Origin of the sequence: Treponema pectinovorum (genome assembly GCF_900497595.1) — a bacterium.
GTDB classification, from domain to species: domain Bacteria; phylum Spirochaetota; class Spirochaetia; order Treponematales; family Treponemataceae; genus Treponema_D; species Treponema_D pectinovorum.
This window is the reverse complement of sequence record NZ_UFQO01000002.1, coordinates 1-57,671: the sequence shown is the minus strand read 5'-3', so window position 1 is coordinate 57,671 and position 57,671 is coordinate 1. Positions and strand designations below refer to the sequence as shown.

The 57,671-nt window shown below is 35.0% G+C and carries 54 protein-coding genes and 1 tRNA gene (1 of these 55 running past the window's edge); 40 read left to right on the top strand and 15 right to left on the bottom strand.

The features are described 5' to 3' along the window. The 3 genes from FXX65_RS02660 to pheS form a co-directional block, all read left to right on the top strand. Window positions 1–214 carry the end of a hypothetical protein gene (locus FXX65_RS02660; protein ID WP_147613314.1) on the top strand. Its footprint begins 500 nt before the window's first position, so only the last 214 of its 714 coding nucleotides appear in the window; the start codon falls outside the window, past its left edge; the stop codon is at window positions 212–214. Between the two features lie 20 nt (window positions 215–234). Then, window positions 235–627: a hypothetical protein gene (locus FXX65_RS02655; protein WP_147613313.1), complete on the top strand. Its 393-nt coding sequence runs from the start codon at window positions 235–237 to the stop codon at window positions 625–627. Between the two features lie 153 nt (window positions 628–780). Then, the gene (gene pheS, locus FXX65_RS02650) at window positions 781–2,337 is read left to right on the top strand and encodes a phenylalanine--tRNA ligase subunit alpha (RefSeq protein WP_147614972.1); all 1,557 of its coding nucleotides are present in this window, start codon (window positions 781–783) and stop codon (window positions 2,335–2,337) included. A gap of 92 nt (window positions 2,338–2,429) precedes the next feature. Here pheS and FXX65_RS02645 read toward each other — a convergent pair whose 3' ends face one another. Next, window positions 2,430–3,374 carry an alpha-hydroxy-acid oxidizing protein gene (locus tag FXX65_RS02645; protein WP_147614971.1) on the bottom strand — a complete coding sequence of 315 codons (945 nt, stop codon included), beginning with the start codon at window positions 3,372–3,374 and terminating at the stop codon, window positions 2,430–2,432. 267 nt (window positions 3,375–3,641) lie between these two features. Between FXX65_RS02645 and FXX65_RS02640 the strand changes: the two genes are divergently transcribed. Together FXX65_RS02640 and FXX65_RS02635 are read left to right on the top strand one after the other, a co-directional pair. After that, window positions 3,642–6,830, top strand: coding sequence for a DNA translocase FtsK (locus FXX65_RS02640; RefSeq protein ID WP_246104334.1), 3,189 nt, complete (start codon window positions 3,642–3,644; stop codon window positions 6,828–6,830). Between the two features lie 139 nt (window positions 6,831–6,969). Next, a complete protein-coding gene (locus tag FXX65_RS02635; protein WP_147613310.1) occupies window positions 6,970–7,338 on the top strand; it encodes a hypothetical protein in 369 nt (122 codons plus the stop codon). A gap of 2 nt (window positions 7,339–7,340) precedes the next feature. Here the strand turns inward: FXX65_RS02635 and FXX65_RS02630 are convergent, their stop codons facing one another. Beyond that, window positions 7,341–7,733 (bottom strand): isoamylase early set domain-containing protein, encoded by a 393-nt coding sequence (locus FXX65_RS02630; RefSeq protein WP_147614970.1) that lies wholly within the window; start codon window positions 7,731–7,733, stop codon window positions 7,341–7,343. A 206-nt stretch (window positions 7,734–7,939) separates the two neighbouring features. On the opposite strand from FXX65_RS02630, the gene metK reads away from it, so the two are divergent. From metK to FXX65_RS02605, 5 genes are all read left to right on the top strand, one after another. Beyond that, on the top strand, window positions 7,940–9,148 hold the full coding sequence (gene metK, locus FXX65_RS02625; protein ID WP_147614969.1) for a methionine adenosyltransferase: 1,209 nt from the start codon (window positions 7,940–7,942) through the stop codon (window positions 9,146–9,148). Window positions 9,149–9,188: 40 nt separating this feature from the next. Continuing rightward, window positions 9,189–9,827 (top strand): endonuclease III, encoded by a 639-nt coding sequence (gene nth, locus FXX65_RS02620; protein WP_147613307.1) that lies wholly within the window; start codon window positions 9,189–9,191, stop codon window positions 9,825–9,827. A 70-nt stretch (window positions 9,828–9,897) separates the two neighbouring features. Next, window positions 9,898–10,779 (top strand): mechanosensitive ion channel family protein, encoded by an 882-nt coding sequence (locus FXX65_RS02615; protein ID WP_147614968.1) that lies wholly within the window; start codon window positions 9,898–9,900, stop codon window positions 10,777–10,779. A 120-nt stretch (window positions 10,780–10,899) separates the two neighbouring features. Then, window positions 10,900–12,249 (top strand): MATE family efflux transporter, encoded by a 1,350-nt coding sequence (locus tag FXX65_RS02610; RefSeq protein WP_147614967.1) that lies wholly within the window; start codon window positions 10,900–10,902, stop codon window positions 12,247–12,249. A 51-nt stretch (window positions 12,250–12,300) separates the two neighbouring features. Beyond that, window positions 12,301–13,806: an NAD(P)H-hydrate dehydratase gene (locus tag FXX65_RS02605; RefSeq protein ID WP_147614966.1), complete on the top strand. Its 1,506-nt coding sequence runs from the start codon at window positions 12,301–12,303 to the stop codon at window positions 13,804–13,806. Window positions 13,807–13,851: 45 nt separating this feature from the next. On the opposite strand, the gene FXX65_RS02600 is transcribed toward FXX65_RS02605, so the two are convergent. From FXX65_RS02600 to FXX65_RS02585, 4 genes are read right to left on the bottom strand one after another with little or no spacing between them, the layout of a single operon-like run. After that, entirely contained in the window at window positions 13,852–14,784 is a 933-nt protein-coding gene (locus FXX65_RS02600; protein ID WP_147614965.1) for an RluA family pseudouridine synthase, read from the bottom strand. Window positions 14,785–14,809: 25 nt separating this feature from the next. Then, window positions 14,810–15,016 carry a SlyX family protein gene (locus tag FXX65_RS02595; protein WP_246104333.1) on the bottom strand — a complete coding sequence of 69 codons (207 nt, stop codon included), beginning with the start codon at window positions 15,014–15,016 and terminating at the stop codon, window positions 14,810–14,812. A gap of 27 nt (window positions 15,017–15,043) precedes the next feature. Next, window positions 15,044–15,727 (bottom strand): hypothetical protein, encoded by a 684-nt coding sequence (locus FXX65_RS02590; RefSeq protein ID WP_147614964.1) that lies wholly within the window; start codon window positions 15,725–15,727, stop codon window positions 15,044–15,046. Window positions 15,728–15,732: 5 nt separating this feature from the next. Beyond that, window positions 15,733–16,887, bottom strand: a complete 1,155-nt coding sequence (locus tag FXX65_RS02585) for a C40 family peptidase (RefSeq protein ID WP_147614963.1) — start codon at window positions 16,885–16,887, stop codon at window positions 15,733–15,735. Between the two features lie 258 nt (window positions 16,888–17,145). Here FXX65_RS02585 and pyrF point away from each other — a divergent pair, with 258 nt between their 5' ends. The 5 genes from pyrF to FXX65_RS02560 all read left to right on the top strand — a co-directional run bounded on the left by pyrF (window position 17,146) and on the right by FXX65_RS02560 (window position 23,110). Further along, entirely contained in the window at window positions 17,146–18,111 is a 966-nt protein-coding gene (gene pyrF, locus FXX65_RS02580) for an orotidine-5'-phosphate decarboxylase (protein ID WP_147614962.1), read from the top strand. Between the two features lie 27 nt (window positions 18,112–18,138). Next, window positions 18,139–19,941 (top strand): dihydroorotate dehydrogenase, encoded by a 1,803-nt coding sequence (locus tag FXX65_RS02575; RefSeq protein WP_147614961.1) that lies wholly within the window; start codon window positions 18,139–18,141, stop codon window positions 19,939–19,941. 9 nt (window positions 19,942–19,950) lie between these two features. Next, entirely contained in the window at window positions 19,951–21,009 is a 1,059-nt protein-coding gene (locus tag FXX65_RS02570; protein ID WP_147614960.1) for an NYN domain-containing protein, read from the top strand. 170 nt (window positions 21,010–21,179) lie between these two features. After that, window positions 21,180–22,514, top strand: a complete 1,335-nt coding sequence (locus FXX65_RS02565; RefSeq protein ID WP_147614959.1) for a THUMP domain-containing class I SAM-dependent RNA methyltransferase — start codon at window positions 21,180–21,182, stop codon at window positions 22,512–22,514. Beyond that, complete coding sequence (locus tag FXX65_RS02560) at window positions 22,514–23,110, top strand: TetR/AcrR family transcriptional regulator (protein ID WP_147613296.1); 597 nt, start codon at window positions 22,514–22,516, stop codon at window positions 23,108–23,110. The genes FXX65_RS02565 and FXX65_RS02560 overlap by 1 nt, the downstream gene beginning before the upstream one ends. A 33-nt stretch (window positions 23,111–23,143) precedes the next feature. On the opposite strand, the gene FXX65_RS02555 is transcribed toward FXX65_RS02560, so the two are convergent. Beyond that, complete coding sequence (locus tag FXX65_RS02555) at window positions 23,144–24,019, bottom strand: hypothetical protein (protein WP_147614958.1); 876 nt, start codon at window positions 24,017–24,019, stop codon at window positions 23,144–23,146. 542 nt (window positions 24,020–24,561) lie between these two features. On the opposite strand from FXX65_RS02555, the gene FXX65_RS02550 reads away from it, so the two are divergent. After that, window positions 24,562–26,136: a Na+/H+ antiporter NhaC family protein gene (locus tag FXX65_RS02550; protein ID WP_147614957.1), complete on the top strand. Its 1,575-nt coding sequence runs from the start codon at window positions 24,562–24,564 to the stop codon at window positions 26,134–26,136. A 219-nt stretch (window positions 26,137–26,355) separates the two neighbouring features. Continuing rightward, window positions 26,356–26,841, top strand: coding sequence for a YkgJ family cysteine cluster protein (locus FXX65_RS02545; RefSeq protein ID WP_147613288.1), 486 nt, complete (start codon window positions 26,356–26,358; stop codon window positions 26,839–26,841). Between the two features lie 108 nt (window positions 26,842–26,949). Here the strand turns inward: FXX65_RS02545 and FXX65_RS02540 are convergent, their stop codons facing one another. The 3 genes from FXX65_RS02540 to FXX65_RS02530 form a co-directional block, all read right to left on the bottom strand. After that, complete coding sequence (locus FXX65_RS02540; RefSeq protein WP_147613287.1) at window positions 26,950–27,207, bottom strand: SemiSWEET family transporter; 258 nt, start codon at window positions 27,205–27,207, stop codon at window positions 26,950–26,952. A gap of 166 nt (window positions 27,208–27,373) precedes the next feature. Next, window positions 27,374–27,940, bottom strand: coding sequence for an ANTAR domain-containing response regulator (locus FXX65_RS02535; RefSeq protein WP_147614956.1), 567 nt, complete (start codon window positions 27,938–27,940; stop codon window positions 27,374–27,376). Between the two features lie 25 nt (window positions 27,941–27,965). Continuing rightward, window positions 27,966–29,156 carry a glutamine synthetase family protein gene (locus tag FXX65_RS02530; protein ID WP_147614955.1) on the bottom strand — a complete coding sequence of 397 codons (1,191 nt, stop codon included), beginning with the start codon at window positions 29,154–29,156 and terminating at the stop codon, window positions 27,966–27,968. A gap of 220 nt (window positions 29,157–29,376) precedes the next feature. Between FXX65_RS02530 and FXX65_RS02525 the strand changes: the two genes are divergently transcribed. After that, complete coding sequence (locus FXX65_RS02525; protein ID WP_147614954.1) at window positions 29,377–30,396, top strand: Wzz/FepE/Etk N-terminal domain-containing protein; 1,020 nt, start codon at window positions 29,377–29,379, stop codon at window positions 30,394–30,396. A gap of 1 nt (window position 30,397) precedes the next feature. Then, complete coding sequence (locus FXX65_RS02520) at window positions 30,398–31,996, top strand: SLBB domain-containing protein (RefSeq protein ID WP_147614953.1); 1,599 nt, start codon at window positions 30,398–30,400, stop codon at window positions 31,994–31,996. Window positions 31,997–32,109: 113 nt separating this feature from the next. Here the strand turns inward: FXX65_RS02520 and FXX65_RS02515 are convergent, their stop codons facing one another. Beyond that, complete coding sequence (locus tag FXX65_RS02515) at window positions 32,110–33,384, bottom strand: O-acetylhomoserine aminocarboxypropyltransferase/cysteine synthase family protein (RefSeq protein WP_147614952.1); 1,275 nt, start codon at window positions 33,382–33,384, stop codon at window positions 32,110–32,112. A 336-nt stretch (window positions 33,385–33,720) separates the two neighbouring features. Between FXX65_RS02515 and FXX65_RS02510 the strand changes: the two genes are divergently transcribed. After that, window positions 33,721–37,608, top strand: a complete 3,888-nt coding sequence (locus FXX65_RS02510) for an EAL domain-containing protein (RefSeq protein WP_147614951.1) — start codon at window positions 33,721–33,723, stop codon at window positions 37,606–37,608. 123 nt (window positions 37,609–37,731) lie between these two features. Here FXX65_RS02510 and FXX65_RS02505 read toward each other — a convergent pair whose 3' ends face one another. Next, complete coding sequence (locus FXX65_RS02505) at window positions 37,732–38,064, bottom strand: cupin domain-containing protein (RefSeq protein ID WP_147614950.1); 333 nt, start codon at window positions 38,062–38,064, stop codon at window positions 37,732–37,734. A gap of 556 nt (window positions 38,065–38,620) precedes the next feature. Here FXX65_RS02505 and FXX65_RS02500 point away from each other — a divergent pair. The 3 genes from FXX65_RS02500 to FXX65_RS02490 all read left to right on the top strand — a co-directional run bounded on the left by FXX65_RS02500 (window position 38,621) and on the right by FXX65_RS02490 (window position 41,079). Next, entirely contained in the window at window positions 38,621–38,962 is a 342-nt protein-coding gene (locus tag FXX65_RS02500; RefSeq protein WP_147613279.1) for a phenylpyruvate tautomerase MIF-related protein, read from the top strand. Between the two features lie 41 nt (window positions 38,963–39,003). Next, a complete protein-coding gene (locus tag FXX65_RS02495; protein WP_147613278.1) occupies window positions 39,004–40,218 on the top strand; it encodes a cytochrome c biogenesis protein/redoxin in 1,215 nt (404 codons plus the stop codon). 369 nt (window positions 40,219–40,587) lie between these two features. Continuing rightward, a complete protein-coding gene (locus FXX65_RS02490) occupies window positions 40,588–41,079 on the top strand; it encodes an Hsp20/alpha crystallin family protein (protein WP_147614949.1) in 492 nt (163 codons plus the stop codon). A 269-nt stretch (window positions 41,080–41,348) separates the two neighbouring features. Here FXX65_RS02490 and FXX65_RS02485 read toward each other — a convergent pair. The 3 genes from FXX65_RS02485 to FXX65_RS02475 form a co-directional block, all read right to left on the bottom strand. Further along, window positions 41,349–41,421 (bottom strand) — tRNA-Met (locus FXX65_RS02485). A 24-nt stretch (window positions 41,422–41,445) separates the two neighbouring features. Further along, on the bottom strand, window positions 41,446–42,138 hold the full coding sequence (locus FXX65_RS02480) for a PrsW family glutamic-type intramembrane protease (protein WP_147614948.1): 693 nt from the start codon (window positions 42,136–42,138) through the stop codon (window positions 41,446–41,448). 174 nt (window positions 42,139–42,312) lie between these two features. After that, window positions 42,313–42,606 carry a hypothetical protein gene (locus tag FXX65_RS02475; RefSeq protein ID WP_147614947.1) on the bottom strand — a complete coding sequence of 98 codons (294 nt, stop codon included), beginning with the start codon at window positions 42,604–42,606 and terminating at the stop codon, window positions 42,313–42,315. Between the two features lie 131 nt (window positions 42,607–42,737). On the opposite strand from FXX65_RS02475, the gene FXX65_RS02470 reads away from it, so the two are divergent. From FXX65_RS02470 to FXX65_RS02390, 17 genes are all read left to right on the top strand, one after another. Beyond that, window positions 42,738–43,247 carry a ferritin gene (locus tag FXX65_RS02470; protein WP_246104332.1) on the top strand — a complete coding sequence of 170 codons (510 nt, stop codon included), beginning with the start codon at window positions 42,738–42,740 and terminating at the stop codon, window positions 43,245–43,247. Between the two features lie 299 nt (window positions 43,248–43,546). After that, a complete protein-coding gene (locus FXX65_RS02465; RefSeq protein ID WP_147614946.1) occupies window positions 43,547–43,975 on the top strand; it encodes a bacteriohemerythrin in 429 nt (142 codons plus the stop codon). Window positions 43,976–43,993: 18 nt separating this feature from the next. After that, window positions 43,994–44,269 carry a hypothetical protein gene (locus FXX65_RS02460; protein WP_147614945.1) on the top strand — a complete coding sequence of 92 codons (276 nt, stop codon included), beginning with the start codon at window positions 43,994–43,996 and terminating at the stop codon, window positions 44,267–44,269. A 121-nt stretch (window positions 44,270–44,390) separates the two neighbouring features. Beyond that, window positions 44,391–45,053: an acylneuraminate cytidylyltransferase family protein gene (locus tag FXX65_RS02455; protein WP_147613272.1), complete on the top strand. Its 663-nt coding sequence runs from the start codon at window positions 44,391–44,393 to the stop codon at window positions 45,051–45,053. 1 nt (window position 45,054) lies between these two features. Beyond that, complete coding sequence (locus FXX65_RS02450) at window positions 45,055–46,494, top strand: lipopolysaccharide biosynthesis protein (protein ID WP_147614944.1); 1,440 nt, start codon at window positions 45,055–45,057, stop codon at window positions 46,492–46,494. Beyond that, window positions 46,491–47,744 (top strand): hypothetical protein, encoded by a 1,254-nt coding sequence (locus FXX65_RS02445; protein ID WP_147614943.1) that lies wholly within the window; start codon window positions 46,491–46,493, stop codon window positions 47,742–47,744. Before FXX65_RS02450 ends, FXX65_RS02445 begins: the two co-directional genes overlap by 4 nt. Further along, complete coding sequence (locus FXX65_RS02440) at window positions 47,731–48,465, top strand: acyltransferase (RefSeq protein WP_147614942.1); 735 nt, start codon at window positions 47,731–47,733, stop codon at window positions 48,463–48,465. Before FXX65_RS02445 ends, FXX65_RS02440 begins: the two co-directional genes overlap by 14 nt. 2 nt (window positions 48,466–48,467) lie before the next feature. Then, the gene (locus FXX65_RS02435) at window positions 48,468–49,376 is read left to right on the top strand and encodes an NAD-dependent epimerase/dehydratase family protein (protein ID WP_147614941.1); all 909 of its coding nucleotides are present in this window, start codon (window positions 48,468–48,470) and stop codon (window positions 49,374–49,376) included. After that, window positions 49,369–50,544, top strand: a complete 1,176-nt coding sequence (locus FXX65_RS02430) for a glycosyltransferase family 4 protein (protein ID WP_147614940.1) — start codon at window positions 49,369–49,371, stop codon at window positions 50,542–50,544. Before FXX65_RS02435 ends, FXX65_RS02430 begins: the two co-directional genes overlap by 8 nt. Before the next feature lie 3 nt (window positions 50,545–50,547). Then, window positions 50,548–51,633, top strand: a complete 1,086-nt coding sequence (gene gmd, locus FXX65_RS02425) for a GDP-mannose 4,6-dehydratase (protein WP_147614939.1) — start codon at window positions 50,548–50,550, stop codon at window positions 51,631–51,633. A gap of 6 nt (window positions 51,634–51,639) precedes the next feature. Next, window positions 51,640–52,833, top strand: a complete 1,194-nt coding sequence (locus FXX65_RS02420; protein ID WP_147614938.1) for a hypothetical protein — start codon at window positions 51,640–51,642, stop codon at window positions 52,831–52,833. Then, window positions 52,826–53,749, top strand: coding sequence for a glycosyltransferase family 2 protein (locus FXX65_RS02415; protein ID WP_187116197.1), 924 nt, complete (start codon window positions 52,826–52,828; stop codon window positions 53,747–53,749). Before FXX65_RS02420 ends, FXX65_RS02415 begins: the two co-directional genes overlap by 8 nt. 2 nt (window positions 53,750–53,751) lie before the next feature. Continuing rightward, window positions 53,752–54,468, top strand: a complete 717-nt coding sequence (locus tag FXX65_RS02410) for an IspD/TarI family cytidylyltransferase (RefSeq protein ID WP_147614936.1) — start codon at window positions 53,752–53,754, stop codon at window positions 54,466–54,468. A 3-nt stretch (window positions 54,469–54,471) separates the two neighbouring features. Beyond that, the gene (locus FXX65_RS02405; protein ID WP_147614935.1) at window positions 54,472–55,506 is read left to right on the top strand and encodes an NAD-dependent epimerase/dehydratase family protein; all 1,035 of its coding nucleotides are present in this window, start codon (window positions 54,472–54,474) and stop codon (window positions 55,504–55,506) included. After that, entirely contained in the window at window positions 55,503–56,399 is an 897-nt protein-coding gene (locus FXX65_RS02400) for a LicD family protein (protein WP_147614934.1), read from the top strand. The genes FXX65_RS02405 and FXX65_RS02400 overlap by 4 nt, the downstream gene beginning before the upstream one ends. Next, window positions 56,400–57,221 (top strand): glycosyltransferase, encoded by an 822-nt coding sequence (locus tag FXX65_RS02395; RefSeq protein WP_147614933.1) that lies wholly within the window; start codon window positions 56,400–56,402, stop codon window positions 57,219–57,221. Between the two features lie 3 nt (window positions 57,222–57,224). Next, a partial coding sequence (locus tag FXX65_RS02390; RefSeq protein ID WP_147614932.1) for a polysaccharide deacetylase family protein occupies window positions 57,225–57,671 on the top strand: 447 nt, incomplete at its 3' end.

The following is a 57,671-nucleotide window of genomic DNA, read 5'->3' as shown; positions in this document are numbered from 1 at the left end:
CGGTTTTGAAGGCATAAAGCAAGCGTGTGAGCAAGCGGTAAAAAATGCAGTTCGCGAATATTGGCGCTCGAGAATAAAAAACAAACCCAAGGAAATTTCTTTACGACTTTTGATTTCTTCTTCTCCGCTTATAGGTGTTGAAGCAGGGCGATATAGGGTTATGCTTGATTTTTTTATGGAAACAGATAGAATAACTGAGTATAGGATTTTTTAAATTCGATTTTGGGGGCTATAATGAAGAAATTTTTTGCACTCACAGCAACTTTTGTTTGTCTTTTAGGGCTTGCTTTTGCAGATGAAGTTGGAGATTTGTTAAAAGACCCTGTTGGAAACGAAACGGTTACGATTGTTCCCGAAGACCAGCATGTAACAAATAAAACAGCAAAGGTTCAATTGGAGTATACTCCACTTACGGATGAAGTTCGCCTTTATTATACCTGCCATGCAGTTGCTTTTGATCAAGGCGAAGCGATGAACACGGCACTTGCGGTTCTAAAGGATTTTCAGGAACAGAATAACTATTTTAGTTATAAATATATGAAGCGCGATTCCGTAAAATATTACAAAGACGAGAAGACAGGCTTTAAGTGGGCTATGTACCAGTCTTATGTAAGGTTTCAACGATAGAAAAAATCTTGAATAAAAATATAGAGCTGGTTTCCTCTGGAGACTGGCTCAAATTTTTTATAAGGTCATTGGACAAATCGAAATGACCAAAATTGCAAATTCAAATCTTAAAGTTCGAAAAAGTCCGCTTTGAGTAAAATTGGAAAATTAAAAATGGATATTCAAAACATCATTAAAAATCTTCATCCGCTGGAAATCAAAGTTCTTTTAAAATATAACGAAAAAGATGAATTAACTTCTGAAAAACTTCAAAAAGAATTGGATTATAAAGAAGGGCATGCAAATCAGGCATTTAGCTGGCTTGGCGGAAAGGAACTTTTGAATGTCTTTAGTCGAACACCTCATACTTTTTATGAAATTACAGATTTGGGGCGCGAATATGCAAAAAACGGAACTCCCGAAGAAAGGATAATTTCTTACGTAAAATCAAACGGAGCAAAGACTCTGCCAGAAATTGCAAATGGAGCAGGTCTTGAACAAAAAGATGTTGGCTCTGCGTTTGGACCTCTTTCTAAAGACGGCATTTTAAAGATGAATGCAGAAAAAAAAGTCGAATACACTGGAGCAGAGATTCCTGCAAGGATAAAACTTGCAGCAAAACTTTTAAAAATTGCAGCTGAATCGCAAAATGGTCAAATCGAAAGTTCTTCCCTTACAAAAGAAGAGCAGGATGCAATCGCCCCTTATGCAAAAAAAAGAGGTGCAGCAGACAGTGCATTTAAAATAATCGACAGAGAAACCGTAATCTATAAACTCACATCTGCGTCTAAAAAGATTTTGGACGCTCTGAAAACTGCGGGAATAACAGGGAACGAAATTGGTGAATTAACGCCAAAAATGCTCGAAAGCGGTGATTGGAAAAAAGGAACTTTCCGCGGATATAACATTGCAATTCCTCCAGCTCGCATAATTCCGGGACGAACAAACCCTTACGTACAATTTCTTGAACATGTAAAGGATAAATTGTGTTCGCTTGGATTTAAAGAATACGACGGACCGCTTGTTGAAACAGAATTCTGGAACGGCGACGCTTTGTTTATGCCACAGTTCCATGCTGCCCGCGATATTCACGATGTTTATCGAATAAAAAATCCAACTTATGCAAAATCTATAGAAGAGCCTTGGCTTTCTAATGTTGCAGCCGCACACAAAGACGGCGGAAACACTGGAAGCCGTGGCTGGAACTACGACTTTGACCACGAATTTACACGAAGGCTTGTATTGCGTTCTCAGGGAACAGTTCTTTCGGCACATCAGTTGCATAATGCAGAGGTTCCAGGAAAATATTTTGGAATTGCAAGATGTTTTAGATACGACAAAGTTGATGCAACTCACCTTTCTGACTTTTACCAGACAGAAGGAATAATTGCAGGCGAAGATGTGAATTTGCGCACTCTGCTCGGCATGCTTGAGATGTTTGCTACAGAAGTTGCTGGTGCTACGGAAGTAAAATATGTTCCAGGTTATTTTCCGTTTACAGAGCCGTCTGTAGAAGTTCATATAAAGCATCCGGTTTTAGGTTGGTTTGAACTTGGTGGTGCAGGAATTTTTAGACCAGAAGTTACAAAGGCACAGGGGCTTGATTGTCCGGTTCTTGCTTGGGGAATGGGAATTGACCGCATGGCTTTGATGGCTTTGGGCTTAAACGATTTAAGAGAATTGTTTAGCGAAGATATTGAAGAAGTAAGACTTCGAAAAGCGAAATTCTAAAATGAAGATGGCTGTTCTTTTTGAAAAGGAGCAGCCTATTTTTTTCGGATAATTTAATTTGATATTCGATTTTCTCTTTTCTTTATATGCTGTTAAAGCGTTAGATTATTGAGCTGGGCGGTTTGCAACAGTGTAAATTCAAGGGCTTTTTTGCATACGCCTTTTTCGCCGGATTTGCAGAAGGCGGTTACAAAGGGGCGACCGATTAAAACTCGGTCTGCTCCAAATGCCATCGCGGTTGCTATATCAAGCGGACTTCTTATGCCACCGTCTACCCAAATTTCGTCTGTGTAGTTTTTTATCTGCTCTGCAAAGTTTTGCAAAAATTCTGCGGTTGAACCTATGCGTGTTTCTATTCTGCCACCATGGTTTGATATGTATGCACAATCTGGGCGCAATTCTTCTAAAAGTTTTATGTCTTCTGTGTTAAAAATGCCTTTTATGATAAACGGTTTTCCTTTTTCTTTAAGATAATCTTTTATCTGCTTTAATTGAGAAGGCGTTTTTTTTTCTAAATTTACGAGCTTTTTCATTGTGGCGATGTTATATGAATCTATGTCGATTCCGATTGCACTTGCATAAGGAAGGCACATCTCTATGTGTTCAAAGATTTTTTTATTTTCAAAGGGTTTGATAAAAAAAACAGCCTTTGCCTTTTTGTCCGTTTTTTGCAAATTTTTTACAGCTTTTATTCCGTATTTTATTTTTTCGTCTGGATATCCGTCGCCAGCGCACAATCCAACTCCGCACTTATGTATGCAGGAGAAAATTTCCCTGTAATAAAGTTCTTCGTCGTTAAAGCCTATATTTTCTACTGCGCCTGTCATTGGAGCGAGGCTTATTTTGGGAATGCGGTCTGTGATTGCACGTTCTAAAAAATTTACGAACAGGAGTGGATTTTCTTTGCGGCAGACTTCCCAGCCGTCGCAGTTGAGGCGAAAATTTATGTTTCGTTCTACACCGCCCATTCCTGGAAGTTGCCCTATGCAACCTGTTCCATTGCAGTTGGTGCAAAAATGGCATTTAAAATTATTCATTGTGCTGTTGTTTTTTTGTTTGTGTTTTTTCTATTATACTTTTTTGTATTCAGGCGGGACAAGTAACTTTTTATTTGACCACAAAACTTACCCCGTGCGGTAGGGGCGCAAGTCCGCTGAGGAGTTTACGACGAAGCGGATGAGCGTTAGCGAACCCCGAACGGACGGTTGCGGTAAAAAGGTGTGGTAAATCATTCTAAATAAAAGTTTTTTTTTACCGATAATTGTGGAGTAGATTTGATTGAAATTTCTCTCTGGAGCTTTTTGATGAATAAAAATATAAAAATAACAACTGTTGCAGGAATTTTACTTTATTCTCTGGCAGCTTTTTTTTCTGTTGCTCTTTTGTGCGTGCTTTTTGACGCTGTCGGGATTTTTGCAGGAAACGGCTTTTTTTTGTTCAAGTTTGGCAAACTTTTTACAGGAGTTTACGGACTTTGCTCGATTTTTATCCCTGTTTTTTTGTTGATTTGCGCCTTTGAATGTTTTGCGACAAGATGGAGGGTACGAAATGGAGTTTTGCTTTTAGGTTCAATCGTTCCGTTTTTTACTTTGGACGCTTTGGAACACCTTTGCAGGATTTTTATTGCAAACGATAGTGGCGATATTCTGGCTATGAAGCTTGCTGCGTCTTTGTTTACTGGCGGAATTATTGTTGCAGTTGAATATTTGATTTTTTCGATAATCGGCGAAGCGGTTGAATCTTCAATTTTGCAGAAAAAAAATGGCGGATTAACCGAGAAAAATTTGCGTGATGAAAATGCAAACGATAAAAGTGCAAATGACGGAAACGCCGATTTTGGTGATGAAAATGCAAATGCGAATGTTGGTGATGGAACTGCGGATTCTGGCGTTGCTGGCGAAGAAATATCTGGTGGGAAAAAGGCGAATGATAATTTATTAAACGAATCGATTGTTGAAGGCGAAAAAGATATTGCTGGCGAAGAGCAAATTTTGCCTAAAAAAAATTCTATTGGCAGTGGCGAAAATAATATAGAAAAAAATCCGTTTGAAAATATTTTTGATGAGCAGGATAAAGAAGAAAAATTTAGCGAGCTTTTGATAGGCGAAACGAGCGAAACTTTTGTTCCTAAAAACGCAGATGATGAAAATAGTGGCGAAAACGATGATGCAGTCGAAGATACAAAATCGGGCGGAACTGCGGAAAATACAGAATCAAGTTCGGGTGAAAATGCGGAAGAAAATCCGGGCGAAAATACAGAAAATTTTTTGTTTGAAGATTTTTCTTATAAAGCAGAGCCTAATGGTGATGAATTTTTAAAATCTCAAAGTTCTTGTTTGAACGGCGACTCTGATTTTACCGAAGAAAATATCGTAAGCGATGAGCAGGTAAAAAGCGACGGAGTTTTTTTAGAAGACGAAACTGAAGAAAAAAGCGATGTAGAAGATGGGGAAAATGCAAATATAAGTGATAAAAGCGATGAAGTTTGCGATGAAAATATAAACAATACGAATGATGAAATTGATGCCGAAAACGACTATGAAAAAGGAGTTTCAGAAAATACTGAGACTTTGGACGATTTTAGCGATTTGGATTTTTACAATGATGAAGTTGCAAAAGGCGAAGACGGTTTTGGAGATGATGTAGAAATTGAAAATTCCGATGGGAATGATGACCTTTTGAATTTTGTTGAAAAACGAAACAGCAGTTTTGAATCCATATTTGAGCAGATGAGAAGCGATGCAGAAAAAAATCCTGTTTTGAGCAAAACCGCTGGTCAGTCAAACAGTTTTGGCGACGGAAATGGGGGTAAAAACACCGGCATTTCTGATAGAGAAACGCTTGCAGAAAGTTCTACTTCAAAAAATAAAAATTCAGCACTCGAAAATCTTGAATTTGACCCGACTGCTGCTCCAGTTGTCGATTGCAATGGACTTCCGTACGGAACTGCGGTTCCTCTTGATATAAAAGATAATTCTTTTGAAGAAATTGCGATGGCAAAAAAAGATTCAACTCCACTTTCGTTTGCACAAAAAGCGGTTGCTGTAGAAAAAAAATCTCTTCCTAAAAAAAATCTTATCAACTACAAAATTCCAATTGAGGGGATTCTTCAAACTTATGATAACGGAGAATATTGGATTATAGACGAGGCAACTAGAAAAAAGGCGTTAGATTTAAAACAGACTTTGGCAGAATTTAACATAGAAGTCGAAGTTACAGGAATTAGAAAAGGACCTGTTGTAACAATGTTCGAAGTTTTGCCTGCTCCTGGTGTGAACGTCAATAAAATTCGCTCGCTGCAAGATAACATTGCGCTCAGGCTTGCTGCAATTTCTGTGCGTATAGTTTCGCCAATTCCCGGAAAAAGTGCAGTTGGCATTGAAATTCCTAATAAAACTCGTGCAATCGTAAGTTTTAGAGAAATCCTCGAAAATAAAAATACGCTTTTTGATAAGATGGCAATTCCCGTGATTTTAGGAAAAGATATTTCTGGCGAACCTCAAGTTATAGATTTGGCAAAAACGCCACATCTTTTGATTGCAGGTTCAACTGGTTCTGGAAAATCCGTTTGCGTAAACAGCCTTATTCTTTCTATTTTATATAAGAGAAATCCTGCTCAAGTTAAATTGATTTTAATCGATCCAAAGGTTGTTGAATTAAAACTTTACAACGACATTCCTCATCTTTTAACTCCGGTAATCACAGAACCAAAAAAAGCATTGCAAGCGTTGCAATATTGCATTTGCGAAATGGAAAGACGCTATGCACTTTTGGATAATATGGGAGTACGCGATATTACAAGTTATAACAGGAGAATAAGCGAAAGAAAATTGATGCAGGAAAAACTGCCTTACATCGTCATAATAATTGATGAATTTGCGGATTTGATGGCTACCACTGGGAAAGAACTTGAATCAAATGTTGCTCGTTTGGCTGCTATGAGCCGTGCTGTAGGAATTCATCTTGTTTTGGCTACTCAAAGACCTTCTGTAAATGTTATTACTGGCCTTATAAAAGCAAATATCCCGAGCAGAATCGCATTTATGGTTGCAAGTCGCACGGATTCCAACATAATAATAGACCAAATTGGTGCAGAAAAACTTTTAGGCAAAGGCGATATGCTTTATGCAAGTGCGACAGATCCGTTCCCAGTTCGTATTCAAGGAACTTTGGTAAGCGATGATGAAGTTGAAAAAGTTGTTGAATGTGTAAAACAGTATGGCGAGCCAGATTACATTGATGATGAAATTTTTGTTGAAGATGAAGATGATAGCGACCAAAATTTAGCACTTTTTAGCGATGGCGAAGATTCGCTTTATGACCAGGCGCTGGAAATTGTAATGCAGTCTGGAAAAGCGAGCGCTTCGTATCTGCAAAGGAGATTGAAAATAGGATACAACCGCGCTGCAAGACTCGTAGAAGAAATGGAAGACAGGGGAATTGTAGGACCACAAAACGGCTCAAAACCGCGAGAAGTAATCTACGTTCCATAAGGAAAGATAGATATTGCGAAAGAAAACTGGAGCTGGTTAATGACACTCAGATTTTTTTATACAATCTTTTAACATATTTTACCGCCCGATGACACAAAGTCGTATATTTTTTATACTTTTGTTCAGGTGTGGAGGCGATATGACTGGATATGAAAAAATTGCGATTTTGCTTGGCGAATTGGGGAATGGTGCAAGCGAGGCAGTTTTGGATAGATTAAAACTTTCGTCCGAGCAGATGAATAAAATAAAAAAAGCGATGAAATCTGTTCGAGGTTATGGCGATAAAGTTTACGACCCAAATGATAGCACTCAGGTTAATCGAGAGCTTGCCGTTTTAGAAGAATTTAAAAGATATGGTGAATTGCGGGGAATATATAGAGAAGTTCCTCATACTGGACTTTTAAAGACCAGCGAGGGAACCGCTCAAAACGTGAGAAATATTGCCTCTACCGATCCTGAAGCGATGGCCAAAGTTCTTGCCTTATGGCTTGGTAGCGACAAAAAATAATTTTATTTTTTTACAGGTTTCTTTGTTGTAACTTTTTTAGATGCAGCTCTTGGTTTTTCAGTCTTTTTCAAATCTTTATCTGAAGGAATACAAACTACTACTGAATTTTCTGTGTTAGAAAAAGGAGCTGGAATATACTTGTCTGCATCCCAGTCATTTTCCCAACGGCTGCCATCTAAAAGATATCGATATTGATATTCCTTTCCTGCTTCAAGTTCTAATGTAACCGAAAATGAACCATTTTTTTCCTTTTTGAGAGGAGTTTCTGTACTGCTCCAAGAGTTAAAGTCGCCTGCAATTGTAACACCCTGTGCGCCTTGCAATGATTCTTTTTTTACGATGAACGTAACTTTGCAAGTTTTGGCGTCTGGTGAATAATCCTTTTTTACTGCCATAAAAAATCTCCTTTTTTTATAATTTTTTCAGAAATAAATAATTTTATGTTCTGAACTTTCCCAATTATACGCTGTTATTGTGAGATTTGCCAATAAATTATAGAATTATTAATAAACAAGTCTAATTTCCGCCGATTTATCCAAAATTGCAGAGCGGAGACCTGTTCTTGAGAGCAGGCAAATCTTGCTAAAAAGGAGGCTCGAATATGAGTACTAGTCTTAAAAATAATCACTATCTTTTTACATCAGAATCTGTGGGCGAAGGTCATCCTGATAAACTTTGCGATCAAATATCGGATGCGATTCTCGACTATTGTATTTCGCTTGATCCAGATGTTCATGTTGCATGCGAAACTTTTTCTACAACTGATTTTATATTAGTTGGTGGCGAAATCGGTTTTCAAAAGCAGAATATCGATTTTGCGGAATTAAATGCGAATATCGAAAAAATTGCTCGTAAAGTTGCAGTTGATATCGGCTATACTTCGCAAGAAGTTGGTTTGGACGGAAATAATTGCATATTTATGAATCGAATGCACGCTCAGTCTGCCGATATAAATCAAGGTGTTGTCGGCAAAGGTCTTGATGAATACGAAGGTCAGCAGGGGGCAGGAGATCAAGGAATGATGTTTGGTTTTGCTTGCAATGATACAAATGCTTTAATGCCAGCTCCTGTTTATTATTCTCATCAGGTTCTTTTAAAAGCAAATGAACTTCGCCACAACGGAACTATAAAATGGCTTCGTCCAGATGCAAAATCGCAGATTACTGTAGAATATGATGAAACACACAGACCTGTTAGAATAGACACAGTGGTTGTTTCTCATCAGCATAATCCAGATGTTGATTACAAAACTATAAAAGAAACAATAATTGAACAAATAATAAAGCCAGTTCTTGAGCCTACAGGGTTGCTCGACTCCAATACGAAATTTTTTATAAATCCAACTGGAAAATTCGTTACTGGCGGTCCTGACGGAGATGCAGGCCTTACAGGAAGAAAAATAATCGTAGACACTTATGGCGGGATGGGTCGTCATGGTGGTGGCGCTTTTTCTGGTAAAGACCCTTCAAAAGTAGACCGCTCGGCTGCGTATATGGCGCGCTACATTGCAAAAAATATTGTTGCAGCAAAACTTGCTGACCGTGCAGAAGTTGAACTTGCCTATGCGATTGGCGTTCCGTTCCCTGTTTCTATAATGATAGAAACTTTTGGCACAGAAAAAGTTGAACATTCAAAAATTGAAAGCGCTGTAAAAAAGGTTTTTGATTGCACTCCAGCAGGCATAGTTAAGACTTTGGATTTAAAGAAACCAATCTATCAAAAAACTTCAAATTACGGTCATTTTGGTCGAGAAGGATTTTCTTGGGAACAAACTGATAAGATTGATTTGCTAAAAGCAGAATTAAAATAATTTTTTCGAAGATGCTTTCCTAATCCAAAAAAAATTGAAAATGAAACTTTTGACTAAAGAGCAAATTGTTGAAGTTTTAGAGCGTTTTAAAAAGGCAAATCCAAATCCGCGGGCAGAACTTGAATATGTAAATCCGTTTACGCTTTTGGTTTCCGTCGTTTTGAGCGCTCAAGCAACCGATAAATCTGTAAACATTGCGACGGCTCCTCTATATAAGATTGCCGATAATCCTCAAGCGATTCTTGACTTGGGCGAAGAAAAATTGGTTGGCTACATAAAATCGATTGGACTTTGGAAAAATAAATCGAAGAATATCATCGCTCTCTGTAAAAAATTGATAAGCGATTTTGGTGGCGAAGTTCCGCACGACAGAGAAAAATTGATGAGCTTGCCAGGCGTTGGAAGAAAAACTGCCAATGTTGTTTTAAATGTAATTTGGGGTGAACACACAATGCCTGTCGATACTCACCTTTTGCGATTTTGTCCAAAGGTTGGTCTTGCACAAGGTAAAAATCCTCAAGAGGTGGAAATGAGCCTTTTGGAGCGAATCCCCGATGAATATATGGTGCAGGCGCATCACTGGTTTTTATTGCACGGACGGTATGTCTGTACCGCAAGAAACCCAAAATGCAGTGAATGTATTTTAAATGACCTCTGCTGTCATAATGAGATACAATAACGAAAATGAAAATCGCTTAAAATGTATCAATGGAATATAACTTTATAAAAAAATCTTGTTGGAGAAAATTATGGAAGAAAATTTGACGGATTCTTCAAATCTTGCTTTTGATACAGCAAGCCATTTAAAATCTATCTTTTACATAGATGAATTAAAAAATTATTTTACAGCAGAAAATCTTACAAGAATTATAACAAGCCTTATTTCAATCCTGTTTTTTTGGTTGATTTATCGGGCGATAAGGCATTTTGTAACAAGTTCGCTAAAAAAATCGTTACAAAAGAAAACCGTTTTGCTGATTGAGCGCGGCATAAGCTATTGTTTTTATGCGATAATCAGCATGTTCATTTTGGGTCTGTTTGGAATAAAATTGAACACAATTTGGGGTGCTGCTGGAATTGCCGGAATTGCAATCGGTTTTGCGGCTCAAACTTCCATAAGCAATCTTATAAGCGGAATTTTTGTCGTTACAGACAGGGCGATGAAAATCGGTGATTTTATTGAAGTAGAAGATGTTTCTGGCACTGTCGATAGAATCGGCATAATTTCTATAAAAATTCGCACTATGGATAATCAAGAAGTTAGAATCCCAAATTCTACTATAATAAATTCAAAACTCATAAACTATTCTGGACACAAACACAGACGCTATGTTTTCAGTTTTAATGTGGATTATTTTGCAGATTTGGATAAAGTTATAGAGATTTTGCTGGAAGTTCCAAAACTTTGCCCAAGTGTAATACTCGATGAAGAAGATTATGCGCCAAAGGCTTTTTGCGCAATGCTTAGCGAAACTGGCGTTACTATGAACCTTATAGTTTGGGGCGAAAGAGTTAATTTTTTAAAACTAAAAGGTGAAGTGTGTTTAAATACAATCAATTCTTTAAAGGCCGCTGGAATTTCAATCGCATTTAATAGAACAAATGTAAATATAATTCCTCAAGAAGAATAAGACAGGCTATCAGTATTTTAGAGTTTTTAATCGGCTCTAAATAATAATATGTTGGCTGTCTTTTATTTAAAGAAATAAAACTTTAATATCTTTGCTGTAATGAGAAAATATCCTTCCCAAATGTTTAATTCAAGTTTCCTAAACAAGCTTATTTGGCCTTTGGTTGTAGAGCAATTTTTGGCTATGACGATTGGCGCTTGCGACACGATAATGGTTTCTTCTGTGGGAGAAGCTGGCGTAAGTGGTGTTAGCCTTATAGATCAGTTAGGGCAACTTGTTATCCAGCTTTTTGCTGCTTTTGCAACTGGAGGTGCGGTTGTTGCAAGTCAATATCTGGGGCATAAAGAGGACGATGAAGCACGCCGTTCTGCAAAGCAACTTTTAAACCTTTCCGTTGTTGCAGGGCTTTTTATCATTGCAGTGTGCCTCCCGTTTAGGCAGCATATTCTTTCTGCGATTTTTGGTTCTATCGAAAAACCCATAATGGAAAATGCGCTTACGTATTTTACATGGATTTTATTGACCATGCCAGTTTTGGGAATATACAACAGTTGTGCGGCGCTTTGTCGTGCAATGGGTAACAGCAACATAAGTTTAAAAGTCAGTTTTATAATGAACCTTGCAAATGTGACTGGAAATGCGATTTTAATTTATGGTTTTAATATGGGCGTTGCAGGGGCTGGAATTTCTACGCTTGTAAGCAGAATTATTGCAGCAATAATGATGCTGTTCATCCTTCATCAAAAAAAATGGCCGCTGTATTTAGAAAAAATATTTAAACCAGAACTCAACTTTAAACTTTTGGGGAAAATTCTAAAGGTTGCGCTTCCAAGTGGAATTGAAAATTCCGTGTTTCACATCGGAAAAACCCTCGTATATTCTTTTATGTCTGGTTTTGGAACTGTAGCGATTGCGGCAAATGCAATCACAAATACGATTGCAAGTTTTTCCAATATTCCAGGAAACGCGATTGGTTTAGCGAGCGTAACGATAGTTGGGCATTGCATTGGAGCAGACGAAAAAGAACAGGCAAAAATCTACGGAAGAAAGATGATGTTCATCGCCTACGCTGGTATGTTTTTTACAGCAGGACTGATGTTCATTCTATCGCCACTTTTGGTAAGTGCCTTTAATTTGACACAAGCGTCTCGTGACCTTGCAGTTATTGTTATAAGAAGTTGCATGATTGCAAATATAATTTTATGGCCAATGAGTTTTACCCTCCCAAATATATTGCGGGGCGCAGGCGACGTAAAATACACGATGATAGTTTCCAACATAAGCATGTGGCTTTTTAGAGTTTTAGGAAGTTATTTAATTTCAAATTGGCTTTTGCATAAATTTCCAGAAAACACCCATTTCGCTCTATACGGAGTTTGGGCTGGAATGTACATCGACTGGCTTTGTCGAGGCGTGTTTTTTTATGTAAGGTTTCTGGGCAATAAATGGTTAGACAAAAAAGTCATTTAAAATATTTTCAATTTGATTTTTTTATATCGCAAAATGATATAATTTTTTTGTATGCAAAGAGTTTTTAAAGATACAAGAATTTTGGACGCTGCTTGTCAGAAGAATTTTCTGCTTTCCGAAGATGTCATGATGGAAAATGCTGCTTCTGCTTTGGAAAGTGAAATAAGGCTCAATTCAAAAAATGACGAAAAAATATTTGTTTTTTGTGGCGGTGGAAACAACGGCGCAGACGGATATGCGCTTGCAAGAAGAATTTCTGGGGACTATGCAATAAAAATTGTTCAATGTGCAAAACCAAAATCAAATATGTGCATACTTCAATTTGAGCGTGCAAAAAATTGTGGGATTGAATTTATTGAATTAGAGAATTTTTTTAATCAAAGGATAGATGATTTTGATGTGGCTGTAGATTGTATCTTTGGAAGCGGCTTTTATGGAGACTTTTTAGACGAAACAGGTAAACTCATCGCAAAAGCTCTTGATTTTATTAACGATTCAAACTGTTTAAAAATTGCCTGCGATGTTCCAACTGGAATTCGAGCGGACGGAAGCCTCGCTTTGTCGGTTTTTCGTGCAGATTCAACCGTTACAATGGGTGCTCAAAAACTCTGCCTCCATAGCGATTTTGCAAAGGATTATGTTGGGAAGATTAAACTTTGCAATCTTGGAATAAGCAGAGAGCTTTTTGAAACTTGTACTGAAAATTCAAACGACAAAATAAAAGGAAATCCTTCAAAAACATATCTTTTAGAAGAAGGCGATTTAATTTTTCCGCATAGAAATAAAACTTTTGTGAACAAAGGTAGTTTTGGTTGTGCTTGCATTGCCTGTGGAAAGATGAAAGGCGCTGCAATTATCGCCGCAAAGGCTTGTTTTTCTTTTGGAGCAGGACTCGTAACTATTGTAAATCGGAACGAAAATTTTGTAGATGAAAATGATTTTTCTTTTCCACCAGAATTATTGATTTCTAAAGAAATTCCTTCAAAAATTACTTCTCTTGCTTTAGGAATGGGACTTGGTTTTGACGAAGATACGATAAAATTTTATGTAGATTTTATTATCAATAATCCAAAAATTCCTGTTGTGTTGGATGCCGATATACTTTATTCCCCTTATATAACGCAGATTTTAGAACAAAGGCCAGAAGGTTGTGTTTTAACTCCGCATCCAAAGGAATTTTCTTCTCTTTTGGAAATTTGTTCTTTAGGAAAGTACAGCATAGAAGAGTGCATCCTAAATCGTGTTGAACTTGCACAAAAATTTTGCGAAAAATACGAAGGTGCAGTTCTCTTAGCAAAAGGCTCAAATCCTGTTATATGCAGATATTCTAAAAACGAAGCTTTGCTTTTTGTAAACACGCTCGGTTCAAACTCATTGGCAAAAGGTGGAAGTGGTGATGTGCTTTCTGGGCTTATCTGTTCGCTTTTGGCTCAAGGCTGGGACAGTTTAGACGCTGCAAAAAATGCAAGCCTTGCACATTCGCTTGCAAGCACTCGCATAAAAAACGATTTTGCCTTAACACCACAAAAACTTATCGAGAAAATCTGTGAACTTTAATATTTGTGTTTTGTAGAAATATCGCTTTTATTTGGCAGAACTGAATTATCGCTTTTGTCTTTTTCCTGCTTCTATAAAATCCATGTGGGCTCTGTCTTTTTTGCTCAATCTTTTAGTGCCTAAATCTATGGAATCAGATTTTTCGTTTGATTTTTTGTGGAAATGTTCGCCTTTTGAATTTTCAAAAATATCGTTTAGTTTTTGAATCCACACTGGAACTTTTGGATTTTTATCTCCTCGTTTAACATATTCAAGCCAATCGCTGCTTTCTGGAACTTCAAATTTTAGAATTTCATCATTAAAGGGATGAATAAATTCCAAAGTTCTTGCGTGTAGACAAAGCCTTCCAAAATTATCAGTTTTTGCTCTGTAATTTTCATCGCCTGCAAGCGGATATCCTTTGCTCGCTAAATGTGCCCTTATCTGATTTTTTTTGCCTGTGTCCAGAGAAAGTTCAAAAAGCGTATGCGTTTCGCCTGCTTCTATTATCTTATAATGAGTTCTTGCTGGCACAGTTTTGTTTGCCGAGTCGTTTTCTTTGGGAACAAAACCGACATTGTTCGCATTAAAAGCCAGATTGTCGTCAATCAATCCTTCGTTTTGCAAAAGCAGCGCTTTATTTTTTGGATTTTCGGCAACCGCCCTGTAGATGCGCGATTTTATCACAGAATGCCAGTTGTCCATTATTTTCTTTTGAGCAAGTTCTGTGAGGGCAAACATCATAACGCCAGAAGTATCTCTGTCTAATCTATGAACAGCAAAAGGTCTGTGTTTTGAATTAAAAGTTCCATTTTTCCGCATTAAATTTTCGAGGATGCTCTGTGCAGTTTTTGCCCGGCTTCCAGGATATGGAACGCTTAAAAGTCCGCTCGGTTTATTTACAACGCAGATATATTCATCTCCGTAAAGGATTTCCAGAAAATCGTGTCCTGAATTTTGCTTTTGTTTTTCGTCTTTTTTTGTCTTGCCTTCTGACATAGTTCCTCCGTTAACTTTATTAAAATTAGTAATGCGGTGGTTTTCGGCTTGGAATTTCCATATTTTCTGACAAATCAGAAATTCTCCCCGAAAGAATTTTGTTTTCCTGACGCAAAAGGTCGATTTCTTTTTGTTGCTTTACGACTTCGCTCTGAAGTTCATCCACAAATTTATTCAAATATGCAAGTTTTATTTCAAGGTTCATAAATCTGTCTTCAATTTCTGTCTGCACAAAACAACCTCTTTTTTATTTTAGTTTTTACCAGAGAACAGACCAAGACTTTGAATGCTCAAGCGTTAAAAGTTCTCCAATTTTTAATTGAATTTTTGTGTTCTTCTTTAAATCTGGGCTTTTTAGTTCAATTTTTAATATTCCGTTTGTAAAATCATTTGCAATTTCTTCGCCATAAACCGATGCGAGCAAAGCTTTGTATTCTGTAAAACTCATTTTTTCATCATTCAAGCAAGGAATCATAAGCAAATCTAAATATCCACGGCTTTCTTCGTCCAAAATTTGATAGAGCAAATTAAATTCTTTAGGTCCAAAAGTGAGCGTTAGCGAATTTGCAGTTTTCGTTAGAATTTTGCTTTTAGAAAGAGTTGTCTTTGAAATCGAATAAATCGACGCCGAAGATCCTATTGAATTGCTGTTTCCAACCTTTGCAGAAACATCTTTTGCACCCATCGCAGTTAAGATTTTTTTTATCTCCTCTTCAGAAAAAAATTGATTTTCGTTCAAATCGTTTGCGTTTTTTTCTGTCGAAGTTGTGAGTGTTTGCGAGAGATCTTTTAACAGTTCAATTTCTTTTTGCGAAAATGCAAGAGAAAAATCCAATTTTACATCATCATTTTGTAGAGCGGTTATGCTTATGCCAGACGAGCACGAACAAAGCAAAAGTAAGGCAAGGTTTATTGCTGCTGCAAAAAAATAAAATCTTTTCATATAAATTATAAGAGCGAACTAAAAGGCAAGGTTACGCGAATTCCAGAAGAAAAAACCAACCCAGTTGCAAGACTTTTTATTGGACTTAACGCTGCGCCATTTGTTTCGTTAAAAACAGTATAATGAATATCCTGCGTAAAACAAAGGTCAAATTTTCCTGTTTTTATTGGAGGTGTGTTAAAACAAACTCCAAGTATTCCAGGGAAAACAGACGCTTTTATATCTTCTCCGTCGCTGCCCTGCAATTTTGGATTTCCAATCGTAAAAACTGGACCTGCAAAAATTCTAACATAGTCTTTTACGGTAAGGCTAAAGATAATCGGCAGTTGCAAAATTCCAGTTCCGCCGTCCCAGCGTACAATAGTGCCAATTCCTGGTTTTAACTCGTGTGAATCGTACAAAGCATTTACACCGAGGTTTATACCTCTAAGATTTAATCTAAAATATTCTGGCGTAAAGAAATTCCAATCCATCGATAAATTCGCATCCAAACTAACTTTTTGCAAGAAATCTGCACCCTTTATTGAATTTTTCTTTCCAGAAGAATTTTGCCTTGATTTATTGGAAGCAATTCCGATTTCCCCATTTTTTTCAGAGGATTTTACGGATGAACTTTCGTCGTCTTCGGCGTTTTTTAACTCTTCATTTTCTAAAACTTTTGAAGGCGGCAAAAATCTTCCTGTTTTAAAATATTTGCCTCTCCAGTAACCTTCGTTCAATGAACTCAAAATTACTCCAGTGTTAGGACCGTCGGAAGCAGCATTTAAAAATTGATTGTTACCGATGTAAATGCCAACGTGGCTTGGCTCGGCGGATGCGGTTGTCTTAAAAAATACCAAGTCTCCAATTTCCCGCTGGCTGTCGTCGATTATTTTGCAATATCTGTAGATGTTGGTTACGGTTCTTGGAAGTTGCCAGCCAATAGATTCGCGTGCAACAGCGTAAACATAGCCAGAACAGTCAAAAGAAGCAGGCCCTGTCGCTCCACTTACATAAGGGCTTCCAACATATTTTTTGCCATATTCGGCAAAGGTCTGTCTCGTTTTTAGCGCTTCGGCAGATTTTTCCAAAGCATTTTGAGCGCACAGACGCGGCGTAAACAAAATTAAAAACACAAAGCAGAGCCATACAAAAAGGTGATTTCGTTCAATTCTAGTCATATAAAGATTATCGGAAAATTTTAAATCCAATACAAGAAAAAAATACGGGCGCCACCTTTCGCTTTGCTCAAGGTCTGGTGTTACGCAATTCGCTAACGCTCATCCTCCTCGTCAGCACTCAAGCGTGCTGCCTGCGGTGGACGCGTAAACGCGTTGCTCCATACCCTGGCGCAAAATAAATCGTATTTAAATCATCAAAAAAATCTGTTAAAGTGTTTTTCAATAAAAAGGCAATTTGTTTTTGTTAAGAGGTATTTTATGAATCACAATATGCAGATTTTGCAGGAGATGGCAGCAAAAAATGGTCCACTTTGCGTAGGTTTGGACACAGATCCTTCATATCTTCCAGAACCGCTTTTAAAAGTTTTTTCTTCGCCAGCAGAAGCAATTCTTGCATATAACAAAGAGATAATAAAACGAGTTGCTTCGGAAAAATCCGCTTGTTGTTTTAAAATCCAAATTGCATATTACGAAGCGATGGGCTTGGAAGGTTTAAAAGCCTACATACAGACAATTAAAGCCGTTCACGAAGCTGGCTTTTTAGCGATTAGCGACATAAAAAGAGGCGATATTGCAGATACGGCAAAGGCTTATGCAAGGGCTCATTTGTCTGGCGAGTTCGAAAGCGACATTATCACGATAAATCCGTACATGGGTTTTGACACGCTCAAACCTTTTACAGAATATTGCAAACCTGTTGAATCGAGAGGCACATCGCAAATTGCTCCGCAAAAGGTTGGAGGTAAAGGAATTTTTGTTTTATTGAGGACTTCAAATCCTGGTATGGTGGACATAGAACAGCAGGAATTAAAATCTGGTGGACGGGTTTTAGATTGCACAGGTAAAGAATTGCAAAGGATTGCCAGAGAGTTTGACCTTTTGTACCAAAACCAAACTTGCTCTCCAGTGGGGGCGGTGGTCGGTTGTACACAAGAAAGCGATGCAAGGCTTTTACGAGATGCGTATCCAAACATCTTCTTTTTAATTCCAGGTTATGGTGCTCAAGGTGGAGAAGCAAAGATTGCGGCAACTCTCTTAGACAAAGCAGGCGGTACTGTAAACTCAAGCCGAGGAATACTTTGTGCATGGAAAAAAGCTCCAGAACTTGCAAATAAAGTTGAAACTGGAAACCTTTGTTTAAAAGAGATTGCAGATGCAGCAGGTGCTGCCTGTGTAAATGCAAAAAAAGATTTGCTCGCTGCAAAAAAATCTCTTGGTCTTTAATTTAAAGATTTTTATAGAGGAAGTCAGATGAAAAATGTAAAAGATTGTTCTGGTAACGATTTGCCGTTTTTTGCACTTGCAAGCGTTTTAGACAGTTACGCCGTTCAAACTGCTTTTCCCAAAGGAAGCATTTGGTGTTTAAAACTTGTAGTAAAAAATGAAGAAAAACAAAATTTTGGCTGTCGTCCCGGTCAATTTTACATGCTTCGCTGTCGTAATTCAGCCTTATTGCTTGCACGCCCTATTAGCGTTTACGACTGTAAGAAAATTTCAGACAACGAAATCGCTTTAGATTTTTTGATTTTGTTAAAAGGACAGGGCACAAAAGAACTCGTATCTGTTAGAAAAGACGACAAAATAGAAGTTTTAGGGCCACTTGGAAACTACTGGCAATCTCCAGACGAAAATCAAAAAGTAGCATTGATAGGTGGCGGGGTTGGGGTTGCTCCAGTTGCGGCTTTTGCTTCTACCTTAAAAGAAAAATCCTACGATTTTTATGCGGCATTTAAAAGCGGAGCTTATGGTCTTGAAAATATAAAACCAAACAGACTCACCGTTACAACCGACGACGGTTCTGTTGGAATAAAAGGAATGATTACCGCAGCGCTCGATGTTCAAACTGTAAAAAATTATGATGTTGTCTATGCATGCGGCCCTACGCCAATGCTTGGTGCGATTCAAAAGTTGTGTAAAGAAGCAGATATAAAATTGTGGGTCAGCATGGAAAACCGTATGGCTTGCGGAGTGGGAGCTTGCCTTGGGTGTACCATATTTACAAAAGAAGGAAACAAGCGGTGTTGCAAGGACGGTCCTATTTTTGACGGTCAGATAATAGATTTTTCAAAGATTGATTCTCCTATTACATCTCCAAAAATCGAAAAAAGACTTCCATTAAAAGATGAAAGCCCGGATTTGACAGTAAACATCTGTGGAGTGGAATTTTCAAATCCTGTAATCGCTGCTAGTGGAACTTTTGGTTATGGCAGTGAATATTCGAGCGTAATCGATGTCGACGGTTTGGGCGGAATCTGCTCTAAAGGACTTACTTTTGAAGGACAGCCGGGAAATAAAGGAATCCGTCTGATAGAAACTCCGATGGGGCTTATAAACTCGATTGGTCTTGAAAATCCGGGAATAAAACATTTTATCGAAAATGAACTTCCTATAATGAAAAAATTCAAGGCAAAAACGATAGTCAATTTGAGCGGAAAATCGCTTGAAACTTATGTGGAAGGTGCAAAACTTCTTGAGCAGACAGACATTCCAATGATTGAACTTAACATAAGTTGCCCAAATGTAAAGGCTGGTGGCATGGCGTTTGGAATGGACTGCCAGGCAGCAACTACAGTTGTAAAGGCGGTTCGTAGCGCAACACAAAAACCTTTGATGGTAAAACTCAGTCCAAATGCTCCCGATTTAATCGGAATTGCAATGGCTGTAAAAGAAGCTGGAGCGGATGCGATCAGTTTGATAAATACGATTCAAGCAACTGCTATCGATATAGAAACTGGCAGACCCTATTTTGAAAATATCCGTGCGGGTTTTAGCGGACCTGCGGTTAAGCCAATCGCTTTACGCATGGTGTATGATTTGTGCCTTGCGATGAACAAGCTGAATGCAAACGAGCGAATTCCTGTTGTTGGGTTGGGCGGAATAACAACCTGGCAGGATGCAGTTGAGTTTATAATGGCAGGAGCGGCTGCTGTGGAAGTTGGAACTGCAACTTTTTCAAATCCGAAAGCGATGATAGAGATAGTCGAAGGTATAAAAAAATTTATGGAGAGAAAAGGCTATAAAACTTTGGATGATTTTCGAGGTTGTGCCTTATAAAAAATATTTATGGAAAACACAGAATTTTACACAAAGATTGCAATTTTTTTTGACGCGGAAAATTTTTCTTCAAAGTTTGTGCCAAAAACGCTGGCAGAAATAAACAGACGCGGAAACGTCGTAATTCAGCGTACCTATGCGGACTGGTCGAGCGTTAATGTAAAAAGCTGGAAAGACTGCGTAAACAAATATCCGCTAACAGCGATTCAGGTTTTTAGGGAAAGCATAAACGATAAAAACGACCAAAAAGAAGCCGTAGACAAGCAGATTATAATGGATGCAATTCAGACGGCAGTTCAAAATCCAGATATTTCTATAATTTGCATTGGAGCGTCGGACAAGGGCTATATTCCGCTTGCGCTAAAATTGCGGGAACTTGGAAAAAAAGTAATTGGCGTGGGCGAACGCGGTAAGGCTAGAGAAGGCTCAAAACTTGTAAATGCGTGCAACGAGTTTTTGTATGTGGAAGATTTGCAGGACATAGACGAAAATATTTTAATCGACGTTTCAACAGATGAAGCAAAGAATGCAGGTTCAGAAGCGGAAGCGGACGAAAATTCTGCACTGGCAAACTATTCTCTTTTAAAATTTTTGAACCAGTGTTATGAGCTTACTCCAAAGGTAAACAGTTACAGCACTGGCGACGGCAACGGCGTTGTTTTGCACAGTCAGCTTATGGAAACTATTTTGAGGCAGCAGCCGGACTTTAATGTAAAAACTTACGGTTTTAAATCTTTTAAGAATTTGCTCGCTTCTTTTAGCGATGAATACGAAGTTTTTGACGATGGAAAAAGGCCTCCAACTTATTATGCTTACCGCAAAGAAAATACTGTTAAGCAGGAAATTAGGGAAGGGCACATAAAACGAAAGAGCAATTTTTACGGTTTTATAGATTCAGAAGGAAAGGATTATTATTTTTACTTTGGCGATGTAATAAATTTGCCAGAAGATAAAAAAATTCAGGGAAAGCCAAAAGTTCGTTTTGAAGTCTTAAAAGAACCAGATCCAACGGCAGCGCTTACAAAAGACCGAAACGGAATCGCCGATAAAATAGAACTTTTACCTTAAAACGATTGTACCCCAGATGCGAAAGGCGAAGTTGCCAAAGGCAATGAGCGTTAGCGAACCTGTAGCAGCTGGTAGAGAAAATAAATTGTGGTTCTCCTATTTATAAAATTTTGCTCGTGTGCTGTTCTAAAATGACATTTTACGATAAAGTGTCAAAATAGGAATTTTAAATGAACACACTTGTTGCACTTTGCGCTGTTGGCGCTGAAAAAATACTTGGAAATGAGATAAAACTTCTCGGTTATAAACTTTTGTCAAACGCACCTGGTCGAGTTTTATTTGAGGGCGATGATGACTCACTTTTTAGGGCAAACCTTTGCCTGCGCACTGCGGACAGGGTTTATCTTTTGCTTAAGCGTTATCGCGCAGAGGATTTTGACCAACTTTTTGATGGCGTATATTCGATTGCATGGCAGGATTTTTTTAAGAAAGATTCCAAAGTTACGGTGGATAAAGTTAGAACTTATAAATCCAAATTGAATTCGGAACATTCGATTCAAGGGATGGTTCAAAAAGCGATTTACAAAAAACTGTGCGACCGCTGGAATATGTCTTCTATGCCAGAAACTGGGAACGAGAGCGATGTGCGTATTTACCTCGACAACGACGAAGCTTTAATTTTATTGGACTTGAGCGGAAATCCACTGCATAAAAGAGGCTACAGAACTGATGGTGGTGTTGCACCTTTAAGAGAAACAACTGCTGCAATAATGCTACAGATGATGATGTGGAAAAGAAAGATCCCTTTGCATGATCCATTTTGCGGTTCGGGCACGATTCCGATTGAAGCGGCTTTGTACGCGTTTAACATTGCACCAGGTTTTGGAAGAAGATTTGCGTTGGAAAATCTTGGAATTTTTAATCAGCAGCGTGCGATAGAAATAAAAAAATTGGAAGCACAGAAAATCCGCACGGATGTGGAAGTTCGCATAACAGGCACGGACATTGACCGGGGGGCTGTTGAAAGGGCTCGGTTGAATGCAGAACATGCCTGTGTTACTGCTGGCAGGGCGTTAAAGTCGATTGGAATTGATGCGCATGTTTGGCGGCCGGATTTTCAGGTTAGCGATTTTAAAGACCTTGCCGCCCCTTACGAAAACGGGATGTTAATCTGCAATCCGCCTTATGGCGAGCGTCTTGGGGATGAAGAAGAAGCGAGCGCACTTTACGCAGGAATGAAAAGCCTGTTTGACGATTTTAAAGGCTGGCAGATTGGAATTATAACCGCACATAAGGAATTTCAAGAAAGCATAAATCGATACGCTACGACTCTAAAGAGTTTGAAGTCTGGAAATTTAGATACAACTTTTTACATATATGACGGCTCGGAAAAAGAGAAAAAACACAATTCTCCAAAACGAAAAGGAAACGATTTTTTTAACGAGAGAGAGAGTCATAGAAAAAGCGCTTCAAAAACACCAAACGACTTTGGCAAAGCGAGGGAGAGCGTTCGTAAAGATTCTTACAAAAATCGAGAGAAGAATGATGAAAGGGAGTTTTTTTGATGGCTATTGTTGTTGAGCACGAAAAACGCAAGAGAGAAATTTTGGAAAAAGCGATGGAACTTTTTTGCCGCGACGGCTACGAAGATGTAACTTTTCAAAAAATTGCGGATGCTTGCGGAATTACTCGTACGACCTTATACATATATTTTAAAAACAAACACGAGATTTTCAATTTCAGCATAAAGCAACTTTCTTCAAATTTGGAAGTAAAGTTTTTGTCGCTTGTAAAAGATCATTCTATAAAGGCGGAAGACTGTTTGCGCAAAATCGTTACGAGTGCTGTGGATTTGTGCTATGAAAATCGTTCGCTTTTTGAGGTTTTAATTCCTTACCTTACGGGGCTTTACAAAACTGGCGTTGATGTTTACGAGCGTGTTAGGCGAAGAACAATAAAGATAAATCACCTTTTGAGCATGGTTTTAATTAGAGGGCAAAAGAATGGTGAGTTTAAAGGATTTAGCGTAAAAGCGGCAAACGATTTGTTGTTTGGACTTATCGTTGAATCGGTTTTTAAAATGGCAGTTCTGCACAACAACGAAGTTGACAACGTAAAAGCGAGTTTAAATCTTGCGATTGACGGTTTTGTAAATAAGTGATTTTTAATCAATCCTGCAAAATCGATAATTTTGCTAAAAATTTAAACTCCTAGAACTAAAGTCAAACTCGTTTTCGGGATGCGATGAGGAAGGAATTATAACGGCAGAATTTGGATCAACTGCTTGCACATCGCCATTTTTGTCTGTGTAGTTTATTGTAGTTGTGACCGTTGCTTTGTTTGTCCAATAGTAATATTTGTAAGGATGACTTCCTGTTGAAACAACTCTAGGTGAAATAGCACAAACTCCTGTAAATTTGATTTTGCAATCTAAAAATTCTTGAGAAAGCTCTTTTTGTAAATCTATAACTGCTGCGGTATTTGTTGCAGCTTGTGCTGCTGTTGCAAGATTAAAAGGTCTTTCGTTAGTTCCGTTGGAAACTAAGACAGAAAGAAGTGAAAAATTTGCAGGCAGAGTTACTGCCGACGAAAGTTTTATAGTATAAGTGCCTGTTGCTTCGTTTATTGTGCAGTCTGCTGTAATTGAGGAAGGAAGATTTGCTTCTGAAGTAGAAAGTCCCTCTAAAACTTTGTTGTTTGGTAAAGTGTACTTGTATACAGAGCCGTTGTAATAGCGGATTAAATATTTATAAAAAACTCCTGTTGCTGTGTGGGAATCTACAAACTGGTAGGTGGATGCTAAATTTTCTAAATCGTTGGGGATAACTTGCCCTATATTTGTTTTTGTTGGGTTTTCAAAATTTGCAGTGGAAGAAGAAAGGCGGATTATGTTTGCATACTTCATTTTTGCGATTGAAGGAAAAGAAATTGTAAAATCAGAAGTGCTTTCTGCAACCGTAGGTTCTGGCAAATCTTCGCCTTGAGATTCGCTTATTACGCATGAAGAAATAAGTATTGCACTCAACGCAAAAATGCAAAAAAAAGAAATTGAAATCCAAGATTTTTTCATAAAAATTTACCTCCGCATTTTTAAATACAGCAAAGCAGAATATTATCGGCATAAATGATAATAAACTTTATTGAAATATGATGAGCGATTTTTCTTTCTGAAAGTTATTTTTTTTGCAAAACTGTCGAAGTATGTTTGTAACCGCACATCCTGTGCGGCAAGGGTCTACTTGTAGCCCCGCTACCCGCCTGCGAGCTTACAGCGGCAAGGGATAGGTTTCAAGAAAAACGTCCGTGTTTTTCTTGAACTGACAGTTTTTTGCAAAACTGTCGAAGTATGTTTGTAACCGCACATCCTGTGCGGCAAGGGATAGTAGAGGCGGCGAAGCCGTTGGCGGAACGCCAATGGAGCGAATAGCGGAACCCCGAATAGCCCGTTTTTTGCGAAAGCAAAAAGCCGCCCGAAAAAAAATCTGTAAAAATATAAAAATTTTTATAAACACGTGGAAGTAAAAAAAAACAAATTGTATAATGCTTTCATATTTTTTTATGGAGCGTTTGACGTTTGCTTTGCGCGTTGAACCTTTGCATTTGGAGTACAAAATGATTGGAACTTTTTGGTCGTTGGTGCCTGCGATTGTTGCGATTGCTTTGGCGTTGATTTCAAAAGAGGTTTATTCTTCGCTTTTTGTTGGAATTTTGATTGGCGGAGTTTTTTATTCTGGGCTTTCGTTTACAGGATTTTTTAGCCATGTTGTAAACGACGGTTTTATTGCTCAACTTTCTAACAGCTGGAATGTCGGAATTTTAGTTTTCCTTGTTTTGTTGGGAGCGATGGTTTCTTTGATGAATAAAGCTGGCGGTTCTGCTGCTTTTGGAAATTGGGCGCAAAAACACATTAAGACAAAGGTTGGCGCTCAACTTGCAACAATCTGTCTTGGAATTTTAATTTTTATCGATGACTATTTTAACTGTCTTACCGTTGGCTCTGTTATGAAACCTGTTACAGACAAATACGGTGTTTCCAAAGAAAAACTTTCGTATTTGATAGATTCTACTGCGGCACCAATTTGTATAATTGCACCTATTTCTTCTTGGGCGGCCGCGGTTGCTGGCTTTGTTAGCGAAGGCGAAAACGGAATTGCCCTTTTTTGTAAAGCGATTCCATTCAATTTTTATGCGCTCTTTACAATCGTAATGATGTTTACCCTCGTTCTTATGAGATTTGAATATGGGCCTATGACAAAATTTGAAAATCCTTTTGGAGAAAGCCGAAGTTCAGATGAAAAAACAACAGCCGAAAAAGAAGCAGTTGGTAACGGTGGAGTTATAGATTTGATTCTTCCTGTTGCCGTGCTAATCGTAATGTGTGTATTGGGAATGATTTATTCCGGCGGTTTTTTTGCTGCAACTGTTCCCGGTAAAGTTGAAGGCGAGATGGTTGCAAATCCTGCTTATTTAAATTTTATAGAAGCATTTGCTTCTTCTGATGCATCTGTAGGTTTGGTTTTGGGTGCGCTTGCCGCTTTGATTATAACTTTTGTTGTTTATATGTCGCGCGGAGTTTTAAAATTTAAGGAATTTATGTCTTGCATTCCAGACGGTTTTAAATCGATGGTTCCTGCAATATTGATTTTGACTTTGGCTTGGACTTTAAAAGGTATGACAGACAGTCTTGGCGCTGCAAGTTATGTAGCAGGGCTTGTTTCTAGGAGCGCAGGAGCGTTTAAGATGTTCTTGCCAGCTATAGTCTTTATAGTTGCTATTTTCTTGGCGTTTTCTACAGGAACTTCTTGGGGAACTTTTGGAATTTTGATTCCTATTTGTATTGCAGCATTTCCCGATACTTCAGACCCTATAAGAGTAATTTCTATTTCTGCATGTATGGCAGGTGCGGTTTGTGGAGATCACACTTCTCCAATAAGCGACACTACTATAATGGCGAGTGCAGGCGCAGGATGTAATCACGTAAATCACGTAAATACACAGATTTATTACGCAATGACGGTTGCCACAATTTCGTTTGTTTCTTACATAGTTGCAGGCTGTACACATTCTTTGGGACTTTTGGTAAGCGGAATCATATCTTTTTCTGTTGGAATTGTTTCGCTCTTTACGACTTTGATTGTCTTAAAAAAATTGTTAAAAAAGAGGGCAAACTTGGAAAGAAATTTGTAGTTAAAATATAAAAGCAATTTGCCGAAAGAGGCTCCTTTGGAGTTGAACGATTTGAGTTCAATTTTAAAGGGGCTTTTTTTTTATTGTGCGAAAGGGGAGAGGGAGAATGGGGAAAAAAGGGGGATAGAATGGGGAGCAAAAAATTGATTTCTGTGCCTAAAATGACCGATATAAAATCGAGTTGTGTCGGTTTTTGTTATTTATGCTAATATCTTGGTTATGTCAGAACCGTTTTATAAAGATGGACTAAATTTTGGATGCAAGCGCTGTTCTTTTTGCTGTGGGCATTCGCCAGGATTTGTTTATCTTTCAAAAAGAGATTTAACCGTGCTTTGCGATTTTTCTAAGATGAAAGTCGAAGCATTTGTGGCTGTTTATTGCCGATGGGCAACTTACTATTCTGGAAAGCAGGTTTTGGCTTTAAAAGAACAAAAAAATTACGACTGCATAATGTGGAAAAATGGCTGTTCTTGTTATGAAGCGCGCCCTGTGCAGTGTTCAACTTGGCCGTTCTGGTCGTGGATTGTTGAATCAAAATACAGTTGGGAAGACTGCGCAAAAGATTGTCCTGGAATGAATAACGGAAGGCTTTGGTCATTTGAAGAAATCGAAAAAAACAGAAAAGCCTATGAACAGAATACTCCAATTACAAAAGAAGAAGTTTTAATCCTTATCGAAAATGAAAAATCGGTGAAGAACAATTAACGCTAAATCAAACAGATAGTCAAATTATTGAAGAATTTAAGCGGTCAAAAATGTGCTTAACAGGTTTAACAATGCTAAATCCTTCGAGATTCGACCTTGTGCTGTGTTTTATAAAGCGGTAATTGCTGCTATCAAGCCGAAAATAACGCCTGGAGCATTTGCTGCCGCAAGTGGATAATCTTTTTTGTCTTTTAGAAGCGCATATAAAACCCATATCGTGCAGTTTATTGCCGCTGCTAAAGGCTGAAGAAAAATAGTTTTATTTCCATTCAAATTATTCATAATCTGCGGAATATAAGATATGTACATGGTAACCGATAGCGCAGTTCCTATCCAGCCGAGAATTTTTAATTTATTTTCGCTCATTATAACCCCTTAAAAATCTACGATTTTTAATCAAAATTTACAAATTTATCCCAACTATAATATATTTAATAAGTATTGTTCAACACTAGTTGTTAAATTCAGTCGTAAGATATATGCGGAAAGAGCAACACTGTGTGCCTAAAACATTCTTTTCAAAAGGCAAAATCTAAGTGTAATTTTTTATTATTTCTTCTGCTATTTGAAGTCGTTTTTGGCTTTTGTCCATCGCTTGTTTTTCTATATAGCGATGTGCTTGCTGTTCTGTAAATCCGTCTTTTTGCATTAAAAGCATTTTTGCTCTGTTTACAAGCCTTATCTCTTCCATTTTCTCTTTTAATTTTATCGTCTGGCTCGAAAGCAACTTAACTTTGTATTGAACTGCAACTGCGATTTTTATCATGTTGTAAAAATAAAAGCTGTCGAATGGGCTTTTTATCGTCAAGATGCCGTAAGGTTCGACAGAATAACTTATTTGGTCAAAAATTTGAACTGGAGCGATTAAAAGAATTGAGCTTGTGTGCGAAGAAATGTCGATTGCAAACTCTGTTCCGCTTCCATCTAAAAATTCTACAATTACGATGTTAAAAACTCTTTCGGAACAAAGTCGTCGTGCTTCGTTAAAATCCGTTGTTTGAATAACCTCAAAAGTTGGCTGTACAAGGATTGAATGCATAAGAGTTGAATTTTTTATGTCTTTAGCAACAACAAGAACGCTGTATGTTTCCCAAGTCATTAAAATTCCTTATAAATTAAAACCTTTAAAATTTTATATATCTGCGGATAAATTCACTTTTTTTTGCAATATCTTTTGCCTGGTCAAGCGATTGTGGAATCGTTTTAAATTTTGCAGTCCTTTTTATAAAAGCTTCATCGCTTTCGTTTTTGCTTTGAAAAAGATTTTCTTTTACAGGTTCTGGTAACGGATAGTCGTTTTCTATTCCATCTAGAGCGGCATATATTAAAAGCGTGAATGCCAGATATATATTGCAGGTGCTATCTGGAGAACGCAGTTGAATTCTCTCGTTTTGATTTTTTGACGGTACTCTTATAACGCAAGAACGATTTTGAACGCCCCATGAAATAATTTTTGGCACTTTTGGACTTTTTATCCTCGCATACGAATTGTCGGAACTATTTAAAAAATATGTCAATTCGCTTAAATGCTCTAAAATTCCTGCAAGAATTTGAGGCATTTTTTCGGCTCTGTTGACACTGATGTTTATGTGTAAGCCGTTGCCTGGCTTTTTTGGTAGCGGTTTTGGCGAAAAATCTGCATAAAGCCCATTTGATTCTGCTTTTGTGCGCACAACCCATTTAAAAGTTGAAGCGTTATCTGCTGCGGTTTGTGCATTCGATGAGCGAAAATCAATTTCGTTTTGACCAGGCCCTGCTTCGTGATGACTCAATTCTGGGGTGATTCCCATCTGTTCGAGCGTAAAATTTATCTCGCGCCTTATGTTTTCACCCTTGTCATCTGGTGAAATATCCATATAACCCGCATCATCAAAAGGAACTGATGGATAGTTAGCTTCGTTAAATCTAAATAGATAAAATTCAAATTCTGTTCCAAATTTAAATTCGAGAGAATATTCTTCTTTTGCTTTTTTTACGGCTTGTTTTAAAAGATAGCGGCAATCTTTTTCGTAAGGCTTTCCGTCTGGATATTTTATGTCGCAAAACATTCGCACAACTTTGCCAGAAGTCGGCCTCCACGGAATTAAAGAAAGCGTTGAAGGGTCAGGATGCAAAAAAAGATCAGAAGTTGCAGAATCCTGAAAACCTTCGATTGCGGAAGCGTCAAAAGAAATTCCTTCGCTAAACGCTCTCTCTAATTCTCCTGCCAAAATCGAAACATTTTTTTGTTTGCCAGAAAAATCGATATATGCAAGGCGAATAAATTTTACATCTTCTTCGTTTATATAATCGATTACTTCGGATTTTGAATACATATAAAACCTCTGCCTTTGAATCAAGATTCTTCTATATTATATAATTATATATAAGTTTTATAAAATGATGTACGTGTTGTAAAATTGCGATTTAGAATTAAGATTTTAAAATTATAAAGAAATAGATTTTAATTTTCAATTTTTTGTACTTTGTATAAAAACTTTTATAAAAATGTAATTTGCTGACAAAGGTTCAAAAAAACGGTTATAATTTGCGATTATGAGTGAACAAAAACAAGAATTTGATAAAAATCAAAATGAAGAAATCTCTTTGATAGATTTGCTTTCTGTTCTTTTAAAACGCAAAGTTATGATTATAATCGTTACGCTTTGCTTTATTGCTCTTGCTGTTTTAATCTCTATAATTTCGTTAAAACTTCCACCAGAAAAATCTTTTCTTCCAAATATGTATACTTCATCTGCATATATGCTTATAAATGATAGCAATTCTTCTTCGGGAACTCTTTCTTCCATGCTAAATTCTTCTGGGCTTGGTTCTCTTGCAGGACTTGCTGGAATAAATACAGGATCAAGTTCGTCTTACAGTTCTCTCGCAGGCTATCTTGTAAAATCTAATTCATTTTTGGATTCTGTGGTTAAAGATTTTGACATCCTTTCTGATGAAAGATTTACAAAATCAAAATTTCCAAAATCTGACAGTCGAGAATTTGTAAAGAAGATGCTTTCTGCGGATATGGATAAAGATACTTCTGTTTTTAAAATTTCTTGCAAAAATATCGACCCTGCTTTTGCAATGAAAATTGTTAATTATACAGTTGATTGGCTCAGCAATAAATTTGATGAGTTGGGAGTTGATAAAAATAAGATTCAAAAAGAAAATCTTGAAAAAAACTTGGATTCAAGTTATCAAGAAATTATAAAATTGGAAGACGAAGTTAAAAAGCTTGCAAATTCTACTTCTTACGGCGGATATGGAGTTCCATCTGTCGCTTTGGCAAGTTCAAAAATTCAGCTTGAACTTTCTGCTCAAAGAGAAGTTTACAGACAATTAAAAACGCAATATGAACTTTTAAAAGTCCAGATGCAAAGCGAAACTCCAGTCTTTCAGATTCTTGAACGTCCGGAAGTTCCAGACAAAAAATCTGCACCTTCGAGAGGAAAACTCTGCATAATAATGACTTTTGCCGGATTCTTTATTTCCATTTTTATGGCATTTTTATTGAATGCGATAGATTCTGTGAAAAACGATAAAGAAGCAATGAAAAAACTTAGAGGATAAAATGAAAATCGAAAAATCAAGAATTATCGCTAGCTTGTTGGCTTATGTTTTTATTTTCCAGACGATTGCTTTTCCTGCGAATCGCATTTTGACTTCACAGGAGAATTCTGAATTCAATTTAAGGGGCGATAAAATCCGCGATAATGCAAAGAATTCTAATTCGGATAAAATTAAATCTTCAACTTCGAATGAACGTGCCACTGCTGTATTAACGAAAGATTCAGCTTATATGAATTCTGCACTTGCGATGTCTGCAAAAGATTATCCTGTAACCGCAGGCGATTTTTATAGGCTTGCCTTTGCTGCTGGCACAACGCCAATCGACTATACGATTTCGGTGGATTCAACTTATCAAATAAAAATTGCAAATCTTGCAACGATAAATGCTGCTGGAAAAACTTTTGTGGAATTAAAGCGCCAAGTGGAATCGATTGTAAACCGCAACTATCCTTTAAGCGGAGTTCAGTTTGTTCTTATAACGCCTGCCACCTTTAAAGTAAGCATAAAAGGAGAAGTTATAGAATCGACAGAAAAACAAGCGTGGGCACTGTCGAGACTTTCTTCAATAATAGAAGATGAACTTACCGATTATTCTTCAATTCGTAACATAAAAATAATCGCTAGCGATGGAAAGGAAAAATTTTGCGACCTTTTTAAAGCAAAACGAGAAGGCGATTTTTCGCAAGATCCATATTTAAGACCAGACGACACAATCGTCATAAATAGGATTTCAAAAAAAGTTCAAATTACGGGTTCTGTAGAGCGACCTGGAATATACGAATTAAACGATGATGAAAATTTTCTTGCATTGATAAAAACTTATGCAAACGGCTTTAAAATTGGAGCGAATAAAAATTCAATCGAGATTACAAGAAAGACCGCAGATTCGGTAATTCCAGAAGAAAGAATTTATTTGAGTAAAGATTACGAGCAAAACGATTTTGTTTTGCAGAACTTTGACAAGATTTATGTTCCAGATAGAGATGAGCGCAGAGCAATAGTTTATTTAGAAGGCGCTATATCTCAAAAAAAAGATGAAAAAGAAACAAACAGCGTAATTCCCGACGAAACAGGAATTGTAACCTTAACTTTTGACGAAGGCGAAACTTATTCATCGTTTTTTAGGAAAAATAGAGAAATTTTTTCTAAATCTGCAGATTTTAAAAATTGTTACATAATTCGTGAGGACGAAAAAATAGCAATCGACGCAGAAGATTATATCTATAAGGACAAAGATAAGGACAACATCAAAATAGTTTCTTACGATAAAGTAATTGTTCCATTTAGACAGTATTTTGTAAGCGTTTCTGGAGCAGTGCATTCTCCAGGTCGCTATCCTTATATTCCAGATAGAAATGTCAGTTATTATATTGGGCTTGCAGGTGGTTTTGACACTTATAAAAATTCTTGGGATTCCGTAGTTTTGATGGACATAAAAGGAAATATCTTAAAGGAAACTGATAAAATTGAACCTGAAACGACGATAATTGCAAAATCAAATTCGTTTAAATTTTTGTTCAGCAATTATGCTCCAATTATTACAGTTGTTTTGAGTTCTATAACAACGGTTATTTCTATACTGGCATATACTTCAAAATAAATTGTGGTTTTAAAAATAAAATGTACCGCGAAATTGGACGATTGTGGTTCAACTTTTTGCGGTGCATTTTTTATGGTGATTTATGTAAAAGTTTTAAGAGGTGAAAATCTCTTTTAAATTGAGCTTAGAGCATTTGTAAAATCTTTTATCAAATCGTCTACATTTTCTAATCCAATAGAAAGCCTTATCAAATCCGATTGTACTCCAGCCGCTTTTAATTCGTCTTCCGAAAGTTGCCTGTGGGTTGAACTTGCAGGATGTAAACAACAAGTTCTCGCGTCTGCAACGTGGGTTGCTATCATTCCCAATTTTAGACATGACATGAATTTTTCCGCAGTGGCTCTGCCACCTTTTAGACCAAAACTTATAACTCCACAACTGCCATTTGGAAGATATTTTTTTGCGCGCTCATAATATTTGTTAGAAGCAAGTCCTGTAAAATTTACCCATGCAACTTTTTCATTTTTTTCTAAAAATTCTGCAATCTTTTGTGCGTTTGCACAGTGCCTTTCCATCCTTACTGGAAGCGATTCAATTCCAAGGTTCAACATAAATGCATTCATTGGAGATTGAACCGTTCCCAAATCTCTCATCAACTGCGCAGTGGCCTTTGTTATGAATGCGCCTGCGTTGCCAAACTGTTCTGCATAAGTTATTCCGTGGTAACTTTCGTCTGGAGTGCAAAGCTCCGGAAATTTATCTTTGTGTGCAAGCCAATCAAATTTTCCGCTATCGACTATAACTCCTCCTACAGTTGCATCGTGGCCGTCCAGATATTTTGTAGTGGAATGCGTTACTATATCTGCCCCAAATTCAAAAGGACGACAATTTATGGGAGTCGCAAAAGTATTGTCCACAATTAGTGGGACTCCGTGTGAATGTGCGACTTTTGCAAATTTTTCTATATCTAAGACAATAAGAGAAGGATTTGCCACTGTTTCGCCAAAAACTGCCTTTGTATTTGGTTTAAACGCATTAGAAAGTTCTTCTTCTGTGCAATCTGGATTTACAAAGGTAAAATCTATTCCCATTTTGCGCATTGTAACGTTAAAAAGATTGTAACTTCCACCGTAGATTGCAGACGAGGCAACAACATGATCGCCTTGCGTTGCGATATTGAAAATTGAAAGAAAATTCGCCGCTTGGCCAGAACCTGTCAGCATTGCCGCAGTTCCGCCTTCGAGGGCTGCAATTTTTGCGGCAACCATATCGCAGGTTGGGTTTTGCAAGCGTGAATAAAAATAACCGCTCGCTTTTAAATCAAACAGATTTCCCATTTCTTCGCTGGAGTCGTATTTAAAAGTAGTGCTTTGAATTATTGGCAACATGCGAGGCTCACCGTTTTTTGGCTCATACCCTGAATGGAGGCATTTTGTTTCAATTTCCATTTTGTTTTCCTCTATAAAAATATTGAATATTCGCTAATTTTATCTTTTTAAAATTAGTGTGAAAAGCAATAAAATCAATTTTTATAAATATCTGGAGCGGATATCAACAAATGTTGACATTGAAAAATTTTGCTCTAACTATATTTTGCATAAGAAAACTTTTTCATCACTAACTGTAAATTTCTAACGAACTGTATTTTTATAATTTTATGATAGCAAAACGAATTTTATTGTGATGATTTCGATTAAATTTACAATGAAGTCTACTGTTAGAATAATTTGATTTTAAATAGAAAAAATCTTTTTTTTGGTATAAATTCAGAATTGAATAGCGCTATGAAAAAAATGAATAAAAAAGATGCTGTGCAGGCAAAAACAATAGAAAAGGATTATCTCACTGGTTTATACACGAGAGGGCAATTTTTAGAAATGCTCGAGCAGTGCAGAATTTTTGTTTTGTGCAACAGCCAAAATTCAAAGGATTCACCTTCGTGTGTTTTAATTTATTTTAATGTTTCAAAATTCAAACTGCTAAATTCAACTTTTGGACTTGCCGCTGGCGATGAATGTCTTAAAAATATCGCAAAAATTTTAAAAGAAACCTTTGAAACGGATTTTATCTCGCATTTTTTTAGCGATCATTTTGTAGTTTTTTTTGAATGTTTTGACCAAAATGTTCTTCTGCAAAAAATTGAACAAGCGCATTCTAAAGTTCTTGCTTTGCACAATAATTTTAAACTCAAATTGAGTGCAGGCATTTTTTATTATGACGGAAGTTTAGAAGCAAGCCTTTCCTGCGATCTTGCAAAAATCGCGTGCGATGAAATAAAGAAAAAAGAAGGCAAATCTTTTTACAACATATATTCAGAAAAATTAAAAAGCGAACTTGAGTTAAAAAAGTATATTCAAGACAACATCGATAAAGCGGTAACCTTTGACTATATTCAAGTTTATTTTCAGCCGATTATAAGGACTTTGAGTGGCAAACTTTGTAGCATGGAAGCACTCGCTCGCTGGCAAGATCCTGTAAAAGGTTATCTTTCGCCAACGACTTTTGTGCCAGCGCTGGAAGAAAATTCGCTTACATATAAATTGGACTACTATGTTATAGAAAAAGTAGCAAAACTTTTAAGAGCGCGCTTAGACAAAGGGCTGGAATGTGTGCCAGTTTCTGTAAATCTTTGTAGGTGCGATTTTGACGTTTCTTCGCCGTTTGAACAAATTGAAAAGATTTTTTCGCATTATAATTTGCCTCACGAGTATCTTTGCGTCGAAATTACAGAATCCGCAATAATGGAAAATCCCGATGCGATAAGGAGCGAGATTGAAAAATTGCGTCGCTCTGGCTATGAAGTTTGGATGGACGATTTTGGAAGTTCGTATTCTTCGCTCAATATTTTAAAAGATTTTTATTTTGATTTGATAAAAATCGATATGGAATTTTTGACGGATTTTAATGAGCGCTCAAAAAATCTTATTTCTTCAATCGTCGACATGGCAAAAAAACTCGGTTTACACACGCTTGCAGAAGGCGTTGAAAAAGCGGATCAAGTTGAGTTTTTAAAGCGGGTTGGATGCGAGCGAATTCAAGGGAATTTTTTTGACAGACCTCAATCGGAACACAATTTTTGGTATCACTTAAATCAAAAAAACATAACTACAGAAACAGAAGTTTTCCGTTCATTTTATGATAAAGTTGGCGAAATCAATTTTTTAACAGAAAATTCGCTTGGGCTTTTTGAAGATTATGGAAAAACTGTAAAGGAAGTTTTTATCAACGAAACCTATCGAAAAAATCTTGCGGATGTAGGTTATACAGAAGATAAAATAACAGAAAAGGTTATGAAAAATACTTCGTCGTTTATTGTGCAAAAGATACGCAATACCGCAAATTTGGCAGCAGTAACTCATAGTGAAGAAAACATAGATTTTGTTTTTAACGAACGATTTTTTAAGATAAAAATTAAGCTTGTTGCAGAATGCAAAGAATGCAGAATGTTTCAAGCAAATATTTATTCAAGCGAATTGGATATAACAAAAGAGCATGTTTCTGAATTGGATTTGACTTTTAGAAATTTAATATTGAATTACGACAGTATTTATCTATTCAACTGCGAAGATAATTCGGTTCAAATCATATACTCGAATGGAATTCAGGAAAACGACGACTCAAATCAAAATGAAATTTTAAAAATGGCGAAGTATGTCTATTGGAAAGATAGAGAGCGTTTTTTATTGTTCCATACTTTTGAATATATATCTTATGTCCTTAATAGAACTGGCAAAGAAAGTTTTTCTGAAGAATTTAGGATAAAACAAAAAGCTGGCAATTTTGAATCGATAACCTATACAATAATCTCGCTTCCAGAAAAAAATGGAAAAAAATATCTTATAGGTTCAAAACTTTCTACTCTTTATAAAGAAGCCCATAAAGACAAAATTGAAGATGAAGTCGCCCAATCTTCTTATTTGTATTTTGAAAATGCAATAAGTTCAAAAATTTTGCAACATACGCAAAAATCATTAACAGAGGTTTTTACTCACGATACAAATCTTTGGAATGCTCTTTTGGAACAATCAAATATAAAATTTTTCTGGAAAGATTTGAACAGACGTTTTGTTGGTGCCAGTAGAGCATTTTTAGACTATTATGGTTTTTCTCATTTAAGAGAAATTTTAGGCAAAACCGATGAAGATTTAGGCTGGTATTTGGATGATGAGCCATTTAGAAACGATGAACTTCGAGTTCTTCAAAATGGCGAAGTGCTTTTAGAAGTTCCTGGTCAAAACGTAATTCAAGGAATTGTTCATAATATATCATCTACAAAATTTCCAGTTTACGAAGAAGGTAAAATTTGCGGTCTTTTGGGATATTTTGTAGATAACGATAAAATCTTGTCTGGAGATGAAAATATTGCAGATTCTCCTTCTGTGGATTCTTCGACAGGTTTTATGACAACAAGAGGTTTCTTAATTTCAATCTTGGAACTTTACGATAATTATCTATTGCATAATCAAAATTTTGCTGTAGGCGTTATGGAAATTCCTTCGTATACAGGTTTTTATAAAATCTATGGAAGAGAAGCCGCAGAAGAACTTGCAAAAACAATAGCCGATAAAATGCGAAAATATTTTGATAAGGGAACCATTTTTGCTCGTTTGCAACTAGATAGATTTGCAATCTGTAAGAAAAATGAAAACGATGTAAAAAAGATAAAAGATAAAATCGCCGCCTGTGCAAGTTCAATAAGAGATATTCATGAAGTAAGCGGAAAAAAATGCCTTTTGCATGTTAGCTATGGTCAAGTTTTAGGTTCAGAAGCGAACTCAGCAATTCAATTAGCAGAAATTTTGATTGGTCGCATGAATGCAATGCAGAAAAAGAGTTGGGATTTCTCTTCGCAAACAATAAATTCACAAATTAAAGAATTTAAAATGTTTTTTGACACAGTGCGCATAATTAGCATTCCTTGTAGAAATGTAGTTTCTTTTAAAGAAGATGGAACTCTTGTAGAAGTCGAACAAAATTGCTGTACGATTTGGCAACGCGAAAAAAAGTGTACAAATTGTACTTCTGCAAAAGCGATGGCTATTGAAGGAAATGCTTCTAAAATTGAGATTTTGGGCAAAAATATATTTTTCGTAAATTCTCAATACGCAAGAATCGACGGCAATCCTTATATCATAGAACTAATCGTAAAATTGGAAGGGCTGCAATTTTCTGGATACGATGAAAAAGCTAAATTTTTTGATAAACTTTCAGCGTTTAGCGATGAGATTTATATAGATTCTCTCACAAAAGTAAAAAATCGAAAGTATTATGATGAGCAAGTTTCGGCTCTGCCTTTTACAGCGGTTGCTTTTTTGGATATGAACAAATTTAAGGATATAAATGATACTTTTGGTCACAGAGAAGGCGATAGAGTTTTGCATGACGTTGCACTTGCAATAAAAAACAGTGTAAGAGATAGCGATATTGTCTGCCGCTATGGTGGAGATGAATTTGTAGTTTGCTTTAATAATATTTCCAGAGAAACTTTAAAAGACAGATTGGAAGATATTCAACAAAATGTGGGAAAAGTTACTTACGGCAAAGATGGAAAAACCTGTTGCAGTATTGGCATTGGGGCTTGCTACGGAACAGATAAAGCCGACAATTTGGTTTTAAAAGCGGACGAAGCATTATATAATTCAAAGAGTCTAGACAAAATCGTAATAGTGTAAATTTTGCAGCAAATTTTAGTTCGTCTGCAACTTGAAAAACTTTGCCTTTTTAGCATCGCTATGAGTTTTTATAACATCTCGTTGACGCAAAAATATTCTCGTTTGCAAAATTGAAGATTTATGTCAAACAAAGTCTTTTCTGTACGGATTAAAAATATCCAAAAGCACGCCTTCTTCCAAACACACACAACCGTGAACAACATCGTGCATTTTTAGCATAGTGTCGCCTTTTTGAACAACCTTTTTAACACCATCAATTTCAAATTCAAATTTTCCACTTACAATATAAGTAATCTGCGTATGCGGATGATGATGCAAAGCACCCACAGCACCCTTTTTAAAAGAGTTCTCGACGCACATCAAATCGTCGCTGTAAGCCAAAACCCTTCTTGTCACACCCTCGCCAGCATTAACGGCAACAGTGTCTTTGTAAAATACCCAGCGTTCGTCTTTCAAAAAAAAGCCTCCAAATTAAAGATTAAAATTTTGATATTTTTATTTTAGAATTTTAGGGCGGCTTTTTGCTTCACTTCGTTTCGCAAAAATCAGGCTATCCGGGGTTCCGCTAGTCGCTTCATTGGCGTTGCACGCCAACGGCTTCGCCGCCCCTCCTATCCTTGCCGCATAATGATGCGCAATCTAGCTAGGCAGATAAAATTCTAAAAAAAAAGAGCCGGGTGCTTCCCGGCTTTTATATGCCATTCATCATAATTTATGATGGGCATTTTATTAAAGTCCTGCACATTTGCAGGTATGTTTTATCTAAAATTTGACCTTCAAGAGGTCTGCTCTTTTTGTCGGTAACATCAACGCCTCCTTGTCGTGCAGCCGGTGCTAAGTCCTCATCTCTTTCCTTGCTACGAGTAAATCTTAGCATGGATATATTTTTTAGCAACAAAAAAAACGCATTTTTATAAATTAAAATTTAGTTTTGATAAACTTTTTACTTAATATTTATTGAAAAAAAAATTACCGCATGCTATTAAAAGAATACAAATTTGGAGGTTTCTATATGCCGATGATTGAATCTAAAATCAGTATCTGTGTTTCACAAGAAAAGAGAGATATTCTGAAAACAGAATTTGGAAAAGCGATTTCTATACTTGGAAAACCAGAATCTTATCTTATGCTCGGTTTTGAAGATAATTATGACTTGTATTTTGCTGGGGAAAAAGTTGAAAAAGGTGCGTTTGTTTCTGTAAAACTTTTTGGTGGAGAAAATTCTTCTGCCTGCAACGAGATGACTGCAAAAATTTGCGAAATTTTTAAGCAGCAACTCGATATTCCTTCCGACAAAATCTATATAACTTATGCAGGTTTTAAAAATTGGGGCTGGAACGGAAGCAATTTTTAAAATTGAATTTTACATAATATTTAAAAATTTAGAGGTTTTTTATGAATGATTTTGACATAACTTTTGTGACTGCCTTTTTACAGGGCATTTTGAGTTTTTTTTCTCCTTGCGTGTTGCCTTTGCTTCCAGTTTATTTTGGATACCTTTCTGGAGAGGATTACACGAATAGAAAAAAGTCCATTGTAAATTCTTTATTATTTGCAGTTGGTATTGGTTTTGCTTTTTTTATTTTAGGGCTTGGGGCTACAAGTTTAGGACAAGTTTTTGCAAGGTATAGAAGTGAATTTTCTATCGTTGGGGGAATTTTGATAATTCTTCTGGCTTTTGTACAGTTGAGCATTTTTGGAAAATTCTTGATGAGAGAAAAAAGACTCCCGATAAATGTAACAAAATTGCGACTTTCTCCAATAACTGCAATTTTGATGGGCTTTGTATTTAGTTTTGCATGGACCCCTTGTATTGGGCCTGCTTTAGCAGGAATTTTGATAATGGCGGGGCAAGCAGAATCTCGTAGCAGCGGAATGTTTTATATTGCACTTTATACCTTGGGGTTTGCAGTTCCTTTTATAATTACAGGGTTTTTTGTAAGTTCTATTCTTGCTTTTTTTAAAAAGCACCGAGCAATTGTAAAATGGACTGGTCGTTTGGGCGGAATCCTATTACTTTTGGTTGGAATTTATATGGTTTATTTGGGAGTAATTTCTATTATTGATATGAATAGAATAGAAGAAGAACAAACAAATGAACTTGTTAAAGGAAAAAATGGAGAAATTATAGATGTTGCCTCTAAAGGACAAACTTCTCAAAAAGAAAAAGAATATGTTCCTGCACCAGATTTTAAACTTTCTGACCAATATGGAAACATTTGGAATCTTCAAGATTTAAAAGGAAAATCAATTATTTTAAACTTTTGGGCAACTTGGTGTCCTCCTTGCAGAGCGGAAATGCCAGATTTTCAAAAGGTGTATGAAGAATTAAAAGCACAAGGAAATGATAAAGTTATTATACTAGGAGTTGCTTCTCCAGGAGGAAACAGAGATAAAAGCAGGGCAGAAGTTGAAAAATTTTTAAAAGACAATGGTTATTCATATCCGATTTTAATGGATGAAAGTGGAAAAGTTGTGCGCGATTACTATATTTCCGCTTATCCAACAACATACCTTATAAATTCTGAAGGAAAAGTTGTTGATTACGTAATAGGAATGCTTAATGAGCAAAGTCTGCGCCATATTGTTGATTTAGGAATGCAAAATTGAGTCAAAAAGACACTTTTTAACAAAACTGATTCAATTTGACACGGAATTTGATATTCCGATGGATATTTTTGATAGAAATTGTGTCATTTGCGGCAGGGGCTGTAACCCCGGCGCAGCCGTTCGGGAGCGAGCAAAGCGAGTGGACGAATGCAGCGCGCAAGACGCGAAAGGGTGAAAGACCCGGTTTTTTGTGTATTTTACGAAAATTATGTAAATTTTCTAAGATTACACAAAAAAGCCGCCCAAATAAAAAGAAAAATAAAAGATTTTATAAACTATTTAAAAAAGTTGGCATACCTCTTGCTAGTATATAAGTGAAGTTGATAAAAAACTTCATAAATTAACCTAAGTTATAGTTGGAGGTAAGGTATGAACAATTTGACACTTTTTAATAATCTTTTTGATGGTTTTGGATTTGACGGTTTTTATGATATGCCGTCTTATTCTGTAAAAAAATCTTTTGCCACTCCTAAGGTTGATGTAACCGAAGAAAAAGATGCTTACAATATGGAAATGGAGATTCCTGGAAAAAATGAAAAGGACATTCACGTTGAATTAGACAATAATGTTCTTACGATTTCTTACGAAAAGAAAGAAGTTGAAAATTCTGTTGTAAATGCTGATGGCTCAAAGGAAAAATCTGAAAAGAGCGAGAAGTCCGAGAAGTCCGATGGAAAAAAGGATGAACGCAAGTGGATTTTGCGCGAAAGGACAACTTCTTCATTTAAAAGAAGTTTTACACTTCCAGAAGATGTAGATTTTGAAAAAATCAGTGCTTCTGCAAAAGATGGGATCTTAAAAGTTGTAATGCCAAGAAAACAAGCACAACTTCCAAAAAAGATTTCTATAAATATCGCTTAGTTTTTGAGCGGTTGTGTAAGATAAAAACCTTGTAAAAATGCCGCCTTTCTTCTTGATTGCGTTTGTGGTTGAGAAGGAAAGCGGATTTTTTTTTGTTTGCGATGGGAAGGGGGAAGGACTTGCAGTTATAGGTGGCTCAATTCGCTGATGCTCGCGTCCTTGCCCGCTTTTCGCCTGTTGGTGCGCTGATTTCGCTTCAAGTCCTATTTTTTTAATGAATGTCTTTAAAATAAAAAAAACATCCTGCGTTTTTGCAAGATGTTTTGTGTTAGCGGGGGCAGGACTTGAACCTGCGGCCTCCAGGTTATGAGCCTGGCGAGCTGCCAGCTGCTCTACCCCGCGTCGTAATGTTCGAATAGTATATAGTTAGATTTTGGTTGTGTCAACTTGTGAATCTTGCAAAATACTGTTTTTATACCAAATTCTGCATTCGAGTGCTGCAAAAAATATTGCAACGATTGAAAACCAGTAAAATCCGCTCTTGAATCCTGCAAAAAAATTGTAAATTCCGTGAATTAAAACTGCCCAAACAAAAGGCATTATGTTTGAATTTTTCTTTTTAAACATCCATAGGTGAAGTCCGCTTAGGCCTGCACAAAATGTATGAACAAGCACGCTCGTAAACATTCGGCTTACGAGTAGCGAAAATATTTCTTTTGCACCCATTAAAGCGTTCGCATCGCTTATTTTTTTTACAAAATAGATTGCAGATTCAAAACTGCCTAAAGTCATTCCTGCTAAAATTGCGCATGAAAAATATGCGGCAAGCGAAAGTTTTTTTTGAGGAAGAAATCCCATAAAAAAAAGTTTGAATGATTCTTCAAGCAAACCGTTAAAAATAATTGCGGTTATCAAAAGATTTATGACTGTGTTTGCAAGAAAAATCGGAAGAGTTAAAACATAATGCTGAACAAAAGCTGCTGGGGCAACCGTTAAAAGCCCCAAAATGCAAGCCCAAAGTGCATAGCGAATTTTTTGACCAGGAACTAAAATTACAATAAGAAAAAAAACTGCCAAAAGAGGAATAAAAGTCATTGCGAAAACGGCATAAACATTCATTCCCAAAGAATACCGACTTTAGATTCAATTTTCAATGTAAGATGGTAACTTTTTGCAGTGCAATTACACTGCAAACTGAGCAGAAATTGCATAATTCACAGTAATTTTAGACGGGCAGAAAAAAGCAAAAATCTAAATATAAAATCGTGAAGTTTTTTGCATAGAATCTTAAACTTACAACCAGTCTTTGTAGTTTAGAAAAAAATGATCGCCAGAACGGCCGTCTATTCCGCGCGAAAGTTCGATTTTGTCCTGAGCATTTTCTTCTTTATATACTGCAACCGAATACCAAAAAACACAATCCACATCATCATCGTTTTGGTTTACATAGGATGAAGGCATTTCGTACATAAAAAAATATTTAAATTCGTCGGATTCTTGAACATCATCTATATCTAAAGGGAGATTTACGCCGTAATAAAAACTTGCCACTTTTTTTGAGGCATTTACAAATTCTTGTTTTGTCATTCTTTTTTTATACCGTTAAACAAAAATCAAAGCAATCGCCTTTAAAAAGTTTTGAGTAGCGTTAAAATTGCTTTTAGTTGAACAAAGACTTATACTTTAACATACTAATTTATTTTATGGAGGCTAAAATTATGGATAAAGAAGTTTCTAAGTTGTTGAACGAGCAGATTAATAAAGAGATGTATTCTGCATATCTATATCTTTCTATGGCAAATTTTTATGAAGAAAAAGGTTTAACAGGTTTTGCAAATTGGTTTGAAATTCAAGCAAAAGAAGAAATGGACCATGCTATGATGTTTTATTCTTATATGCATAACAACGAGCAAAAGGTTAGTCTAGAATCGATTGCAAAACCAGACAAGGTTTTTAACAATTTGGGCGATCCATTAAAAGAAGCTCTTGCACACGAAAAATATGTTACTGCTTTGATAAATAAAATTTACGATGCAGCATTAAAAGCAAATGACCATCGCACGACTCAGTTTTTGGCATGGTTTATAGAAGAACAGGGCGAAGAAGAAAAAAATGCTTCTGATTTGATTACAAAGATGAGCCTCTTTGGTGAAAGCTCGCACGGGCTTTACCTTTTAAATAACGAATTAAAAAACAGAACTTATTCAAAACCATCTGTGGAAGAATAAAGTTTAATTTGCATTGCGTTTTGCATGCTCTAGATTTTACTGCGTAAGAGATAGGAGCGGTGAGCGCAAGCGAAACCAAACGCAATAGCCAAAATTTTGTTGTGTGGCAAAATATGATTTGTTATTATAGACAATTTTTGATTTGAAATTTGATATTTTGTTGCGTTTGGTCGTAGGCTTTAAGCCGTAGCCGCGGATAGCTCGGTTTTTGCCTTGCTCCCTTTGTAAAAATCGACAAGGCAAAAATACGCCCATATAAAAAATATTTTTATAACAAGAGACATTTTAAGGAGTTTATTATGGATACAAAAATTGAAAGAATTGAATGGAACGATTCGTATTTGCTTGGTGTTGACGAAATTGACAAGCAGCACAAACAGCTTTTGGCGATTGCAAACGAACTTTACGATGTTGTTACCGGAAGTGAAGACGAATACGAAGAAAAAATGAAAGTTGTATTGAAGAAGCTTTCTGACTACACGGTTTATCATTTTACTTCCGAAGAAGAGTTGCAGCAAAAAATTGGATATAATGGTTTAGATTCCCATAAACTTGCACATGACTTTTTTATAAAGGAAATTGGATTTCAACTTAAAAAACTTTCGACAGAGAATAAAGCAAACGTGTTAAGTTTTTATAAGTATATTGCGAACTGGGTTTTGACGCATATTGCAAAGGCAGATAAACTTTGGGCAATTTACATGCAGAATAGCGGAAAAACTGTTTAATCGTTTAGAAGTGATTTTATGAGCAAAGACAGAATCGACACAGAAGACTTGGAAATAACTTGGAAAACTATTCAAAAGTACCAGAATTATGAAAACAACACGGAATTTTATAATTATCTGCGTGCTGTAAAATATGCGATTGAAGTTATAGGCGAGCCGAGTGCCGATTCTTTTTCTGAATTGAGCGAAGTTCAAGTTGATATGGTAAAGCAAATTTGCGAAGTCTATAGTCAGCTTGCAAGCTTAAAAGGTCCTGCAGGGCAAGCGGTGCGTAACATATTGGGCGATATTTAGATTTGTGCGTTGTGTATTGTTGGCTTGTGAAGTCGTGAGACAGGTGGCGTGTGTCGTTTGTGGTGTGTGGTGGAGTTAAAGGCACTTAGTTATAGCTAATAACCGGTAGAAGGAGCAAAAAGTGAAAACTGCATGTTTTATCCCTATAAAAGAGAATTCAGAGAGAGTTCCTGGTAAGAATTTTCGTATTTTAAATGGGAAAAAACTTTATGAACATATTATTGAGCATGTCATAGAAGCAAACTGTTTTGATGCAATTTATATAGATACAAATAGTAAGGAAATTTGCGAATATGCAAACGGCAAGAATCTATATGTTATAGAACGCCTTGAAGAGTTAGCTCAGAATACAGCAAATGGAAACGATTTGCTTGTATATCATAGAAATCTAAAAAAAGAGTATGATTATTATTTTCAAATGTTTGCGACGGCACCTTTTTTGCAACCAACAAGTATTGTTACTTGTGCAAATGCATTATTGAATAGCGAAGATTATGATTCATGTTTTACAGCGATAAAAAATAACGGATTTTATTGGTTTAACGGGGTGCCAGTAAATTATAGACCTGGAATTTTGCCTAGGAGTCAAGATATGACTCCTGTTATTGAAGAGACCACCGGTATGTATGGAATTACAGCAGAATCTTTAGACCGATATAAATGTAGAATAGGACGAAATCCTTATATTCATTTAGTTGATAAATTTGAAGCCGTCGACATAAATACCGAAGATGATTTAAAAATTGCTGAATATATTGGAAAAGTGCATTGGATGCATAATTAACATGAATAAATTTTTCCAAAAGTATAAAAACCTATCACCTGCGGTGATTGCTTCATTTTGGTGTGCTATATGTGCAATCATACAAAAAGGAATTAGTTTTTTTACAGTCCCTATATTTACAAGGCTCATGACACCCTCCGAATACGGTAATGTCAATTTATTTTTAGCATGGGAATCAATAATTGCAATTTTTGCTACATTAAATTTGTCGTCTGGTGTTTATAATGTTGGATTAACAAAATTTGAAGATAGCAATGAAAAATTTACATCTTCTTTATTGGGACTCTCACTTTTAACGACCTTTATTGTTTTTACTTTGTTAGGGATTACTTATCCAATATCAGCAAAATTATTGGGATTAAATAAATACACTTTTTTTATGTTATTCATTTTTGTAGCATGTTCTCCCTGTATCGAATTTTGGTCGCAAAGTGAAAGATTTAATTTCAGATATAAAAAACTCGTTTTTATTACTTTATTATTAGCGATTTTGAACCCTATTTTGGGTATTTTTTTGATAAAATATTCAGCGCTTGATAATTATTACGCAAGAATAGTTTCAATCGTTGTTGTTCAATTTTTTATTTCTTTGCCAATTTTCTTTGTACTCTTAAAAAAGAGTAATTGCCTATACGAAAAAAACTTTTGGAAATATGCACTAAAATTCAATTTACCACTTATACCACATTACTTATCAACAATAATTTTAAGCTCATCTGATAGAATAATGATTGGATATCTATGTGATGCACGAAGAGCTGGTTTTTATAGTGTGGCTTGGGGTTTGTCTTATACGGTTACAATTATTACTAGCAGCATAAGTACAAGTTTGAATCCTTACACTTTTAAGAAATTCAAACAATTAAAATTTAACGATGTGGCAAAGGTAGCAAACCTTATAATTATTTTAGTCGCACTTTGTTGTCTGGGATTTATTGCTATTGCGCCCGAGTTGATGCATTTTGTTGCACCTGCTGAATACCAAAATGCATTTAGGGTTATTCCTCCTTTAGTAAGTTGTTCTTATTTTATTTTTATTTATTCGTTGTTCGGAAATGTCGAATTTTATTTTGAAAAAAGCAAATATATAATGGTTGCATCGATAGTTGGAGCTCTTTTGAATATTGGCTTGAACTATATATTTATACAAATTTTTGATTATGTTGCTGCTGGGTATACATCCTTGTTTTGTTATATATGTTTTGCTTTTGCTCATTATGCTTTTGCAAAGCGGATTTGTAAAAAAAATGGAAACATCAAAATTTATAGTAATAAATTCATATTCGCTATATCTACCATATATACAGTTTTAACCTTTTTGCTTACTTTTATGTATAATTCCATTATTTTTAGGTATTCTTTTGTTGTAGCTATTTTTTTGTTGATGGTGTTTTTTCGAAAACAGATTATTTACATTTTAAAGGAAGTAAAAACAAAATGAGTCAAAATGAATTAGATGCCATTATCGAAAAATTGAATGGAGAAAGATTTTATAAACTTGAAAATTTTGAAATCGGGACTGTGTTATGTGTTTTGCTGCATTCAAAACTAAATGATAAATCAAAAATTCTTAAAATTAGCAAAAAGAATCTTATTATTGAACTTTTATTTAATATGCTCACAAAAAAAGTAAGGATAATGAATAAAAAAGGAAATAAACTCTTTTTATTTTCTAATGCATATTGGGAACGTGCAGACCACAGAGCAAGTTTCAATAAGGTTTATAATCTTGCAAAAGATTCTGTCTTGATATCGCATGGTTTTTCAATTTCAATGAAAAATTTTTTTTGTTTTTATAAATTTTATAAATGGTATAGAAGTTTAAAAAAATATTTTTCAAAAGAAGAATCTTTATTCATTGCAGTAGAATTGTTGAACGCTTATACAGATTTTTCTTTTATCAAAAAAGAAATAGACAAAAAAAAATATAGAGTTTTTACCACTTTGTGCGATGTTCATCCAGTAGATTGTATGTCTGTTCAATATTGCAATCACCTTGATATTGATACTTGCACTTTGCAGCATGCAAATTTATTAGGCTTTTCATTTAAATATTCATTAAGCAAATACTTTTTGGGTTTTGGGCAATATTCTCAAGATATAGCTAAAGAAAATCAGTACAAGGGAACTTTTTATAAAATGGGTTTCCCTAAAGAAATTGGAAATATAATACCCAATTCTATGACCATAAACAATTTTGGTATAATAGGAGTTGTTTTTTCTGATTTCAACACAAAATTTGACGATTTGAATATGTTAAAAATTGTAATGAAATACGCAAAAGCAAATAATATAAAAGTTTATGTAAAGCTTCATCCTGCAACTAAAATTGATGATTATACAGGTGTGGAATGGAATAAAGTTGAACAGATTTGTGGCAAAGAAACAACCATAGATGATTTTAAAAATAGAATTGATATTGCAGTAATAAGTAATTCAACTGTTTTTTCAGAATACACTTTTGCACTGTTCCCCGCAATTTTGTATAAATGCAAGCTTGACCGATACCAAAACATAACTTGGTGTAAATTTTGGGATGAAAAAACTTTTGATAATCTCATGAAGGTTTTTTATAACGATAAAGATTTTTTTGCAGAGAATATGAAACAAACAAGGTTATATTTTAGCGATGTAAAAAATATTAAAGAAAATTATCAAAATTTTTATAAAAAATACGATGACACTTTATAGAGGATTTACTTTGAACATAAAAAATATGCTTACATACAAACAGCGTGCGTTAATAAACGAATTTGTTGATTTTTTTAAATTTAGGAAAGTTATTAAAGGCCAAAGATGTTATATAGATAAAACCGCTCAATTTATTGGGAAAGAATGTGTTGTATTGGGCAATAATGTTTGTATTGGTATGAATGCAAATATTAACATTAACGGAAATAGGGAAGACAAAATAAAAAGGCTATTTATAGGTGATAATTCTTATATTGGAAGAAATTTTTTTGTATCAACTGGAAAAATTGTAAAAATAGGTGATTATTTTATGGCTAGTCCAAATTGCTCTCTTATTGGGCAGGATCACAATATATCTAATCCTTTTTTTTCATATTTAAATAGTAAAATGGAGTTAACAAAGGAAATTATTATAGAAGATAACGTTTGGTTAGGAGACAATGTAACTGTTGTAGGAAATGTAAAAATTGGACGCGGAAGCATTATAGGAGCAAAAAGTTTAGTTAATAAAGATATTCCTCCTTTTTCTATTGCTGTAGGAAATCCTTGTAAGGTTATTAAAAGATTCGATTTTGCAGCAAAAAAATGGGTACGAGCAGAAGACTTTAATGGAGAAAAACTTATACCAAGTAAGGAAGAATATGTAAAAATTGTAAGAGAGAATAGTGGTAATCCAGACATGCCTATTATTGCAGCAACAAATCGGTTTGGAGGTATTTAATAATGGCGTTTCAAAAAGTTCTTGTAGTTGGTTCAAAAGGCTTTATTGGCACTGTTTTATCGCAATATCTAGGAACTAAGCATAAGGTTTACGAAGTTGATATTCTGCCAGATAAAAAAAATAATTATTTTCAAATTGATAAAATAAATCCAAATTTCAATGAGATATTTGAAAAAAATGCAATAGATATTTGTATAAATGCAAGTGGTTCTGCAAATGTGTCCTTATCGTTAGAAAACCCTTTAAATGATTTTAATGCAAATTTATATAATGTTGAAAAAATATTAGAGGCAATAAGGCTGTCAAAACAAAATACAAGGTTTATAAATCTTTCAAGTGCCGCTGTTTACGGAAATCCAAAAAATCTTCCTATAAAAGAATCGGCTCTCATAAATCCTATTTCGCCTTATGGGTATCATAAATATATGGCAGAAAAAATTTGTGATATGTATTCAAATATATATGGAATAAAGTGTTATAATTTACGGCTTTTTTCTGTATATGGAATAGGACAAAAAAAATTGGTTATTTGGGATATTCTTAATAAGTTTTTGACAGAATCAAAAGTATGCTTATTTGGAACTGGTGCAGAAACTCGAGATTTTATAAATGTAGTTGATGTTGTAAAAATCATAGAGTTGTTTATTTTGGATAATAGTATAGATGTCGGATGTTATAATGTAGGTAATGGAATTCAAACTTCTATAAAGACTGTTGCGTATAATATAAAGAATATATTGAACAGTCAAAAAGAAATTATTTTTGAAGGTAATAATAGAGCAGGCGATCCTGTAAACTGGGAAGCAGATATTAAGAAGATTTTGCAACTGGGATACAAGCAAACTTGTAATTTTGAAGATGACTTACATGAATTTGTAGAGTGGAGTAAAAATTTAAAAACATATGATTAGGGTAGGTTTTATTTTTCAAGATAATTTAGGACGCTGGAATGGTGGCTTAAACTATTATAAAAATTTAGTTGATTTAATTAATGGTTCAAATGAATTTGAGCCATATATTTTGGCTTCTCCAAAGTTAAAAGTTATAATCGATGCAAAATTTCCAAATGTAAAATGTTATTATTCGAATCTATTTACAGATGGTTCAAAACTTTCTTATGTAAGAAAATTCTTTTTGTACTATTTTAAATACGAAATATTGATAAATAGAATTTTAAAAAAATACAAAATTGATATCGTATCTCATAACGATTTTTTCCCATTAAACAAAAAGACACCTTGTCCGTGCTGTAGCTGGATTCCAGATCTCCAGTCTTTTAGATATCCCCAACTTTTTTCAGAAAAAGCAGTAGTTAGAGAAAAATTTGTAAGGCAAATTATTTTGGATAATTCAAAATATGTTGTGGTTAGCAGCTACGATTCTAAAAAAGATTTAAAAGAATGCTTCCCAAAATTAAATGAAGATAAAATAAAAGTGTTCCACTTTACACTTCCGCCTATTAATAAAGTTAATGATTATTCAAGAGATATTTTAGATAAATATAAATTGGATGAATATAAATTCTTTTTAATAACGAATCAATTTTGGGCTCATAAAAATCATATAATTGTCTTAAAATCTTTAAAGGAATTGATTGATCAATATAAAACTTTAAATTTCAAAATTGTTGCTACGGGATTACAAAAGGACTCAAGAGATTTAGCGAATTTCAATATAATTACAAACTACATTAAAGAAAATCAATTGCAAGAATATTTTATAATGACAGGAAATATTCCTTACAATGATGTTAAATGTCTTCAATATTATAGTACAGCAGTTATTCAACCATCTTTATTTGAGGGATGGAATACAGCGGTAGAAGAGTGTAAATTGATAGGGAAAAAAATAATCCTTTCAAATATTCCTGTTCATCTGGAGCAGAAACCTGCTAATGTTGAATATTTTAATCCTCATGATGAAATTGAATTGGCAAAAGTATTAAAAAAAGTATTTGATAATTATAATTTAATTGATGAAAAAAAATTTGAGTCTATAGCAGAGACCTTTCAAGAATCAAACTGGAATAATTTTAAAGAAGAATATATAAAACTAATAAAAGAAACCTTAGGAGCCTAAATTATGGAAAGAAAAGTAGCATTGATTACAGGTATAACAGGACAGGATGGATCTTATTTAGCAGAATTACTGCTTTCAAAAGGATATGAAGTTCATGGAATTATAAGGAGATCTTCATCTTTTAATACAGGGAGAATCGAACATTTGTATATCGAAAAATTAGTTGCGGATTACCATGCAGAACGCAGGTTGATTTTACATTACGGCGATATGACTGATTCTATGAGCATGACTAGACTTATAAAAGAAATTACCCCAACAGAGATTTATAATTTAGCGGCCCAATCTCATGTTCGAGTGTCTTTTGATGTTCCCGAATATACTGCTGATACAGATGCAACTGGAGTTTTGAGAATTTTGGAAGCGGTTCATTTTCTTGGTATGGAAAAAACATGTAGAATTTATCAAGCTTCAACATCTGAATTATTTGGATTGGTTCAAGAAATTCCTCAAAAAGAAACAACTCCTTTTTATCCAAGAAGTCCCTACGCAGTTGCGAAACTCTATGGTTTCTGGATTATGAAAAATTATAGAGAAAGTTACGGGATGTTTTGTTGTAACGGAATCTTGTTTAACCATGAATCTGAAAGACGAGGTGAAAATTTTGTAACTAGAAAAATTACTTTGTCTGTTGCAAGAATTGCTAATGGATTGCAAAAAAAGTTGTATTTAGGAAATTTAAATGCAATGCGAGATTGGGGATATGCTAAAGACTATGTAGAATGTATGTGGTTAATGTTGCAACAAAGTAAACCAGATGATTACGTTATAGCGACAGGAGAACAGCATTCAGTTAAAGAATTCTGTATAAGAGCGTTTAACGAAGTTGGAATCGAATTAGAGTTCAAGGGAAAAGGTGTTGATGAGAAAGGTTATAACAAAAAAACAGGGGAAGTCATTATTGAAGTTGATCCTAGTTATTTTAGACCAGCAGAGGTAGAAACCTTGTTAGGGGATCCTACAAAAGCAAGAACTGAATTAGGATGGAATCCTCAAAAGACGTCGTTCGAACAACTTGTTAAACTGATGGTTAAAAGCGATATGAAGTTTGTGAAGAATGAATATCAATTAAGAAATGACAAATTTTAAGTTTGTATGAAAAGTTTATACAAAATAAGATTATTTGAGCTATCAAAAATATTTCTTTCATTATTAATTATTACTATTAATATTCGTGAGCCTTTTTTCCATACGAGAGAAATTTTTTTTGCTTTATTTTTATGTACTTCATTTATTTATGCTGATTATTCAAATATTGGTAATTCTTTATTGTTATTGTCAATTTGGGGAATATCTATTACCTATAATCTAATAGTACCAGGAAGTAATATAGATTTTTCAAGGGGAATTTTTGAGACAGTCATCGCATCTTGCTATTTATATTTGACCTGCTTTAATACAAAGAAATATGCTTCATGCATTATAAAATCATATATGTTTGTTGCAATACTAATAGCACTTATTACAATTGTGCTTTGGATTATATGTATATCTTCAAAAATTTATTATGCTGCTTTAAAGACATATTTCGATACACTTTTAGAAAAAAAAAATTTAATGATATGTAGTATTGATAATAGAAATATTCTTGGGAAATTTTTTGTTACCGTCTATTATAGAACCGCTCCTTGCATGATTGGAGCGTTGGGGTATAGCCTTATATGTAGGCTCAAAGGTTTGAAAAAAAATACTTTTACAATTGTTATTCTTGCGTTTTCTTTGTTTGTTTCAGGCGCACGTGCTAATATGATGTGCGCATGTTTATTGATTTTTTTATATGTATTTTTTTATTTGATTAAACATAAAAAATTTGTTACAGCATTTATGCTAATTACAGTTTTGCTTTTTATGGCTATATATTTTGCAATTCTTTTCTTTACAGATTCAAACAGTGCTTCAACAGGAATAAAAGTTCGAGACATGACTTCTTATAGCGCAGTATTTGACTCTGATCCGATTCGTTTTACTTTTTTTGGTTGGGGTAAAGGTTCTACATTTTTCAGTTTAGGTAGATATAAAGATGTTGATATTACAGAACTTTCACATTTAGAGACTATTCGGCGGTATGGGCTTATATCGACTATAAGTATTTTTGTTTTTATTTGGTTAAAGCCAGCTATTAAAAAAATGTTTTTCGAGAAGAATATTTATAAATATTTTTATATTTTATCGCTTTTAGGCTATGTTGTTACAGCTTGCACTAATCCGTTCTTAATTGATAGCGTAGGTTTTTGTGCCTTATTATTTTTTTTAACGTTTTTTAAATATGGAGAAACAATCTATGATTAGTATAGCTATGACTACCTATAACGGTAGTAAATATTTGCAAAAACAACTTGATTCTATTTTGAACCAAAGCATTTCTGATTTTGAACTTATTATTTGCGATGATAATTCAACCGATGGAACATTTGAAATTCTTAAAAACTATGAGGAGAGTGACTCAAGAATAAAAATATATAGGAATGAAAATAATCTTGGATTTAGAAAAAATTTTGAAAAGGCAATTTCTTTATCTTCTGGCGAATATATAGCCTTATGTGACCAAGATGATATTTGGATTGAAGATCATTTGAAAATTCTGGCAGAAAATCTTAAACATAAGACAGCATCAGTTGGAAATGCACAAATAATAGATGAAAATGATTTCTTAATAGGAGATTTACTTTCTGAGCGAGATAGGTATTTTGTAGATGGTGATGATGGATGGAAGTTGTCGAGGATTTTATTGTATGGAAATCCTTTTCAAGGGACATCTTCGATGTATAAAAAGGAACTATTCAATTATGCTTTACCTATACCTGAAAAAGTTGAATATCATGATGCGTGGTTTAGCGCGGTAGCTTGCTGTATGAACGGTTTGTATTATACTTTTGAACCAATAACAAATTATAGGATTCATTCAAACAATGCTTCTGGTAATCATAAAATTTCCTTTTTTAAGCAAATTGTAAATACCTTAAATCGAAAGGGGTTCCCTACTGATAGATTAGTGTTTGTTCAAGAACTTAAAAAAAGGGTTCCTGTACTGAGCGAAGGAATAAGGCAAATTTTGACAGAAACTGAAGAATTTTATAGGAACAGGGAAAATAAACGAAAATTTAAAGTTATGACTTTTTTAATTAAAAATTACAAAAGAATATATTCGGTTTCGAATTATAAACAACTAGTTCCTAGGTGTATCGCAATCCTACTTAGAGGTTAATGATGAATAATGTACTAATATTTGCAGGTGGTTCTGGCACGAGAATGAATAGTCGGGCTAGACCTAAACAATTTTTACAATTTTATGGAAAGGAACTTATAATTCATACACTTGAGAATTTTCAAAATCACCCAGAAATAGACAATATTTTTGTTGTTTGTATTGAAGATTGGATTCCGTATTTGAATAAACTTTTGTCTAAATATCAAATCGATAAGGTTAAGAAAGTTGTCCCTGGAGGAAAAACAGGACAAGAATCTATTTTTAAAGGACTATGTTCGATAAATGAATTGCTTGGCGAAGACTGTGTTATTTTGATTCATGATGGCGTTCGTCCTTTTGTCAATGAAGACTTGATTTCGGAATGCATAAAGTCCGTAAAGGAACATGGCTCAGCAATAACGGTTGTTCCTGCTATAGAAACTATTGTTACAACGGAGAATGGGAAAATCAAAACAATTACAGATAGGAGCAAATGTTTCCATGCAAAAGCGCCGCAATGTTTTAATCTTAGAGATATACTTTCAGTACATAAGAAAGCTATAAAAGACGGAAATTTAAATATGATAGATTCTGCCTCTTTGATGCAATTTTATGGTTATGAGCTTTATACGGTTGAAGGTAATTTTGATAATATAAAAATTACTACACCAGCAGACTTTTATACATTTAAAGCTTTATATGAAGTAAGAGAAAATCAGCAGATATTCGGGTTATAGAATATGAATTCAATATTAGATAACGATATAACAGAATTAGTTTCGCAAAAGAAATATTTTCAACACTTCGAAGGCTCTTCAATTCTGATTACAGGAGCGACAGGTTTAATTGGTTCTATCATTGCAAAGGCATTGATTAAATATGGAAAAATAAAAGTTTTTGCTTGTTGCAGGAATAAAGAAAAATTTAATTTAATTTTCAAAAATTATGAGTGCGAAAATCTTATACCAATATATTCTGATATATTCGATTTAAATATTTCGAATCTCGATATTAACTATATTGTCCATGGGGCAAGTGTTACTGATAGCAAAACTTTTGTCGAAAATCCTATAAAAACCATAGATGTGGCTGTTGACGGAACTAGAAATTTATTAAGACAGTGTATTGGAAAAAAGATAAAAGGGTTCGCCTACATGAGCTCATTGGAAGTTTATGGTTCTTTTGATTATTATGAAGGAATAAAAAATGTTACAGAAGAAGATTTTGGAAGTATAAATCCTATTTCTGTTCGTTCAAGTTATTCTGAAAGTAAGCGAATGGTGGAAAATATTTGTGCATCTTATTCTAAAGAATTTAAAATTCCTGTAAAAATTTGCAGACTATGCCAAACTTTTGGTGCAGGTGTTGAATACTCTGATAATAGAGTTTTTGCTCAATTTGCACGTTCAATAATAGAAAATAAAGATATTATTCTAAAAACCAAAGGAGAGACTGTTAGAAATTATTGCTATACAACAGATGCCGTCTCTGGAATTTTAACAGTTTTATCTAAAGGAAAAGTTGGAGAGGCTTACAATATTGCAAATAATGAAACTACAATTTCAATTGCAGATATGGCAACACTTGTATGCAATTCATATTCAAAAGGAGCTAGTAAAGTTATTTTTGATGTGACTGGGGATGCTTCAAAATTTGGGTATAATCCCACTGTAAGAGTTAAATTAGATTCAAAAAAATTGATGTCTCTAGGTTGGAATCCAGTTGTTTCGCTTGATGAAATGTATAAAAGGCTTATTGGGGGAATGATAAAATGAATCTTACAGGATTATTGTTAAAATCAAATCTTCCCGTGCGTGAACTTTCTGAAGAAGAATCTAAAAAATTGAAAATGACACTTTTGGAGATGTTTAGAGATATAAAGAAGGCTTGTGAAGAAGAAAACTTGACAGTGATGTTAGGAGGAGGAACCTGTCTAGGAGCCGTCCGACACAAAGGTTTTATACCGTGGGATGATGACCTTGATTTAAATATGCTTAGATGTGATTACGAAAAATTTCCAAAAGCATTAGAGAAACATTTCCCTAATAAATATAATTTGGTTGGACCTGAGGTTTCGGATAATTATTCTCTTCCATTTATAAAGATAGAAAAAAGAGGAACTGTTATAAAAACAGTTTACGAGTTTGAAGATGAAAATCCTGCTATTGGAATTGATTTATTTCCTATTGAAAATATCCCTGACGGGAAGCTTCCTCGCTTACTTCATGGGTTTTGGAATAATTTTTATCAATATGTTGCAGTTTGTGTGAAACTTTGGAAACGTAGGAATTGTCCTGTAACTAAATTGCTTTTGTCTACAAGTGAAGGAAAGAAATCATTAAAAATAAGATTCTTTATTGGAAGATTATTTAGTTTTAGAACATATCAAAAATGGTATGAAAAATGTGATGAAGTTGCAAAAAAATATAAAAAGAAAAGAACAAGATGTGTAACAGTTCCATCAGGACGATGTCATTATTTTGGCGAGATTCAAGAGCTTTCGGATATTATCCCCCCTAAAGAATGCATGTTTGAAACTGAAAATGCATTTATTTACAATAATGTGGAAAAATATCTTTTATCATTATACGGAGACTATATGCAAATACCTCCTATAGAAAAACGAGAAAAACATTTTATTGTTGATATTAACTTTGGAGATATATAAATGCATACTAATTTTTCTGCAACTATAGGATGTTATAAAAATGATAATCCAGAAGATTTCAAAACTGCATTTTTAAGTATTTATAATCAAACAGTAAAACCTTCGGAAATAATAATTACAGTAGATGGGCCTATTCCTCCAGAACTCAATGAGTATGTTCAAGAATTTGAAGATAAATATGGCGCAATTGTAATTCGCTCAGAAGTTAATGAAGGGCAAGGCATAGCTCATGCTAAAGCTGTTCTTCGATGTAAATATCCGTTAATAGCTTTAATGGATGCGGATGATATATCTGTTCCTGATAGATTTGAAAAGCAATTAAAAATTTTCGAAAACGATCCTGACATTGATATTGTTGGGGGCTATATTAAAGAATTTATTGATGATTGCACAAATGTGGTAGGAGTTAGAATAGTTCCTGAAACAGATTCTCAAATAAAAAAATATTTAAAAACTCGTTGTCCTATGAATCAAGTTACAATTATGTTCAAAAAAGATTCTGTATTAAAATCTGGAAATTATCAGCATTGGCATTACGACGAAGATTACTTTTTGTATTGTAGAATGGTTTTGAATAATTGTTGTTTTTATAATATTCAAGAAAATTTAGTGAATGTGCGAGTTGGGAAAGAAATGTATAAGCGTCGAGGAGGCTGGAAATATTTTAAAAGTGAATCCAAATTACAGGGATGGATGCTAAGCCATAAAATAATTTCTCTTCCGCAGTATATTATAAATGTGTTTATTCGATTTTGTGTTCAAGTAGTTATGCCAAATAGCATTAGAAGTTTTATATTTAAAAGTTTATTTAGAGGAAGATAAACGATGCGAACTATTGTTTTTACTTTTGATGATGGTAGAAGAGATAATTATATATATGCTTTCCCCATAACAAAAAAATACAATATACGAGGGACAATTTTTGTAACTACTGGATATGTTGATGGTACATGGGAAGATGCGTTTCGTTCTTTTCGCTCTTCTGAAGATTGCATACAAATACAAGAATTGAAGGATTTACGAAAAAATGGCTGGGAAATAGGTATCCATGGAGATAAACATAAAACAGAATATAGTGATTTGTGCAATTGTATTAATAAAATGAAAATCTGGGGTTTTGGAGAGAAATTCGGCTTCTCTATCCCGAATTCTGAGTTTGATGTTGTAGAAATTAAAAAAATCCTAACTTCTAGAATTACTAAAGATTCAGTAATGTACATACGATATGGTAGGAAGATTAACACAAAAAATTTTTTCTATAGAGTATTGTAC

What these genes read in the sequence shown, in the direction of transcription:
- FXX65_RS02635 (WP_147613310.1), top strand. Translation starts at nt 6,970, where the DNA reads ATGACTGGATATGAAAAAATTGCGATTTTGCTTGGCGAATTGGGGAAT.
- FXX65_RS02435 (WP_147614941.1), top strand. Translation starts at nt 48,468, where the DNA reads ATGGCGTTTCAAAAAGTTCTTGTAGTTGGTTCAAAAGGCTTTATTGGC.
- FXX65_RS02605 (WP_147614966.1), top strand. Translation starts at nt 12,301, where the DNA reads ATGCAAAGAGTTTTTAAAGATACAAGAATTTTGGACGCTGCTTGTCAG.
- FXX65_RS02560 (WP_147613296.1), top strand. Translation starts at nt 22,514, where the DNA reads ATGGCTATTGTTGTTGAGCACGAAAAACGCAAGAGAGAAATTTTGGAA.
- FXX65_RS02535 (WP_147614956.1), bottom strand. Translation starts at nt 27,940, where the DNA reads ATGACTTGGGAAACATACAGCGTTCTTGTTGTTGCTAAAGACATAAAA.
- FXX65_RS02420 (WP_147614938.1), top strand. Translation starts at nt 51,640, where the DNA reads ATGAAAAGTTTATACAAAATAAGATTATTTGAGCTATCAAAAATATTT.
- FXX65_RS02410 (WP_147614936.1), top strand. Translation starts at nt 53,752, where the DNA reads ATGAATAATGTACTAATATTTGCAGGTGGTTCTGGCACGAGAATGAAT.
- FXX65_RS02540 (WP_147613287.1), bottom strand. Translation starts at nt 27,207, where the DNA reads ATGAGCGAAAATAAATTAAAAATTCTCGGCTGGATAGGAACTGCGCTA.
- pheS (WP_147614972.1), top strand. Translation starts at nt 781, where the DNA reads ATGGATATTCAAAACATCATTAAAAATCTTCATCCGCTGGAAATCAAA.
- FXX65_RS02570 (WP_147614960.1), top strand. Translation starts at nt 19,951, where the DNA reads ATGGAAAACACAGAATTTTACACAAAGATTGCAATTTTTTTTGACGCG.
- FXX65_RS02515 (WP_147614952.1), bottom strand. Translation starts at nt 33,384, where the DNA reads ATGGAAATTGAAACAAAATGCCTCCATTCAGGGTATGAGCCAAAAAAC.
- FXX65_RS02465 (WP_147614946.1), top strand. Translation starts at nt 43,547, where the DNA reads ATGGATACAAAAATTGAAAGAATTGAATGGAACGATTCGTATTTGCTT.
- FXX65_RS02470 (WP_246104332.1), top strand. Translation starts at nt 42,738, where the DNA reads ATGGATAAAGAAGTTTCTAAGTTGTTGAACGAGCAGATTAATAAAGAG.
- FXX65_RS02575 (WP_147614961.1), top strand. Translation starts at nt 18,139, where the DNA reads ATGAAAAATGTAAAAGATTGTTCTGGTAACGATTTGCCGTTTTTTGCA.
- FXX65_RS02600 (WP_147614965.1), bottom strand. Translation starts at nt 14,784, where the DNA reads ATGTCAGAAGGCAAGACAAAAAAAGACGAAAAACAAAAGCAAAATTCA.
- FXX65_RS02645 (WP_147614971.1), bottom strand. Translation starts at nt 3,374, where the DNA reads ATGAATAATTTTAAATGCCATTTTTGCACCAACTGCAATGGAACAGGT.
- FXX65_RS02400 (WP_147614934.1), top strand. Translation starts at nt 55,503, where the DNA reads ATGAATCTTACAGGATTATTGTTAAAATCAAATCTTCCCGTGCGTGAA.
- FXX65_RS02405 (WP_147614935.1), top strand. Translation starts at nt 54,472, where the DNA reads ATGAATTCAATATTAGATAACGATATAACAGAATTAGTTTCGCAAAAG.
- FXX65_RS02555 (WP_147614958.1), bottom strand. Translation starts at nt 24,019, where the DNA reads ATGAAAAAATCTTGGATTTCAATTTCTTTTTTTTGCATTTTTGCGTTG.
- FXX65_RS02450 (WP_147614944.1), top strand. Translation starts at nt 45,055, where the DNA reads ATGAATAAATTTTTCCAAAAGTATAAAAACCTATCACCTGCGGTGATT.
- FXX65_RS02520 (WP_147614953.1), top strand. Translation starts at nt 30,398, where the DNA reads ATGAAAATCGAAAAATCAAGAATTATCGCTAGCTTGTTGGCTTATGTT.
- pyrF (WP_147614962.1), top strand. Translation starts at nt 17,146, where the DNA reads ATGAATCACAATATGCAGATTTTGCAGGAGATGGCAGCAAAAAATGGT.
- FXX65_RS02640 (WP_246104334.1), top strand. Translation starts at nt 3,642, where the DNA reads ATGAATAAAAATATAAAAATAACAACTGTTGCAGGAATTTTACTTTAT.
- FXX65_RS02550 (WP_147614957.1), top strand. Translation starts at nt 24,562, where the DNA reads ATGATTGGAACTTTTTGGTCGTTGGTGCCTGCGATTGTTGCGATTGCT.
- FXX65_RS02500 (WP_147613279.1), top strand. Translation starts at nt 38,621, where the DNA reads ATGCCGATGATTGAATCTAAAATCAGTATCTGTGTTTCACAAGAAAAG.
- FXX65_RS02510 (WP_147614951.1), top strand. Translation starts at nt 33,721, where the DNA reads ATGAAAAAAATGAATAAAAAAGATGCTGTGCAGGCAAAAACAATAGAA.
- FXX65_RS02590 (WP_147614964.1), bottom strand. Translation starts at nt 15,727, where the DNA reads ATGAAAAGATTTTATTTTTTTGCAGCAGCAATAAACCTTGCCTTACTT.
- FXX65_RS02430 (WP_147614940.1), top strand. Translation starts at nt 49,369, where the DNA reads ATGATTAGGGTAGGTTTTATTTTTCAAGATAATTTAGGACGCTGGAAT.
- FXX65_RS02440 (WP_147614942.1), top strand. Translation starts at nt 47,731, where the DNA reads ATGACACTTTATAGAGGATTTACTTTGAACATAAAAAATATGCTTACA.
- FXX65_RS02525 (WP_147614954.1), top strand. Translation starts at nt 29,377, where the DNA reads ATGAGTGAACAAAAACAAGAATTTGATAAAAATCAAAATGAAGAAATC.
- FXX65_RS02565 (WP_147614959.1), top strand. Translation starts at nt 21,180, where the DNA reads ATGAACACACTTGTTGCACTTTGCGCTGTTGGCGCTGAAAAAATACTT.
- FXX65_RS02545 (WP_147613288.1), top strand. Translation starts at nt 26,356, where the DNA reads ATGTCAGAACCGTTTTATAAAGATGGACTAAATTTTGGATGCAAGCGC.
- FXX65_RS02655 (WP_147613313.1), top strand. Translation starts at nt 235, where the DNA reads ATGAAGAAATTTTTTGCACTCACAGCAACTTTTGTTTGTCTTTTAGGG.
- FXX65_RS02460 (WP_147614945.1), top strand. Translation starts at nt 43,994, where the DNA reads ATGAGCAAAGACAGAATCGACACAGAAGACTTGGAAATAACTTGGAAA.
- FXX65_RS02475 (WP_147614947.1), bottom strand. Translation starts at nt 42,606, where the DNA reads ATGACAAAACAAGAATTTGTAAATGCCTCAAAAAAAGTGGCAAGTTTT.
- FXX65_RS02615 (WP_147614968.1), top strand. Translation starts at nt 9,898, where the DNA reads ATGGAAGAAAATTTGACGGATTCTTCAAATCTTGCTTTTGATACAGCA.
- FXX65_RS02495 (WP_147613278.1), top strand. Translation starts at nt 39,004, where the DNA reads ATGAATGATTTTGACATAACTTTTGTGACTGCCTTTTTACAGGGCATT.
- FXX65_RS02610 (WP_147614967.1), top strand. Translation starts at nt 10,900, where the DNA reads ATGTTTAATTCAAGTTTCCTAAACAAGCTTATTTGGCCTTTGGTTGTA.
- FXX65_RS02585 (WP_147614963.1), bottom strand. Translation starts at nt 16,887, where the DNA reads ATGACTAGAATTGAACGAAATCACCTTTTTGTATGGCTCTGCTTTGTG.
- FXX65_RS02490 (WP_147614949.1), top strand. Translation starts at nt 40,588, where the DNA reads ATGAACAATTTGACACTTTTTAATAATCTTTTTGATGGTTTTGGATTT.
- nth (WP_147613307.1), top strand. Translation starts at nt 9,189, where the DNA reads ATGAAACTTTTGACTAAAGAGCAAATTGTTGAAGTTTTAGAGCGTTTT.
- FXX65_RS02630 (WP_147614970.1), bottom strand. Translation starts at nt 7,733, where the DNA reads ATGGCAGTAAAAAAGGATTATTCACCAGACGCCAAAACTTGCAAAGTT.
- FXX65_RS02480 (WP_147614948.1), bottom strand. Translation starts at nt 42,138, where the DNA reads ATGAATGTTTATGCCGTTTTCGCAATGACTTTTATTCCTCTTTTGGCA.
- FXX65_RS02415 (WP_187116197.1), top strand. Translation starts at nt 52,826, where the DNA reads ATGATTAGTATAGCTATGACTACCTATAACGGTAGTAAATATTTGCAA.
- FXX65_RS02445 (WP_147614943.1), top strand. Translation starts at nt 46,491, where the DNA reads ATGAGTCAAAATGAATTAGATGCCATTATCGAAAAATTGAATGGAGAA.
- gmd (WP_147614939.1), top strand. Translation starts at nt 50,548, where the DNA reads ATGGAAAGAAAAGTAGCATTGATTACAGGTATAACAGGACAGGATGGA.
- FXX65_RS02530 (WP_147614955.1), bottom strand. Translation starts at nt 29,156, where the DNA reads ATGTATTCAAAATCCGAAGTAATCGATTATATAAACGAAGAAGATGTA.
- metK (WP_147614969.1), top strand. Translation starts at nt 7,940, where the DNA reads ATGAGTACTAGTCTTAAAAATAATCACTATCTTTTTACATCAGAATCT.
- FXX65_RS02395 (WP_147614933.1), top strand. Translation starts at nt 56,400, where the DNA reads ATGCATACTAATTTTTCTGCAACTATAGGATGTTATAAAAATGATAAT.